The sequence below is a fragment of the Bartonella sp. SL317 genome, from assembly GCF_059687655.1.
Genome location: NZ_CM185144.1, coordinates 2,240,001 through 2,297,671 on the forward strand (window position 1 = coordinate 2,240,001; position 57,671 = coordinate 2,297,671).

Sequence of the window (57,671 nt, forward strand, 5' to 3'; positions counted from 1 at the left end):
TTTACGTGAAGAAGGTTTTCGTGCACCTCTCCAAGTTTATCGTGCGTTAGAAAAACTTATACAACTAAAATGTATTCATCGTCTTGAAAGTGCTAATGCCTTTATGGTTTGTTTACATCCTGAAAAGTGTCAACACGAACTTACTACTTTCATCATTTGTGAAAACTGTGGCAAAGTCAACGAAATACAAAATCAAACGATTGTATCAAGTTTAAAACAAATGGTCCAAGCTGTTGACTTCCAAGCACACAAAAGCACCCTAGAAGTACGGGGCCTTTGCAAAAAATGCGCAACAAAATAAAATCTCTAACTTGCAAGTCCATATATTTAGCATTATGTTTTAAAAACTACTTTGTTATTTAAAAAGCTCTTATCGTCCTTACATATATGTCACCCTACCAGAATGATGGGCTTATGATACTCATTAGAATATAAATATTGAAAGTATAAATCATGTCCATGACTGAGACAATTTTTTCAACTAAAAATTTCAATAAAACAAAACAAAAGAAAGCAATTAAGGCTCTTTTTATCGTTCTTGCAATTTTTATGCTTTGGTTTAGTTATAAGTGGATAACACATTGGCGTTATATACTCTCTACTGAAGATGCCTATGTGCAAGGAGATATAGCGGCTATCGCAACTAAATTAAATGGATATATAGAAAAAATTGCGATTAAAGCCAACCAAGTTGTAAAAAAAGACGATATCTTATTTTACTTAGACAATGGTGATTATCAAATAGCCTTGGATCAAACAGAAGCGCATATTAGCACACAGAAAAAAACACTTCTCCGTATTGATGCACAAATCACAGCAGCACAGAGTGCTTTAGATGATGCAAAAGCGCAAAAAGCAGCCGCTTCAGCCATAGCAACCAATGCACAACTCACCTTAAAGCGCGTAATAGAACTGAAAACCAATCATTATGCCCCTCAGTCGAATGTTGATGATGCCAAATCAGCTTATGAACAAGCCGTTGCGAATGTAAACCGTGCGGAGGCACAAATAGCTGCAGCACATGCCAATATCCAAGTGCTGGAAGCACAACGGAGTGAAACAGAAAGCCAAACAAAGAGTTTAGAACTTTCACGTGAAAAAGCACAACGTGATCTTGATTCAACCATTATACGGGCACCATTTGATGGAATCATTGGAAATGTAACGGCAAAAACAGGAGATTTTGTTGTAAATGGCCAACGCCTTGCAGCATTGGTTCCTATACACGCGCTTTATGTTGAAGCAAATTATAAAGAGACACAGTTGCAAGACATCAAAACTGGACAAACAGCTTATATTACTGTAGATGCTCTCAAAAAAGAGGTCTTTACTGGAAAAGTGCTTTCTATTTCGCCCGCAACAGGGGCTGTTTTTTCTCTTCTTCCTCCACAAAATGCTACCGGTAACTTTACAAAGATTGTCCAACGCATTCCCGTGCGGATTTCTATTCCAGAAGAAGCCTTAAAGACCGGTCATATCCGAGCGGGAATGAGTGTTTCAGTAGAAGTTGATACACGTAAAACCACAAGATAAAAGTTTCTTATAGTAACAAAAAAATGACCTTATTATTATGACATCTTCCATACCAAAGACCATACAGTCTCAAGAGAGTATAGAAATCCGTAACATTGTGCTTTTCATAGTTATGGCCTTTGGTATGTTCATGGCTATTTTGGATATCCAAATCGTTGCCTCCTCTTTAGCTGAAGTTCAAGCTGGTCTTGCTGCAAGCTCTGAAGAAATTTCGTGGGTTCAGACCTCCTATCTCATCGCTGAAGTCATCATGTTACCCCTTTCTGGATTTTTAGGAAGATTGCTTTCAACACGCGTTTTCTTTACGATCTCAGCAGTTGGATTTACGATTACCTCTATTCTTTGTGCAACAGCAACATCCATTAACGAGATGATTATATACCGTGCATTGCAAGGTTTTATTGGTGGAGGAATTATCCCAAGCGTTTTTGTCGCATCTTATGTTCTTTTTCCTCCTTCCAAACGTCCAGTGGTCGTTCCTATTGTTGGACTCGTTGCAACACTCGCCCCTACTATTGGCCCAACGGTTGGAGGATATCTGTGCCATCTCTTATCATGGCACTGGCTTTTTCTCGTTAATGTGCCTTTTGGCATTATTATTTCAATTCTCGCATGGAAATTGATTAATTTTGATAAAGCAGATCCATCTCTCATGGCTAAATTTGACTGGTTAGGGCTCATTTCTATGGCTGTTTTTCTAGGAACTTTAGAATATGTACTAGAAGAGGGTGCACGTCATAATTGGCTCAGTGATCAGTTGATTCGGGACTTATTCATTATCATGATCTTGTCTGCTGCCCTCTTCTTCTGGCGCGCTTTTACGGCAAAAGAGCCTATTGTTGATCTTACAGCTTTTTCTAATTTTAATTTTTCTGCTGCATCCATTTTTTCCTTTTCCTTGGGAATAGGTCTTTATGGACTCACATATCTTTATCCTGTCTATTTGAGCCAAATCCGCCATTATGATTCCCTCATGATTGGAGAAACATTGTTTCTTTCAGGATTGGTCATGTTATTCACTGCCCCTCTTGCTGGATATCTTTCCGCACGAATCGATGCACGTTTAATGATGGCGATAGGACTTTTGGGCTTTGCAATAGGCACTTGGATGGCGAGTTCTATTACAGACAACTGGGATTTTTGGCAACTCTTTTGGCCACAAGTTTTCCGTGGTTTTTCTGTAATGTTATGTATGGTTCCTGTTAATAACATTGCCTTAGGCACACTCCCACCAGAACGAATGCAAAATGCTTCTGGACTTTTTAATCTCACACGGAATCTGGGGGGGGCTGTAGGGCTTGCCATTATTAGCACTCTCATGACAAAACGTACAGACTTCCATTACGAACGAATAGCTGAAACGCTCAACCATGCAAACAGACAAGCAACTGAAATGCTTTCAAAGCTTACTTTATTCTTAAAAACAGAAACCTTTGATTCCTATACGCTTGCTCTTTCTCAACTATCTGGTATGGTCCATGTACAAGCAACGATTATGGCTTTTAGTGACATTTTCTTTATCATCACTATCATCTTCGCTATTTTAGGATTTATGACCATTTTTCTCAAAAAAATACCGCCCCTCACAGATGATTCTCCTCCCAGTCACTAAATAACCTAAATTGAGGAATATTTTTCAATTACTTTTCTCGATACCTTTGTACTTTATCTCCTCTCAATAAATACATGCACTTCTAAATGATTCTTCTGATAAACATTCTTTTCCATGAGAACGCTTTATGCGTTAAGGGGTAACTTTTCACATAAAAAATTGTTTTAGAGAATAATAAACAAAAAGCTCATATCAAAGTGCTCCACACCATTGTGCTCCCATCTTTACCGTTATAGAATCAAAAATCATTAGCTTTGCCTACCCCAATGTTGCGACTTCCTTGATATTTAAAAGGATTCATAAGAAACACGCCTTTCTTATAAAGTTTTTCTTCATACAACTCTCCTTATCTGTAACGTGTAAAAGACATAGCTTTGATTGATTTAATCTTGGAACAGATTTGGAATGAGAGAAACTTTCGAGATTCAGGGAAGCCAATTCAATAGGTAAAAAATACAAAAAGCATGAATTTTTCTTATTAATCAATAAGTTATCATAAAAAAGAATTTCTTTTGATGAGATTTTTGATTTCTCACTATGGGTCGTAAAAAACATGATAAAGAATATTGCTGCCTGTTATGAGATCTCTCATCTTTCTGCCATCCCTATTTTACGTGATACCCTGTATGAAAATGATTCTATAAGATTCTTTATACTTTAAGAGAATAAAATACCTTTTTCTTTTCCTCTTCCCCTTTTGAGGGAAGGAATAAAAGATTTATTTTTATTCACATCCCCCCTTTCCCTTATAATGTTCAAGATAATATTTTTTGCTTCTGAATGTAAAAATTTAACATAAGAGAATCATCCTATATCCGACATACTCATATCAATTAAAAAACATTGTCTTTAAAAACGATTATCTTTATAGAGTAAAAGAAGTAAGAGTTTGTTTTTTAAGAATCTTTCAAACCTGTGATATTATTTTTTTATGCTCTTCTAAAGAATCCCATCCCTGCAATTTTGATTCTACCGTCGCACATTGTTCTCTCCGATTATTCAACACACACTCAAAACGCATAGATTTCTCAAAATATCTTTCTTTTTAAATAAAAGTTTATCAATGAATGATTTCTTTCTATGCCCTCATTATACAGTAATGAATCCACAATTGTTAATGACAGCAATCTATCTTCAATATAAACGTCTACACACTTGTTTAACTTCTCAAAGACGCACATTCGCCTATATTGAGTTCCCCCAAAAATACTTTAGAAATTCTTCCAATATCCTTAGATAAGCACTGATATGAAAAATTCACGAAGTATAAATGAGAGGCTCTCATTTGTAATCATACATTGATTTATAAATATGGTTTATCATTTTACATATTATAATGAGCAATCCGAATATCGTGAATACCTTTCTATTTGGAAGCTATGTACGATGAATCAATCGAAACCATTTCCCTATCCCCTCACAAATAAAGAGATGAAAACTGTTTAAGAAAAGAATAAAAAACATCTCAATATAAGATCAACCAATGATATGAAGGGCTGGAATTTTTTAATGATACCAGCTAAAGCATCCCAAATCATTCAAGAAGTCGGTTTCTTTCCATATTATGATCATAGGACACACTTTCAAAAAATAAGCTTTAAATATATTGCAATGAACTTAACCGAAACGATCAAAAATAAGAAACCAGTCCCATAAAAAAGTTCGCACAACGTAATCACAAAACAACACCCCAAAGCTTTGTACAAACATCTTGCGACCAAGCAATAGGCTCTCTCTCAACGCTAACAGTGTTGTGTTAACAATGAAATAAATACAATTTTCAAGCCACTTTATGCTGCTGAAAACGATTCGAAACTTCTCGTTCTCCACAAGCAACCAAAGTGCCATAACATCCGGAAAGATAGCGTGGTATCAATTCCAAAGCTTGAAAACGATGTTTTTCATAAGGACCAGGCATTGCCAAATTTTCTGTTAAGCGATTTGAAAAACCAAAACGTTGATAAAATTCAAAATCTCCTACCAATAAAATAGCGCCATACCCCAATTTCTTTGCTGTTTCAATTGCATGACGCACTAAAATTGATCCTATGCCCTTACCAGTACATTCAGCTGCAACAGCTAAAGGGCCCAAAAGTAAAGCATGTTGTATTTTATTTTTTTCTTTAAAAAAAGAAACATGCCAAAGACGGACACTCCCCACAAGTTCACCAAGCGCATTTTTAACCACAAAAGAAAGCCCTTGAGCCGCTAACCGACCACGACGTAAAGCCTCTGATGACTTACGTTTACGTCCATGCCCCATCGTTGCCTCAAGCAAAATTTCCCGATCAAGCTTATCTGCTTCCTGCTCTAATAAAAGTGTAAAAAGTTCCCCATCTTTTGTTTGAAAATTAATCATGTTCATCTCAATAACCACCCTTTTATAGTGCAACAATGGGCATAGAAAAAAATCTAAAAAACATATTGAAAAGGAAATTTTAGATCACATACGATCGTAAAGGTTCAAAGCCATTAAAGGCAACAGATGCGTAAGTCGTTGTGTAAGCGCCCGTTCCATGGATCAATATCTCATCTCCTATCGTTAGAGATAGAGGCAGTGGATAAGGTGTTTTTTCATAGAGAACATCTGCCGAATCGCATGTTGGTCCAGCCAAAATACAAGGCTCCATCACTTTGTCATCATGAGAGGTTTCAATAGGATAACGAATGGCTTCATCCATAGTTTCGGCAAGACCATTAAATTTCCCAATATCCAGATAAACCCATCGGACATTATCATTGTCAGCTTTCTTAGAGATCAAAACAACTTCTGTGCGAATAACCCCAGCATTGCCAACCATCGCACGTCCTGGCTCAATAATCGTCTCAGGGATACGATTACCAAAATGTTTTTTTAATGAATCAAAAACTGCCGTGCCATAAGCTTGTTCTGTAGGAACATCTTTCAAATAACGCGTTGGAAAACCACCCCCCATATTCACCAACTTTAATGAAATACCTTCTTGTTCCAAATTTTTAAAAACATGAGCAGCATCCGATAAAGCACGATCCCACGCACTCAGATCAACCTGCTGAGACCCAACATGAAAAGAAACGCCATAGGCTTGCAAACCTAATTGGTGTGCGCGTTTTAACACATCAACCGCCATAGCAGGGACACAGCCGAATTTGCGTGACAATGGCCACTCTGCCCCTTTTCCATCGGTAAGAACGCGACAAAAAACACACGCTCCTGGAGCAACACGTGCAATTTTTTCTACTTCTTCAATACAATCAACCGCATAAAGTGCAACACCCAAGGCATAGGCTCGCGCAATATCACGCTCTTTTTTAATCGTATTCCCAAAAGAAATCCGCTCTGGTGTTGCCCCAGCATCTAAAGCCATTTCAATTTCTGCCACAGAAGCAGCATCAAAAGAAGACCCTAAAGAGCTGAGCAAACGCAAGATTTCAGGCGCTGGATTTGCCTTTATTGCGTAAAAAATACGAGACTGCGGCAGAGCTTTTTCAAAATTTAAATAGTTGTCACGAACAACATCAAGGTCAACAATGAGGCATGGACCTTCACAACGATGTGTTGCAAGAAAATCGCGAATACGTTGCGTTGCCATCTGCAATTCTCCTTGAGGGAATGCTCCCTCACTCTAATGCTTAAGACAGCCAAAACTGCCAAAAGCCAAAAGACAAAAAACACACAACAACCATCCCCATTCTGATTATAAACAACCAGAAATTAGCATTGTATGCAGCGAAAGAACAGCGCGAAAAACGCGTTATTCCATTTTATCTGCCTTTTTGATTGGAGTTGAGAAAACCACTTCCGCACTGAAGGCAATGAGGTGTGCCTCTATAGTTATCCCAGCATTTAAAAGCTGGAAGACACCAGAAAGGCCCGCACCGTCGTTGCTTCAAGATGTCCTCATTCTTGCAATTGGCTGTAAGAATGACTGGAGCGGTTAGTTCCAGGTACCGTACCGGTTGATCTCACCATTTGAGAACCAGCGGACACCCACAGGCACGTGCGACTTTGGGCAAGGGATTCTATAAAACGAATTCTTTCTCATTTCAATCATTTTTTTAATTTTAAATATTTTTTAATTTTTAAAGAAAATATGATGCGAAAAAACAACACTCTCCTTCACTAAAAAGTCATCCCTCCGCTTTCATGGGATTACGCCCCTCCACCATCCATACTCCTTAAATCACAATCCTGCTTTAAAAGCGCCTCTTGTTTAGCTTCCTTATTCTATTTTCCAATATCATCTATAGAAAACAACGTAAAATATTGTACGCAACCCATTCATTTATAATCGATACTTTATTATTTTGACCTTAGCTCAAGAATCCCACCGTAAAAGGCTTTCATTTCCATTTTCTTACAATAAAACAATTAAAATTATTCGGCTTTCCCATCACAAGAAGGACTAACGCGCGTGTAAAAAATATTAAAGAAAGGACGAAAATATCTCTTATGAACCGTGCTAAGGGATGGTCCGTAACGTTCCGAAACTGGCAAAATGCAAAATGTATGACACTACCGGCTTGCTCCTTCATAAGCATAAAAGATGGTGGTACTCAATGGATTGACCATTATACCATTCACGAGCCATAGCCCAAACAAGCTATCATGCAAAACTCCCCGTACAATAGCGCTGTTAGAGTATAACTCAACTGCGTATCACTTTTATACTTATGAAAGTTAAACGAATGCCCCATTCTATCTACCAACGCTCAATATTGCAGAAAATTTTGCATTTGTTTCATATTATCATGTTTTTTGCCCACACATTGCTCTCACGTATAACGTACAAATGAATGGAATTCACATGATTCGTCATTATCAAATTTTAAAAAATAATTTTCACGATATTCAAATCTTTTATTCAAGATGTAAACAGTAAATTATTATAAATCAATGTGCTAAACTGTTATTAAACAGCTGCTCCATTTTAAAATAAAAAGTACTTGAATACTCAATTCTATCAAATAACAGGAAGAAAACGATCTCTAATGATTATTTATAAATTAATGTAAAGCAAAAGACCGAACAATATCCAGTCTTATAAAATATTTTTCTACGAAAATTAAAAAGCTCTTCTCCCTTAAATATAAGAGAAAAAAGCAAAATTTAAATCCCTACCCAACGATATCCTTATGTCCCTTGATGGGCATCCATTGCACGCAACTTCAACAATTGGAATTGTCTATGGCGCTCACGAAACCGTTCTCTATCAGCTTCACTACGCGTGTTATAACAAGCATCACAAGAAACACCTTCCTCGTAATGAGGCGATAATTTGCTTTCAGTATTCAGAGGCGAACGACACGCGCGACAGAGTTCACGTCCACATTCCTCAAGGCCATGTTGAACAGAAACACGCTCATCAAAAACAAAGCATTCTCCCCACCATAAACTTTCCTCTTTTGGAATTTTTTCTAAATATTTTAGAATCCCCCCCTTTAAATGATACACTTCTTCATACCCAAGTTCACGAACATAAGCGGTTGATTTTTCACACCGAATACCACCGGTACAAAACATAGCAATTTTCTTTTTCTTCTTTAAATCTGCCTCATGTTGACGCACCCATTCAGGAAATTCGCGAAATGTTTTAATATTGGGATCAATGGCTCCTTGAAAACTCCCAATTGCGTATTCATAATCATTACGCGTATCAATGAGAATTGTTTCTTCATCTTGAATAAGAGCATTCCAATCTTCAGGGTCCACATAAGTACCCACAACTTTTAGTGGATCAACCCCTTCAACCCCCATGGTCACAATTTCCTTTTTCAAGCGCACTTTCATGCGATGAAAAGGCATTTTCGATGCCCATGAATATTTAATCTCTGGCGTTTGAAACGCTGGCTCAGCCGTAATAAAATCAATCAACGCTTCGATGGCTTCACAAGAACCAGCAACAGTTCCATTAATTCCCTCGTGTGCTAAAAGGAGAGTCCCTTTGATACCCTTTGCGTGACATAAATCCTGCAAAGGTTTTTGTAATTGACGATAATGCTTCAACTCTGTGAAGCAATAAAGTGCAGCAACTTTAAAATTCTTTTCCATGTGTTTTGCCATAGCGCGGGTTTCATCCAATTTCAAGATCGATTCATTTACTCTTTAACATATTGTGTTTACAATATCATCTCGAAGAAAGAATATCATGTGCCAAAAAAGAGAAAAACTTTTATTATATTTCCAGGGACAAACCGTTATACCTGTTTTGCTCATTGATGATCTAGAAAATGCTGTCCCCTTAGCATGCGCTCTTGTCAAAGGGGGATTAAAAGTAATTGAGATCACCTTGCGAACACCAAATGCTCTCAAAGCAATTAAGAAAATTACACAAGAAGTCCCTGAAGCAATTGTTGGAGCCGGAACAGTTCTCAACACAACACACTACGAACAAGCCGAACAAGCTGGAGCAAAATTTATCGTAAGCCCCGGATTCTCAAATGAATTAATCAATTGTGCAAAAAATAGTGAAATTCCTCTTCTTCCTGGTGCAATGACCCCAAGTGAACTCATGCAAGCACTCGATAAAGGCTATTCATATCTTAAATTTTTTCCTGCCAAAGCCGCTGGAGGAATTACCTTTATCCAAGCGTTAGCCTCTCCTTTTTCTGAAGTCTTTTTTTGTCCTACGGGTGGTATAACACAAAAAAGTGCAACACAATGGCTCAAACTTCCTAACGTCTTCTGCGTTGGTGGTTCTTGGATAGCGCCCCAGCAGCTCACTTCAACAAAGGATTGGGATTCAATTAGTGCACTAGCGTACACTGCATCACAACTTTGCTCTCACCCCACAAAGGCACACTCTACAACGTGAAGGTGCGGGAGCATTATCAGCCCCCCTTCAAATAAGACCAAAACCTTCACACATCCTTGCACAATCTTTTAACATTGCCATAGAACCACAAATCATCACTCGATCTTCATCAGGATGAATTTTAGGCAGACCCGTCGTTTCAAAAAACACCCATTCTCCATCACAGTTGTAATACGCCCCATATGCTCAGAAGGTTCACGGGTGGTCATGGGATAAAATTTCAACTGTTTCGCATATTCACCAATCAATGAATCTTTTTGTAAAGAGCAAACGAGGTCTTTTGCATAAGTCAACGCATTCTTTCCACGCGTTGTTTGAATAAGGACCACTTCTGAAAATTTTTCATAAATATCAGAACCACGAATAAGGCTTGCAAAAGGAACATCGCCGTACCAGTTGAAAGAAGATTGTTTGTTGTTTAAAAAAGTACACGACAAAAGCAAGGAGTAGCACCAATTTCCTCACCCCACAAAGGCACGTTCTACAACGTGAAGGTGCAGGAGCATTATTCGCCCCTTCGACAAGACCAAAGCCTTCACACATCCTTGCACAATCTTTTAACATTGCCATAGAACCACAAATCATCACTCGATCTTCATCAGGATGAATTTTAGGCAGACCCGTCGTTTCAAAAAAACACCCACTTTCCATCACAGTTGTAATACGCCCCATATGCTCAGAAGGTTCACGGGTGGTCATGGGATAAAATTTCAATTATTTTGCATATTCACCAATCAGTGGATCTTTTTGTAAAGAGCAAACGAGGTCTTTTGCATAAGTCAACGCATTCTTTTCACGCGTTGTTTGAATAAGAACCACTTCTGAAAGTTTTTCATAAATATCAGAACCACGAATAAGGCTTGCAAAAGGAACATCGCCGTACCAGTTGAAAGAAGATTGTTTGTTGTTTAAAAAAGTACACGACAAAAGCAAGGAGTAGCACCAATTTCCTCACCCCACAAAGGCACGTTCTACAACATAAGTTGCAGGAGCATTATTCGCCCCTTCGACAAGACCAAAGCCTTCACACATCCTTGCACAATCTTTTAACATTGCCATAGAACCACAAATCATCACTCGATCTTCATCAGGATGAATTTTAGGCAGACCCGTCGTTTCAAAAAAACACCCACTTTCCATCACAGTTGTAATACGCCCCATATGCTCAGAAGGTTCACGGGTGGTCATGGGATAAAATTTCAACTGTTTTGCATATTCACCAATCAGTGGATCTTTTTGTAAAGAGCAAACGAGGTCTTTTGCATAAGTCAACTCATTCTTTTCACGCGTTGTTTGAATAAGAACCACTTCTGAAAATTTTTCATAAGTATCAGGATCACGAATAAGACTTGCAAAAGGAGCAACCCCCGTACCAGTTGAAAGAAGATAAAGGCGTTTTCCAGGAATAAGAGCATCAAGAACTAGCGTTCCCGTAGGTTTCTTCCGCATGAGAACTGTATCACCAATTTTAATTTTCTGCAGATGCTCGGTTAAGGGTCCTCCTGGCACTTTTATCGAAAAAAATTCAAGCTGTTCATCCCAAAAGGGACTTGCAATCGAATAAGCGCGGTAAATCGGCTTTTTTGCATTTGGCAAACCGATCATAACAAACTCACCCGACCGAAAACGAAAACTCTCCGGACGATTCAGTCGAAATTTAAATAACCGATCCGTGTAATGATAAACCTCTTGGACAGTCAGAGCAAATACATTCTCTGGAATCGGAAAATCTGAAGCAACGCTGCTGCTGTTTGACGAAACTTTGGTAGCAGACGTATTCATACTCTTCCCCATATCTTTATTGAACGTTAAATTTCGAATCCTTGACGTGATATAGTACGTGCATAGCCATCTGCCAACAATTTTCTTAAAACAAAACTCTTAAGATGAACACTTTTATGTCAAAATCAATCGAATAAACAAAATACAAATTATATTCAAAGAAAAAGAAAAAAACATTAAATGTTAAACAATTACTGCATTCGTTTTACTGTACGCATTTCCACTTTAACAGATCATGCATAGCGTATAGCGCAACGCTATAAAACTTTTTTACTTTACAAAAGTTATGACTAAAAAACTTAAAATAGGTAAAGATAAAACTTTTGTTGATTGAATAATAATGTCACGATTTCCCAACAAAATTCCAGCATTACATCCGTTATTTTTGACCTTTTTTACACTACTATTTCCATCAATAAATGAGCCTAATACACTTTAATGATCGACAAAATTTATTTCACTTAAAACCAATCAAACGGTAGAAAATCAATATCGAATCCCCAATTCATCTTGAAAAGAAATACTGTCAAAATCAACAGCTTTTAATGGATCAACAAATGGGTATCCATTCTTTTCCATTTGATAAAAGTAACTTTAAATGCATAAGACAACATCAAAAATTGTACAGATCAGCAATAGCATATCCCCATAATAAAAAATTGTAATTCATTGATTTAGAATATTTAATTAACCACTCGATATGCTCTTAAATAAGCAAGCTATGCTTGTTTTAAGAAAAACAATTCCATCCGCAACAACAGCATAACATTGCACTCTTCAAAATGATACAATACAATAAGTTATGTTTTATTTTTTTAATATGCCTCCGCTAGAGAAAATAAGTAAAAAACATAAAGTCCATGTTTTATCAATTATCAAACGACACTGGATTGATAACAACACAAATAAAACGAAAATATCTCTTATATTCAGAGGACTATTTTACATAAAAAAACGACTTTCATGATGCATGATTCAAGTATGGGAGACTTATGATTTTTATCATAACAAACAGTATTTTTTCCTCTATCGGAACCTCTATGAAATAATAAAAGAACAAGCCGTACGCACGAACAAAGATTAAGATGTTAAAATGAATAAATCCGTTAATAATGAAATAAATACATCCCTTTATGCAGCCATCGCAACTATTGATGTCAGTGCTATTGTCGCTAATTATATCGCTTTAGCCAAACGTGTAGCACCAACACAATGTTCAGCCGTTGTAAAAGCAAATGCCTATGGGCTGGGTGCTCACAAAATTGCTCCCGCCCTCTATCAAGCTGGTTGTCGCACTTTTTTTGTCGCTCACATCAAAGAAGCATTGCAATTAAAGAGCATTTTACCATCAAATGCCATGATAGCGCTTCTCAATGGGCTTCCACATTTGGCAGAAGAATTTGTCGCACAATCTGGTCTTGTTCCTGTTTTGAACTCCTGGAATGCCATTGAAGTTTGGCAAAATATTTGTCAAAAAAAGGATAAAAAATTTCCAGCAATTGTTCAAATCGATACCCATATGAATCGATTAGGACTTGATCAACAAGAATTACAAAAACTCATCAAACATCCTACAATTTTTAAAAACGCAGACATAAAATATATTCTCGCTCACCTTGCTAATGGAGAAGATGATACACATCCATCAAATTATGCTCAATTAACTTCTTTCAAAACGGCCCTTGCGCAACTGCCCCCTTGTAGAGCTTCCTTTGCCAATTCTGGAGGAATTTTTTTAGGCTCAGATTTTTATTTTGACCTTGTTCGCCCCGGTATTGCACTTTACGGAGTTGACCCTTCCGGAAAACACCCATCCCTTCTAAAACCTGTTTTAAAACTTGAAGCCCAAGTCATTCAAAACCGCGTTGTTAATGCAGGGGCACCTGTTGGTTATGGAGAAAGCTTTACAACCAACAGACCCAGCACTCTTGCAACCATTTCTATTGGCTATGCAGACGGCTGGCTTCGTTCTCTTTCGAATAAAGGAACTGTTTATTTCAATGGGCACGAACTTCCCATAGTTGGGCGTATTTCTATGGATTCCATTATTGTCGACACAACCGACCTTGATCAAAAACCTCAAACGGGTGACTGGGTAGAACTCATCGGGGCCCATCAAACACTTGAAAAAGTATCTCTAGATGCCAATACCCTTCCCAATGAAATTTTAACATCTCTTGGTTCTCGCTATCAATACATTTACACCTAAAGGCTCTCTAAATAAAGAAACTGATAAAAATTATCATCTTTAAAAAAATCAGAGAGTTTCTCCGAAAGATTTGACAACAATCAAATAAATGCATCATGAGATATTGGAAAGTCACAGAGAGCTCAAAATAGACAAGTTAATGGGCTGCCTTATGAAAGAGAATTTTACTAAAAACACAAAAATTGAATCTCTTTCTCCTACAAATTAACGAAAAAAAATCTATTGCCAAGTTTTTAAAATTAATAGCCCAATTAAGCTAAAACATTCATTCTCTTCATATCAGACAACACATTAAGTTATAATGATAGTTCACTGTTTTACATACTGAATAAGAGTACCCAGAGTACCGTAAGTTTCTCTGATTTAAAGTCTGTGTATGTTCAATCAATCAAAATCACTTGGCTTACACATCATAAACAGAACTGCGTATAAGTAAAACTGTACAAGAACAGCATGTCTCTTAATGAGAGCCTCCAATACCAAGGGCTTATACCATTAGGGCATCGGCAAAAATATGTGATGGGAAAGTGTGTAATGATGCCGGCTTACACCTTCACAAGCCTAAAAATGGGGTTTTCTAGATTTTATATTATTTTATGGGAGCTTTACCATCATACCATTCATGATCTTCACCATGCAATGGGCTTGAGAACCTTGAGAGATAAAAACCGTAAAACTGCTACATACCTATATTCCGCTTGGGGTGTTCGGTTTTACATGAAGTTCATGATCCCTAAAGAGCCCAATAAACAAAAACGTAAGGCAATAAGCAATCTCCATTCTAAAAAACATTACTTTAGATGTTTTTGAAAGTCGTAAAGCTGAATTAAAAGGAGATGACAAACTGGAGATTGATTTTCAACTCTACGATACGGCTTTTATATTTTTCCAAAATGAGATCCCCTTTCAGTTTTAAAGATTATGCCAACAGAGATCTGCCGCCATTTCCTTGTGCCCCCGTCTGGCATACAGATATACAAAAACTGGAATGCTCATAACGTTCTTTTTTGCCTCAATATTTGGCTCAAATATATATCTCTATGAAGATTGGATATTGATTGATAGACAACAGTTAAAACACACACGCTTTCAGGAAAATAATGCCATAAAGCCCAAAACTGACCTGCAATAAACTGGGAAAATGTGCTAACTTTTTATAAGAGGCTCTGTAAAAAAACAACCCTTACAAAATTTAGCTTTACATTGACTTATTCTAACAGCTGTTCATCCATATTTTACATCTTCATAAAGAGCAGATTGAAGAGAAATATTGAGATAATTCTTGGATCGAAACTATGAAAGGTTAACGAGATACAATAACAGAATTTCGCACACCTTTATCATAAGCACACCTTTATCATAAGAAACATTAGAAATCCCAAAATAAGCACGCTCACCTTTTCGCAATGATTTCTTCTTTTTGCAACCGGCCGAGGGTTGCTTGGTAAGACGAAGTATATCACAATCCATGCAACGAACTGGACTCTGTCTCTATAGGTTTTGCTCTCATTTATGTGGATTGGCTAGCTAGAAATAACCAATGCACCTAATCACGAAACCCAAGTTATACGATAAAAACAAAAGAGATTCTACCGATCACCAACAAAGCTCAACTGCTTTTTCGACTTTTTCGATTTCGCTCATATTAAAAATAAGGGAAATTTTAGGAAAGAAACAAATGACGCCACAGTGACATATTCAAAATAACATGACCAATAAGCATAAAGCCCACACAAAATGTGTGGGCTTTTTTGCTCATGTAAACAAATAAATTGCATACATATTTTTTAATAGCTATTTCCCAATGGGGGACACGAACAAATAAGCATTCTGTCTCCCGCAACATTATCAATACGCGATACAGGAGGCCAATATTTATTGGCTGGATCAAGGGAACTATTAGGAAAAGCAGCTTCTTGTCGCGAATAGGGTCTTGCCCAAGCATCATCTAAAGTATCTGCAACGGTATGAGGAGCATTGACCAATGGATTATTGTCTTTTGGCCAAACCCCGTTTCCAACTTTTTTTGCTTCTTCAGCAATCGAGAGTAATGCATCACAAAAACGATCAATCTCTGCCTTTGGTTCTGATTCCGTTGGCTCAATCATCAAAGTCCCCGGAACAGGAAACGACATAGTCGGTGCATGGAATCCATAATCAATGAGACGTTTTGCGATATCATCCACACTCACCCCATACTGATCTTTCAACAGGCGTGTATCCACAATACATTCATGAGCAACCCGTCCATGTTTGCCCCGATAAAGAATAGAATAAGCAGAAGAAAGACGTGCAGCAATATAATTAGCATTTAAAATAGCTATTTGTGTTGCATATTTTAAGCCATCAGCACCCATCATTCGAATATACATCCACGTAATAGCAAGAATAGAGGCACTTCCATAAGGCGCTGCCGAAACCGCATGGGTTGTACCATCTTGTTCATGCCCTGGTAAAAAAGGCTTGAGATGTGCTGCAACCCCAATGGGTCCCATACCAGGACCACCGCCTCCATGCGGAATGGCAAATGTTTTATGCAGATTCATATGACAAACATCAGCACCCATATCAGCAGGACGAGCAAGCCCCACAAGGGCATTGAGATTAGCGCCATCAAAATAAACTTGTCCGCCATTTTCATGAATAATAGAACAAATTTCCTTAATGCTTTCCTCATAAACACCATGGGTTGAGGGATAAGTAATCATGAGAGCGGCCAATTTATCCTTATGCAATTGCGCTTTCATTTTAAGATCATCCACATCAACATCGCCATCGCTTAAACATTTTACCACCACAACTTCCATGCCTGCCATATGCGCTGAAGCTGGATTGGTCCCATGTGCAGAAGCCGGAATAAGACAAACTGTTCGTTGATGTTCGCCCCGTGAGTGGTAATAGCGTCGGATAGCCAAAAGTCCGGCATATTCACCTTGAGCGCCAGAATTGGGTTGAAAAGAAACTTGCGCAAATCCTGTAATTTCACACAACCATGCATTTAACTGATTGATCATCTCCAAATAACCCGCCGCATCCTCTTGTGAAACAAAGGGGTGTATATTGGCCATGCTCGCCCAACTTACAGGCATCAATTCAGCCGCCGCATTAAGCTTCATTGTACAAGAACCAAGGGGGATCATTGCCCGATCCAGTGCCAAATCCTTATCCGCTAAACGACGCAAAAAGCGCATCATATCTGTCTCTGAATGAACCGCATGAAAAAAGGGCTGAGAAAGAAAAGCAGCATCCCGCCTTTGACCAAAAAGCCGTGGAGAAGCCTGATCAACCAGTTGTGCCCCAAAAAGCTTTGCTAAAGCAGAAGCATCTTCTTCTGTTGACAATTCATCAAAATTAATTGCAATGCTGTCATCATCAAAAACACGAACAAGGCGTCCATTCATCTTGGCTTGGTGTGCAATTTCTCGCGCTTTTCCCTTCACAACAACGCTGACACAATCAAAAAAAGCCTCTCCTTCACAAGAAACACCAACGGCCTCTAAACTAGCAACAAAACGACATGTTAAATAATGAATCCGCTGCGCAATTTCTTGTAAGCCTTGTGGTCCATGCCAAACAGCATAAGCGGTTGCCATATTTGCCAACAAAGCCTGAGCTGTACAAATATTCGATGTCGCTTTATCACGCCGAATATGTTGTTCACGTGTTTGCAAAGCTAAACGAAAACCAACGCGCCCTTCTGTATCCACAGATTGCCCCACGATACGCCCTGGAATAAGACGTGTGAGCGCATCACTTACCGCAAGGTAGCCAGCATGCGGACCACCAAATCCCATCGGAACGCCATAACGCTGCATAGAGCCAACAACAATATCAGCACCCCATTTTGCCGGTGCTTCCATAAGCGTCAGCGCTAAAGGATCAGCCACAACAATCACCAGCGCTCCTTTTTCCTTTGCTTCTTTTATGACCTCACTATAATCATGAAAAGAACCCTTTGTATCCGGCCAAGAGAGAACAATTGCCGCTGTATCAGAACAAATTTCCTTCTCGTCGCTTATCCGAATGCCTTGTGTTTCAGCACGGGTTTGCGCAACACTCAAAATCTGAGGATGCAAAAGACTTTGAAGAGAAATTTTTGTTTTTTTCTCCCGCGAGAAACGGAAAGCAAGAGCATTGGCTTCCGCTAAAGCAGTTGCTTCATCAAGAAGAGAAGCAGCAGCAACAGGCAAACCGGTCAGCTCACTAATCAATGTCTGAAAATAAAATAAAAGCTCTAAACGGCCTTGGCTAATTTCTGCTTGATAAGGTGTATAAGCGGTATACCAAGCTGGATTTTCAAACAGATTTCGCAAAATAACCGGAGGAACATAAGTGCCATAATATCCTTGCCCAATAAAGCTTTTGTGCACACAATTACGCTCCATCATTTTGGAGAGTTCTTCCAAGGCTTGTCCTTCACTTGCAGCCTTTGGAAGGTTTAAGGAACGTCCCAAATGGATAGAACTGGGAACAGCTTGAGAGACCAGTGTTTCAACACTATCGATCTCTAAAACATCAAGCATTTTTTGTGTTTCATCAGAACGCAGCCCAATATGTCGAGAAGAAAAAGAACGCTCGCTCATGATATTCATCCAATCAGAGCCTTATAAGCATCTTCATCCAACAGCCCTTCCAGTTGTGTTTCATCCTGCAATGTCATTTTCCATAACCAGCCCTCTGTTTCGGCTTTCTGGTTTACCAGTTCAGGACTATCAGCCAATGCTGCATTGATTTCGACCACTTCACCATCAAGAGGAGAATAAACATCTGAAGCAGCTTTAACGGATTCCACAACAGCCGCGGCCTCCCCTTTGGATAGTTTTGTCCCACTTTGTGGTAAATCAACAAAAACCAAATCGCCTAATTGCTCTTGCGCATAATGCGTAACCCCAACGGTCACCATTTGTCCTTCAACGCTAAGCCATTCGTGGTCTTGTGTGAAATAAGTTTTAGACATAAAAAAATCATCCTTTAAAATAACGTTGTTCAACAAAGGGAAGAGAATGAACTGAGAGGGTAATCTTTTTGCCTCGCAATTCTGTAAAGACTTCTGTACCTTCAACTTTACACGCCATAGGCACATACCCCATCGCAACAGGACCATCAAAAGAAGGACCAAAACCGCCTGATGTTACAAGACCAATCTCATTGCCCTGATCATCGAAAAGCACCGCACCAGCACGAATAGGTTGACGCGTTTGTGGTTTTAGCCCTACACGACAACGAGAAGGTCCTTTTTGTAGCGCTTCAAGAAAAGCCTTCGCGCCATAAAATTGTGCTTTTTCTCGAACACTTTTAGGAACAGCCCACGTCAAAGCCGCATCAATAGGCGTCGTCTCAGGGGTAATATCATTTCCATGCAAACACAACCCTGCTTCCAACCGCAAGCTATCGCGTGCGGCAAGACCAATCCACTCAACACGAGAATCACTTAGCAATTTTTCAGCCAACATATGCGCATGCCCTATGGGTAACGCAATTTCAAAACCGTCCTCTCCCGTATACCCAGAACGCGTTATAAACCAATCTTGTTGTGGTTCAAACCCCTGCATAAAGAACAATTCATTGCCTGGTAAATCCGCATCAGAAAGAACAGCCGCCGCTTCAGGTCCTTGAAGAGCAAGCAATACCCTTTCAAGAGCGATTACTTGACATTCAAAATCAACAGCACGCTTTTCCAATTCTGCAAAATCAGCTTGTGCATTCCCCGCATTAGCAACCAACATAAAACGGCACTCTTCCAAACGGGTAATGATCAGATCATCAAGAATACCAGCCTGCTCATTGAGCAAGTAATTATACCGTGAATGCCCAATCTTTAAAGCGGCTGCGTCAATGGGAAAAGCATAGGACAAAAATTCCACGGCTTGTGCCCCTTCAACAGCAATCAATTTCATATGAGAAATATCAAAAAGACCGGCATGTTCACGCGTATGAAGATGTTCTTTCAAAACGCCAAGTGGATAAGTTAAAGGCATATTCCACCCTGCAAAAGCACCAAATTTTGCTCCTGCTTGTTCATGCAAATCATATAAAGGAAGTGTTTTTAAAAAAGATGTTTCTTGTTGTGAACCCATAATAACTCCAAAGTTGCGCTAACGCCCACACAATATGACCGTCTCTGCACCCCTCTGTCATAAACCTGAGAGACTCGCGAAAAAACCTTTCGCTTACACCTTCGGCGCGGGTTCTCCCGACTTTCCAGATCTGCCTTCCTTCTTTTACGGTCCTTCAAGCCTGAGAGATTATGGGCTATTTCCCCTTCGGCGGCAATGCGAATTCGACGACAATGCGAAAATCTGCAATCTGCACTCTCCCGCAAAAGAATGAAAGAAACGATAACGCTCTTTCCAGCATCCTTTAACCTATAACCTATCTTTATCGCACTGTCATTAGTAAAGTGAGAACATACCCTCATTTTAAAACTTGCATAAGTTGCTCCAAAAGATTTATAATAGTATCCTTTTGAAGCTTACAAAAATTGTAAGGAACACATTTTAGGAAATTTAAGACAAGAATCAAAAGTTATAGGCAAAAATGCCCCTTGAAAATCATGCAAAACATCACATCCTAAAAAGATCGCAAAGCAATATTCTTTCTTGTGTGATTAAACTTTAATGATAGAGTTTCATATTCTTTTAAGAATAAAGACTTTAAATATTTTATTAAGGGTGATTTTAATACACAAGAAGTGGATTTTATGCTTTTTTAATAGTGTCATAAAGTGCAACGATTGACAGACTAAAATTACCAAATACAAGGTCACAACATACTCATGAAAGCTGGTAATATCTCTTACAATTGCGAAAATGATCTTCCAAAACAAATTGCCCTTTTCCCTTTAGAAGGTGCACTCTTACTGCCCGGTGGTTTTTTATCCCTCAACATTTTTGAACCAAAATCGCTTGAAATGATTGAAAATGTTATGGTATCTGATCGTCTATTAGGCATCATTCAACCCCTTTCATCGGATACGGATCCCTTCTCTCAACAACTTTATAAAACAGGTTGTATAGGGCGTATTACAAACTACAGTGAAACAGGCAATGGACAACTGTTCATTATCTTACAGGGTGTTTGCCGCTTTACCCTAGAACAAGAACTGACAAATACAAAATCTTATCGAACAGCGCTCATTCAATCAAACATACAAGACTTACAAGAATGTGATAATGTAGAAAGTATTAATCGAGAAAGATTACTTGACGTTGTTGAGAAATATCTAACCATCCATGAAATGGAATATAATTTGAGCAGTATCATAGAAGCCCCGACACCTATATTAGTTAATGCTTTTTCAACGCTTATCCCCTTTACACCAACAGAAAAACAAGCTCTCCTTGAAGCTCCAGATATTGGAAGCCGTGCCCAAACTCTTCTTGCCTTAACAGAACGCTCCCTCATGAAACAAACAGGAACAGATTACCTTTTAAACTAATGAACGTAAAAATATGAAAAAAATGACCACAGATCCCAAAATGCTCGAATTGCTCGTCTGCCCAATGACGAAAAGCACCCTCTCTTTCAATCGAAAAACACAAGAGCTCATTTCTCTCAAAGCCAAACTTGCCTATCCTATTCGTGATGGTGTTCCCATTATGCTGGCTTCAGAAGCACGCTCTTTGCAAAACGATGAAAAAATAACACATAAGAATAAGTCGCCCTGATATATTTTTCTTAAATGATAGCATTCTGTTCTCGAATACTTTTTGAGATCAAAAAATCTGCTTTTCTCCTATTTTTTCATATTTTCTCGCTCTAAAAAGAATTTTTCTAACAAGCTATTTTTCACCATTTTCTTGAAATCCCTTCCAATGTTATGAGACTTTAAGAAATTCATGAAGAAAGTCTATTTTTTGATATTCTTACAAAAAAACATGATCTTAAAGACAGCATTTCTATTACCCCCAAGTGACGTTAAAAAATACACTAAAAGGCTAAGATTTGAAAACTCGAATGAGCCAGTGGAGTAAGTATAACATATTACGTCACTATTATAACTATTTATATTTTCTGCTAAAATCTTATGACTAAAATTATAGACCCTAGCATCAAAACTGGTTACGATAACACAAGAAAATGTTTCAAAGAGATTTTATCATGACCTTTCTCATCCCCTAAGACTAAAAAGGCTTTTAAATTATTTCTCACGCGCCCCAAGCCACGCCCTCCACAAGCTCCGCGCCTCAAGTCCTCCCCAATATTGCAAAAGATCTTAGCTCTTAAGGCATTTCATAAGAGGTATTTCTACTTCTTGATCTTGAGCGTTTTTTACCCACACATGTGCACCCTTTATTGCGCGCCCTTTTATGATGTATAAGGAGTGGTTTTTCTTGATTCAACATCACGCAATTTGCAATAAAAAAATACAATCTTGGGGCGTCTTATTCAAATAACAAGACATTGACTTATCTTTATAAGTCAATTCATTGTCTAATATAGACAAAGGTTTTTATTGCTTCGTTATTTTTTGAAACAAAGCAACTGTTGTAAAGTCTAGAAAATTAACAGAACACAAAATCATCAAAAAACAATGACGAGCGATAAAAACTTTTGGTTCAAATATTTTGTTTTAAATATAATGAACAAACCGTCTTTTAAAAAAGAAATGGTATGTCGCATCAAAGAGATCAATGATTATCCTCTACGGTCGTATGAAGAGGGTGTTAATGCTTTATTTTTCTTAATTTTTATAACGCCAATCATTCCAGTGGAAATGATTAATGCAGACATCGCTAAAAAAGAGCTCAACAATCCTACGAGAGCAAAGAGTCCAGCAATAAAGCCAGACATGGCTTCAGCAGAGTTTGCTAAAGTTGAAAAGGTTCCAAAACTCTTACCCAAATCTTCACGACGAGCGTATAATTGAATCGCTGAGACTAAACTAATATCCACAAATGCACCCGTAAATCCTAAAACAAAGGCGAACACGAGAATGAGTTTTAAAGAAAGCATTGAAGTCAAAGGCATAACAAACAGAATAACCCCATAAAGAAGCCAAAATACCATGAGTTTCAACGCTGTAACATTGACTATAATTTTATGATAAAACAAACCACCGATAACTGTTCCAATAGCCATGAGAGAAAAAAGTGAACTCACAAAGCTTTCCTCTGCCCCCATGACCAGAACAAAAGCTGGAATTAAAAATCTTAAAATTGCCCCCGTAAAGAGAATAGCAAATGATGAGCCAATAAGCGTAATCAATAAGTTATTATTTTCAGTAGAAATAGCTTTAAGATAGGAAGCAGTTTCTCGATAAATTTTTATAAAATTGAAAGCGTTATTTTCACTTGTATTGAGATTCATCAGATTCAATAACAAGATAATAGAGATAAGATAAGTCAAAAAATCAAACATGAGTACTGCCGATTTATTCGCTAAAAGAAGAAGAAGCGAACAAACTAAAGGACCAATGACAGATGCAATCTCATTGAGAACTTGTGCAAAGCTATTAGCCTTTGTAAAATCCTTGATTGCAAACATTCTAGGAATAGCTGCTTGAAAACTTGGTTGAAAAATACTTCTTCCGATCGTCGTGCATATCGCTGCTACAATAAGCACAATAATATCTGTCGTCCCTGTTATAGTGGTTATAAAAATGAATAATGAGGCGCATAATCTTACCAATTCACTGAAGATTATATTTTTCTTCAAAGAAAAGTTATCCGCAAGCCAACCGCCTATAGGACCAAAAAAGAGAAAAGGAATAAAGCGAAAAAAATACACAAGACCTGTAAAAAAGATGTTCTCTGTTAATTCTAAAACAAGTAAAACAAAAACAACTTCATAAGCATAATCGCCAACTTTGGAAATAAACAAAGAAGAAAAAAGAATTAATGGACTCTTTTTTAGAAATAAATTCATATCACCCATCCGCTAGTAAACTTTTCTACACTTAAAGTTACACGACCTTTAACAAAATTGGTGATATGAACTTCAAAAGAACGCCCAATCAATGGTCAAAATACTTCCCCCACCTAAAGTTTTCCACGCCTGATATCACATACCTCAAAAAAACGGCGTTTTACGACATGATTGGATAATCAACTGTATTTTTGCTGTAATTTATAATTTTTCAATGACTTTTGAATGCCTCAATTAATTATTTTTTACAGAGCTTTTACTCTTTTTAAGGCTTTTTCTTCCGCTTCTTTTTCTAACTTCTTTCTATTGACGTCTTCGTACATTTCTATTGTTTTGTTAATCTGATCATCAGTACCTGCTTTAAAGACAATCATTGTTTCAAAAGGCCTAAATAATGACGATTGCCTAATATGAAAAAAGATTTTCATTTCCAAACTGGATGGATCAAAAGCGCACTTTCCTATTCTTTCTAAGTCATGTATAGAGATTGCTTGTTTTGACATAGCAAGACCAATAACATCGCTATTTTTCTCACCAAAATTTTTTACTTTTAAAAGGCTATTTTTAGCGTCATAAACTGTCGACATATTCATGACTTCGTCAAGAACTTGAGTATTAATGCCAAAAATAAAGCTAAGATCACGTAGAGAACAAGCTTTTTTAAAATAACAAGCATTGTACAAACGTGAGTGAAATGCAAGACACCCGACAGCTTTTTGAATGATACTTATAGCGCTGTGATATGATTCTTCATCTAAACGAACATCACGAATATCTGGAATGTAGATTTCTTGTGTTTTTTGCAACGGTGCATCTTCACTGTTTAAGGCACAATCAATGAGCTTTTCTAACCAAGTGTAACTCTCAGTATCATCACTTTCTATGAATCTCGATCTGATCTCATCCAAAAGATTGTACAGCCCATATTTTTCTCTAAAAGCACGCTCTATTTGTTCATTCGTCATTGTAAATTCATAGGTATCTTTTCGTTTATCGGATATATATGATGCTTCAATTTCTGGATCATTCACTTTAAATTGATCAACGCTTTCTCCACGTTTAACAGATATCAAATGCTCACCCTTAAGAGTGTCAAAAGCGCTCGCCCCTTGCACCTCCCTAAAAGACATACCTTGTTGAAGAAACATCTTTAATGGATTGGAACCATCCCGTATTTCCGTTAGATTCTGTATTAAAAGCTCCAAAATTTCCTGTTGAAGCCTACCATCATTTATTAACGAATCCTTCTTATGCTCATAGAAATCCTTTGAGCCTTCTGGAAGGCGCCAATTGTAAAGCACAGCTCCCGTTGCAAACAGGCTGTTAATTATTTCCTCGTTTGTGGCTAATTTCATGAGATTATTTCCCCCGCTTAAATTATAAATGACATTTTTTGTCAATAAATTCCAATATATCTAATATAGTTTTTATTAAAACTCTTTAAAAAAGTTCATTATCTGGTTATTTTAATTAACTTAATGTTTACCATATTATACTTGAATTAACAAGAAAGAAACTAAATTAAGATAAAAATGATATTTTGTTTTTAATATACATTCCCACTTAATCTTGTCTTGATAACGCAACAACGAAAATTTTAAGCAAGAATATGTTAGGGATCTTATTTTTTAAATCCTTGTCTTGATTTAAAAACTGAAGGTAGCAAACTTGATCGTGGAGATCATCATGCTCTACCATCTACTATCCACCGACAAGAGTACGACTAATACGAACAGTTTTAAAAAAAAGCTTTTAGTAAAATTTTACAGCAAAAAAACACACATCATTGAAAAAATAATGAAGCAGTACGTTTTACGCATCCTCTATTTTTACTTAAACAGCAAAGCCCCCCATCCCTCGTCAATCTCCCCTCAAAGTTCTCCATGCCTAATATCACCATACCTCAAAGAACGATATTTTACAGCATAATTACAGCATAAGAGGATAATTATTAAGACACCAAGAATGCTCTCATTTTAAAATGTTTTCATTTTTCTAGCCAATCCCCTGAAATTCCTTTATCAATCAAGAGATATTCTGGTTGTATACGCAGCGATCAAATAGGGCTTGGGAGTCCTCAAACCGAGTATAAATTAGCCTCACTTAGCGGGTATCCCAGAATTTCTGGGGGCTCTTGTTATGTCCCAAGTGCTTCTTAACACCAAAAGCAAGAAGTTAACTCAGTTTTTGTGCTTCCAAACTCCAGAATATGAACTTGACAGTGCTTATTACCGGCAGGCGGGCTTTCAAAATACCAACCAAAAGCGTGATTTTAAAGACAGAGCTTCTATTGTCCTCTCATAGAATTTTAAAATACACCGAATAATAAGAAATAAATTCTCAATAAAATAATCAATCAAAAAACTGAACCTTTTCTCCTTTAAAGCACATAGCGTTTAAGCTGTCATAGCTGTCAAAAACAAGAGAGAAACAATGAACGAGATTCTCATGAAAACAGCCAAGATACATTGCAACAATTGCATATAAATTTTGCAAAAAACGATCCAAAAAGCTGCTATCACTCTGATTGACGATTTAAAGAAATTACCCTATGAATGAGGCTTGTATTTTTGATCGGTATATACAGCGATCAATGGGGGCTTTCAAATTCAAACATTAAACCCTGCTTTGTAAATATTGTGGAACTTCCGGGACTCTTGTCATGTCCAAGTACTCTCAGTACTAAAAGCAAGAGGCTGACTCGGTTTCAGCACTTCCAGATCCCGGAAGTCCACAAATCCTAGAAGTCCAATGCCGAAGGTACCTCGCACTTGAAAAGCATAAGCACAAGCCAAATATCCAAATTTTAATGACATTTCTATAAGCTAATCTACAGGCTAAACAATGCACTTTATTTGCTTGAAATAAGCAATTTGAATTTCAATTGACGACTGAAAGCAATTACCTTATGAATGAGACTTGTGTTTTTGGTCGTATACGCGACGATCAAATAGGGTCTGGAAGCCCGAAAAACTCAAACTAGAAATAAAACCGCTTTTTGCGGATATCCCGGAATTTCCGGGGCTCTTGTTATGTCCAAGTGCTTTTCAGCACTAAAAGCAAGAGGCTGTTTTGAGTCAGCACTTCCAGACCCCGGAATACCAATGCGAGGGCGCTCGCAACCGGAGGGGAAGCAAAGTGCAAACCAAAAAATCACATTCTTACGACATTTCTTTGGGCCAAAAAATTCGTTTTAGAAGAAACATCATGGGATTGTCTCAAAAACAATTAGGCAGTCATTTGGGTATAACGTTTCAACAAATCCAAAAATACGAAAAAGGTTTAAACCGTGTAAGCGCAGCACGTTTACAGGAAATTGCCGATATACTTAATGTTCCCGTTTCCTTCTTTTACACCGATAGCGCAAAAAAAGAAGAGAGCTTCTCGCATTGTGATGACAGAATATCAAGTAAAGCAGAATATTTACTTTTGAAAAATTTCAGAGTGCTGACCCACAAAAAACAAAGAGCAATCTTACAGTTGATTTCTGATGAAAAAAATAACCCTTTATTTTAATAAGGTTACTGAAAAACAATCAACTTTGCTTTATAACCACTCAACGGTTTTTAACTAACGTTGAAAAGAACTTTGACTGTCTTTCCCCCCAAAAAAACAAAGATTTTCATCCGGTCTGGAAATAATCCAGATTCTTATCCCATCTATTGCACTAAGCGATAATGCGTTGATTTATAACAATCTCATGTTATTAATATTAAACACGTGTCTTAAAATATCGTAAACTTCTTTCGTTTCGAAGCCTCTCATATTAAATCAATCAAAATCTCTTGTTTTCACATTACGAACTGAGTAAGCGTGTGGAGTGAAAACTGTACAAAAAAAATATGCCTCTCATCATCTCAAATGCCAAGAGGTGGTCTGCAACATTGAACAAAGTCGGTGATAGTGCCGCCTCACCTTACTTTTTATTCAAACATAAAAATGCGGTATTTAATGGATTTCATGTTATTTATTTTATAGGGGGTTTTAGCATTGTACCATTTACGAATGCTATCGCAAAATAGGCTTGGAAGTATTGAGAGATACCTCTTAAAAACAAGCGGAATTAATATCCCAATGGCTTCTCACTCTTCACTTAAACGAAAAGCTTGACAAAAAACTTAAGAATATTCACCACTCACAAAAAAACACTTAACTAAAAAATACTTCAATGTATCAAGGAGGCTTACAAACCTTATACCACCGCACTTCAGACAATAGTATTTTATGGCATAACAGAATAAAGTAAAAAAATAGGCCCGAAAAAACGATATCTGTCGCGTTCATAAGAATTTGTTTATCTAATAGATACTTGAGTTTATCTTGTTGCGTTATAAATCCTATCATTTGAAAGATAGGGAATATGCATGTCTCTTTGAAATCTTCAAATATTTTTTAAAGTGCCTTTGAGAGTATATGTTGAATAGTCTTCTATTTTTTTGTCAAGCCTTTCATTTTAATGAAGAACGAGAAACCAAGTGGAAAATGCTAAAATCTGATCTGTTTACAGATCGGAGTGGAAATCTTCATCTTCAAAGAAGAATAGAAGAAATCAAATCATTAAATAGATGAAGGATTAAAACATCTCCCAACACTATGCATCATACCATCTTTTAAAAATTCAAAAGAGTGAAGAGAAACAATTGACAGAAGATGAAAAAATCACTTAAGTGACTCTCGCAAAGAGGTGATGACTTAGCGTAAAATAGTCAATTTTTTTCAATTCTGAAAGATTAACAAAGACAGCATTATTTTAAAATAAAGAAATTTATTATGCTGACGATTGTGATTGGTGTGTATAAAGTTGGGATTGTTGAAAATCAAACCTATAATTTAATGATGTTCCTTGACCAACTCACGCTCTCCTGAGTATAGCCTGAGGGAATAAACGTGGAGAGACACGAAGGAGTGTAGAAAATGAGTTTTAAAGTTGCAATTGTCGGCGCAACCGGAAATGTCGGTCGTGAAATGCTTACAATTTTAGAAGAGCGTGGCTTTCCTGCACACGAAATTGTTCCACTAGCATCACGACGCTCATTAGGACAAGAAGTTTCTTATGGAGATAAAACCTTAAAAGTCAAAGCACTAGATAGTTACGATTTTTCCGATACAGACTTGTGTCTCATGTCTGCGGGAGGAAGCATTTCCAAAGAATATGCCCCTAAGATCGCTGCAGCCGACTGTGTTGTCATCGATAATTCCTCCACATGGCGCTATGATGCCAATGTTCCGTTGATTGTCCCTGAAGTGAATGCTGACGCCATAAATGCTTTTTCTAAACGTAATATTATAGCCAATCCCAATTGTTCGACAATTCAACTGGTCTTAGCTTTAAAACCTCTCCATGATGCTGCCACCATTAAACGTGTTGTGGTCTCTACATATCAATCCGTTTCTGGTGCAGGTAAAGAAGGAATGGACGAACTTTTTGAACAATCACGCGCCGTCTTTGTTGCCGATCCAATCTCAATGAAAAAATTCACCAAACGCATTGCCTTTAATGTCATTCCCCATATCGATGTTTTCATGGAAGATGGTTATACAAAAGAAGAATGGAAAATGACCGCTGAAACAAAGAAAATTCTTGACCCGAAAATTAAATTAACAGCCACTGCTGTTCGGGTTCCTGTTTTTATCGGTCATGCGGAAGCCGTCCATGTTGAATTTGAAAAACCACTCAGCGCCTCTGAAGCACAAACACTTCTCCGCGATGCCCCTGGTTGTCAACTTATCGATAAACACGAAGATGGTGGCTATACCACACCTTATGAATCTACAGGAGAAGATGACACCTTTATTAGCCGTGTTCGTGAAGATATCACCGTTGAAAATGGTTTAGCTTTCTGGGTTGTCGCCGATAATTTAAGAAAAGGAGCCGCATTAAATGCCATTCAAATTGCTGAATTGCTCATTTCTCGTCATTTGATAAAGCCTAAGTCCGTAAATTAACGCCTTACCGGAAAAAACGAAGAGCCTTAGCCGGTCTGTCAAAAGTCCGGCTTCTCTTCAAAAGGATATCCCTGCTAAAGGTTGATATTACCACCCTAAAGGACAATTATTCAGGACGTTGGTAAATTTTACTCTTCAATATCCTTAACCCTCTTCATCTTAAATTTAGCGTTCGCGGCCTTAAAGAACAAAGGTTTCTATCGGCACAGCTCTTGTACAAAGAATTGTTTTATGATGATAATCCATTGTTTTATATGTTGAATGAGAGTTTCGAATAACGTAAAATTCTCTCATTTTAAATCTCTCTATATTGAATCAATTAAAATCATGTCTTTCACACATCAAAAGCGGAATGTATGTGTGAATAAAACTGTATAATAAAAATGGCTTTTCATGAACCATCTTACAAACCCAAGGGTTGTCGCAACAAACTACAAAACTCATACTTTTAAACCCGTTTACACCACTCACCATCTTTATGCCGCCTTACGACACAAGTGATATAAAGACAAAAAGTGCCTTTCCATTCCCTTAAAAAATTCAGCTTTTCTTGAGAGAAACTCCATCGCCCCCCTAAAGGACAATATCTCGAGGTCTTGATAGTTTTATCCTCAATATTCTTAAATTCTTAATTCTTAAATTCTTACCACCTCAAATTAACCCTTCCCGCCTTGATAGCATTTCATAAAAAGATCAGCAGCATAAAACATTTTTTGCTTCATGCTGCTGCCATCCTTTTTAACTATTCTAGCCTGTGAAATTGACTTTCTCCTTATCGAGTAGGATAGGTCACAACACGGTAACGCGTTTCATTGCGTTCAAAGTTTTTGTAATTGACATCATCAGGAAAGAAGGGATTATAAGCATTTACGTGCTCCACAGAAACTTTTTGTGCGCTTGGGGAAGGATTTAAAATTGTCCTTTCATCTCCTTTTTTGACGCCTGTGGAATCGATAATCATATCGGTTCTGTACATTTTTTGCATGTTTTTGCGTGTTTTTTGCATCAAAGGAAGAGCTTTAAATTCAGAAACAGTCTGTTTTTCTTTTTTTACTTTTGGCGATTTTGTCATAGAATGTGATTTTGCAGGCATCTTTTTTAAGGCAATGGTAGGAACATTGGTGACATTAACATAACGTGCCGATGCCCAACCAACTTTTCCATGATAACCAAGAGAACACCAAGTTTTATTGGACAGGCAGCCATAAATTTGCACTTTTTCTCCCATTGGAACCATTGTGATCACTTTATAAGCTGTCGCAGGACCTGTGCGTAAAGATACCTGACCCGATGCGACACGAGCAACGGTTCCAGCAATGGTCTCAGCTTGTGCGTGAGAAACAGCCATAGCCACCCCTGATGCTCCCAAAGTCCATAGAATTATTGTCGTTGATAAAAAATTTTTTTTAAACATTATTTTTCTTCCTCTCAACATGTAAAGGGCAAAATATTCACCTTTGCAAAAATTTGCCGCGTTTAAATCCAGTGATTATTAATCTTTATTTCCTCCCCAAAGGTTTCAGCATATTGCAAACAAAATCCCTCATTGTCCCCTCCTCTACACGGAATACGGTCTCTTGATCTTGATTGCACAGTCTACTCCTCATGAATTGACAGCTAAAACATCATCTAATTACTTGGTTCTTCAACCAATCGTCTCTTAAAGAAGTTTTTAAAGTGTCATTGGTTCCCTTAAGCAATCACTACAATAGAAGAATTGATTGCCTAAATTCCAGAGAATTTTTATTAATAAATGATAATGTTTCCGCAAAACTGCCAAAAATAGAGGAAAAATAATAATATATTTTAAATAAAAGTGATTGCATATTCTCTAAAGGTTGTATAGCTTCAGATTTTCTTAAAATAATATCAGAGTATATTGAAGCTTCCCTCAAAAAAAACTCGTAGAAAAGAAAGTTAAAAGCACATGACATTAAAGTTTTTTTCTCGTAATCAAATTATAGGATTATTTTTCTCTCTCTTTGCACTTTTTTTGTCTACGACTTTTTCCATGTCCGCTGACAAATCAAAAATTAAACTTGGTATTATGGAAGGACGGGATGCAATTATCTGGAAAACTGCTGCTGAACTGGCTAAAAAATCTGGTTTAGATATTGAACTCGTTTATTTTTCTGATTACACGTTGCCTAACGATGCTGTTAACGCAGGAGAAATCGATGCAAATGCTTTTCAGCACGCCCCTTATCTGAATGAACAAATGAAACAACGTGGCTATAAACTTTCAATTGTAGGGTACACGTTTATTGCTCCCATCGGTGTTTATTCGCACAAAATCAAAAACTTAAAAGATCTGCGTGATGGGGCACATGTTGGTATTCCTAACGACCCGACGAATGGTGGAAGAGCTCTCCTCCTTCTCAATTCTTTAGGTCTTATAAAATTAAAAGATCCTCATAATATTCTTGCCTCTCCACTGGATATTATTGAAAATCCTAAAAACTTGCAAATTCGCGAACTCGATGCCGGCATGTTAGGGCGAGCCATTGATGACTTTGATATTGCCGTTATCAATACAAACTGGGCGATTGTTTCTGGATTAAGCTTCCAAGATGACGTCGTCGCATGGGAAAGTGCCACAAATAATCCTTATGATAATATCATCGTTGTACGCACAAGCGAAAAAGATGAACCATGGGTAAAAAAATTAGTTGCAGCTTACAACAATGAAACTATCCGTGCAAAAATCAAAGAGACTTTTGGTAAAACAGCACTAACATCTTGGTAAGTATGCCAAAAATTGCACTAATGGTGCTACCCCCTAATGGTTGCACTAAACATTCTGGTAATTTTAAATGGAAAAAAACGCCCTCATTTCCTTAAAGAATGTCCGCCGTTGCTTTAACAAAACGGCGGACATTCCAGCCATTGATAACTTATCTTTGGATATCCATGCTGGTGAAATCCTTGGTATTATCGGTCGTAGTGGAGCAGGAAAATCGACACTTATTCGTTGTTTAAATGGATTAGAAAAAATTGACACAGGCTCTCTTTTTTTTGAAGGTGTCGATATTTCAAATCTATCAGAGACACAATGGGCGCCTTATCGTCAACGAATTGGGATGATTTTTCAACATTTCAATCTTCTCTCATCGCAAAAGGTGATTGATAACATTGCATTACCACTCAAATTAAGTGGCGTAAATAAAAAACAGCGTCACAAACGTGCCCTTGAGCTTATTGAATTGGTAGGATTATGTGGTAAAGAATATTGCTATCCAGTAGAATTGTCAGGAGGACAAAAACAACGCGTTGGTATTGCTCGTGCGCTTGCTGCTAATCCTAAAATATTGTTATCCGATGAAGCAACTTCTGCTCTTGATCCTGAAACAACACAATCTATCCTAGAGCTTCTCGCTGATATTAATAACCGCCTCAATCTCACAGTTGTGCTTATTACCCACGAAATGGAAGTGGTACGTACCATTGCGCATCGCGTTGTTGTTCTCAATCAAGGACGCATTGTGGAAGAAGGACGTGTAAAAGATATTTTTACATCTCCACAAGAAGATACAACCATTGCCATGCTCAAACTTGTTACACCACAACTTCCTGAAAAATATAAAAAAAATATTAAACCCATAGGCCAAGAAGCTGTTATTGAAATAAATATTGCCGGTGAAATTGCCCAACAACCTTTTCTCCATCTTCTAGAAGATGAAAGCGGTTTAAGAGCACGTATTCTCCACGGAGGCATTGATACAGTCCAAGGAGAAACCATCGGGCGACTCTTCTTATGCCTTCCGGCTCAAGATAAAGAAGCTTTTAAAAAAGCTGTTCAATGGTTAACCGAAAAAGGACGATATTGCGAGGTGTTAGGTTATGTTTAATGTTCTGTCTCATGAACTTCCTAATGCCCTTTTTGATACACTATTGATGACGGTGAGTGCTTCTTTGGTGGCCCTTATAATAGGGCTTCCTCTTGGTCTTCTACTGTACATAACTACACGTGGCGGAATTTTTCCTTCATCTCTTATCAATCGCCCTTTAAGCGTCATCATTGACAGTATTCGTGCCATACCCTTTATTATTCTTGCATTTTATCTTCTCCCCCTCACACGTATTGTTGTAGGAAGAGGGATAGGCATGCCTGCTGTCATTTTTATCCTTATTATTTCAGCGACTCCTTTTTATGCACGCATGGCAGAACTTTCTTTTAAAACCGTTGAAAACGGCCTTATTGAAGCTGCCCGTTCCATGGGCGCTAGTCGTCTTCAAATTGTCAGATATGTTCTTATTCCGGAAGCTCTCCCTAGCCTAATTACAGGTTTTACAGTCATGGTCATTTCTCTCATAGGAGCCACCTCACTTGCTGGCTATCTTGGTGGAGGCGGTTTAGGAGACATGGCAATTCGCTATGGCTATCAACGCTATAATACCTTCGTCATGACCATCGTTATTCTTCTTTTGATCATACTCAATATTATAACCCAATGGACTTCTGATAAAATCGTACAAAAACTTGATAAAACGAAGCATTAAAAGGCTGTGGGGCTCGCACGCCAACATTATTATCCTCTTTCTCCCTTCCAAAGTGCAACGCCCCGCAAGTAGAAATACCTCTTGGCAATTAAAAACGCTCATAAAAAAACTAAGAATTTTTCTCTTTTCTTCAACGATTTTATCGACCTAAGTTCCCAATTTCTAACCAAGAAAATAGTTTTAATAACTGCAATATAAAAGAATAAAAAAGGATGAAATAAGAGATCTTACAACTTTCAAAACCCTCTCTCTCACCATAAAAACCATAAATTATCATGGTTCAATTTCTCCATTGATCACGCCCCGTTCATGGCAACACCCCAACAAAACAATTGAGCAGACAAAACAATCCACTATCACTCTCAAGACTATAACATCGCCACCATAATTATGATTGATCATTCCCAATCTATGAGAATTATCTCCCACAGCGTTTGAGAAAAAATTAAAATCTCCCGCCAATCCATTGTTGGTCTACTCATGGTTTTATGACGTTATTTTCTCAAAAAAATTGTACTTTGACGGTTGCCTATCAATCAACATCTAAATCGAATACGACGGCATATTTTAAATTCAAATTGGTTGGATAAAAGCTCTAAATACTGGTGCTGCTTTTGTATGCCAAAATGCAAACGAACCCATTGCATATATCTCTTTGGCATAATTTCTAAAACAGAAAGACGACCTCATTGGGGAAGGATATTAAAATAGCATAAAAGGGAACAAACTAATTTCCATCTTTACCATTATTCTTGCGGCCATCTTTAAGGCTTTTAAAAACCTCTCAAAGCACTATCCTTTAAATAATGGAGATAACACATTACCTCAGGCTTTGTTTATCTCATTCTTTAATAAATCAGGACCTTCTCATAAAAACAGAAGGCCCCAAACGAAATATATTTGGCTCACATATTCATGCACTTGTTTGAAAGGGGCATCAAGGCTCCCAAGTCCATTTCACGACAATGTCCATGAATGATATAACAGTCAATCCATTGAGTCTCCATCTTTCCGCTTCATAAAAGAGCAGACCGGCACCGTTATACACTTTGTCAACACCCAATGTTGTAAACGCAACCCTTAACATTCAAAACAATTCATGAAAGTGATATGCTTTTGGACACAGTTTCACTCCAGACAGACTCTCCCCGTTTTTAAATGTACAAATGAATGGTTTTGATTATTTCAATATAGAATCGATTTAACATTAAGGGAATCTTACAATATTCTAGACTCGTATTCAGGATAAATGACGCAAGATTATCATTATAAATCAATATATTCTTAATATTATTATCGATAAAAAATTCTCACAAAATTGTACGAAAATTCTCATCAAATAAAGCACTCAAACAATCTTAAGGATTGGAAAATCTTTCCCCCATCACAGCAACAACAAGCCATTGAGCCGTAAGGGCTGGTTTTTTTAAATCTTCCACTTCCACTGTAACTCCATAATGGAAAACGACGCGACCAGAGGGACGAATTTCTGCATCATCTAACACAAAACGTGCACGCACCCGCGCCCCTGTTTTTACAGGACTCATGAAACGCACTTTATCGAAACCATAATTAATCCCCATTGTAGCCCCTTCTAACTCTGGAAGAGCCTCATAAGCAAGCGTAGATAAAAGCGATAAGGTTAAAAATCCATGCGCAATTGTTCCCCCAAAAGGGGTCTTTTTAGCTCTTTCCTCATCAACATGTATCCATTGATGATCATCTGTAGCACATGCAAATTGATTAATCATATCCTGCGTAACAAGACGCCACGCCGATAATCCCATTTCTTTCCCAATAAAAGTGGTGACATCTTGTACGAATATTTTTTGCTGCATAAAGCTATTCCTATTTTATTTGATAAAAGCACCCACTCCCCTTGCTTTTATAAAAACCATTGATTAGAGCATCAAGAATAAAAGATTAATTGTCTTAAAAATAAATACACCTTATGAATTAAGAAAACTTTTTTAGCAGAATAGTTTTTAAATGGGAAAAAAAAATGGCAAGCAATGTAAACCTAACAGGTTTAGCATATGATTTGAAGCAACGTGCAGAAAACCATCCCCCCATCCGTATTGGGCTGATTGGGTGTGGTGAAATGGGCACAGATTTATTATCAAGTATTGCGCATATGGAGGGTATAACAGTCGCTGCTGTAGCCACGAGAACACCGTCACGTATTTTTGATGCTGCCACACTCGCCTATGGCGAAGAAGGACATGTCTGTAAGGTTGAAAATGCTCATGCCCTCTCACAAAGCATTGAAAAAGGTTTGATTGCAGCAACAGACGATATTGACCTTGTTTTACGCCATGAACAGATTGACATTATCGTTGATGCAACAGGCTATCCTGAAGCGGGAGCAGAAATTGGCTTAAAAGCACTTGAAAACAACAAACATCTTGTCATGATGAATGTTGAAGCCGATGTGACGATTGGCGCGTATCTGAAACATGAAGCAGAAAAACGAGGGCTTATTTATACCCTTGGTGCGGGTGATGAACCGACTTCCTGCATGGAGCTCATCGAGTTTGTTTCAGCTCTTGGGCATAAAATTGTTGCAGCAGGAAAAGGAAAAAATAACCCTCTTCTCTTTGATGCCACACCGGATGCTTACGAAGAAGAAGCACGCCGCCGTAATATGAATGTACGCATGTTGGTTGAATTTATTGATGGTTCCAAAACAATGGTTGAAATGGCAGCCATTGCCAATGCCACTGGACTTCTCCCCGATTGCCCAGGAATGCATGGACCACAAGCAGCGTTACAAGATTTAAACAAGGTCCTTATCCCAAAACGGGATGGTGGTATTTTAGAGCAATATGGTGTGGTGGACTATTCAATAGGACAAGGTGTTTCCCCAGGTGTCTTTGTTATTGCAGAAATAGCACACCCACGTTTACGTGAACGTATGGAAGATTTAAAAATTGGTCAAGGACCTTACTTTACCTTTCATCGCCCCTATCATCTCACAGCAATGGAAGTTCCCCTCACCTGTGCACGCATTATGCTCTATGGCAAAAAAGATATGGTTCCCCTTAACCATCCGGTAGTGGAAGTCTGTGCTGTTGCTAAAAAAGATTTATACCCAGGTGATCAGCTAGATTTTATCGGTCTTTATACATATCGCGCTTGGATCATGAATATTGCAGAAGCACGCGCTCACCACGCCATTCCATGTGGACTTTTAGAAAAAGCAACAGTAACTGCTGAAATTAAAAAAAATGAACTCATTACAATACATAATACAGCTATTCGCGAAGACCAATGGATTGCACGTCTTCGTGCCAAACAAGACCTCTTGCTTGATTGCCCTTCTCCTGCTCATGTATAAGCAACTCTTATCACCTTGAACAAGATCTCCACCTTCACGTAAAATAGAATACATTTACGCTGCCTATTCAGATACTGTTTTTAAAAAACATTTTTTAACACACATCCCCTTCATCTCACAACAGAACCTAGCAAATATTATGATGTAAACTTTTCCATAATATAGGACAAGATTAACGGTGTATGACGACCTTTACTTTATAAAGATACAAGCTGACATCATCATTTCATTTTCTAATTTGCAATGCCACGATAAGCTTTAACCCTTGAAATAATTTATGAAAAGCATTCCTACCCCTTCCTTAAAGGGCTTTTATCCACACATTAACTCAAGTTGTAATGTGCCAAAAAATAATTTTTCTTGCTTCAACATAATACAGATTTGAAATGAAGTAACTTTACGATATCCATATCTCTCATTCAACCAGAGAAATGATAAACTATTATTATAAACAATGTATTAGATTAAAATAAATCTATTGATTTATCAATATTGATCATTTTCCTTCTTGTGTTAGAGCAGCCGATACATAAATATTCATCGGTTGTATAATTGCTTTACAAGATAAAAAACATTAAAAAATATAAGATAGGTTCATTTATCAATAAAGCACCGTGACATATAAACGTACGCATCACAACACAAAATAAACAGTAGCCTTAAAAGTTGATAAAAAGAACGACCGTATTAATTATTTTGCGAAATCAACATAAGCTATAAGAGGAAGAATTAAGTTCTCCCCATAAAAGATTTTGAATTCTTATAGCACGAACCTAAAAACGATATTTTATGTTACCATTAAATCATTTGCTATCCAAGACAACATAAACTATCTTAAATATTCTTTTTCAAAAATCATATAATGAATAAGAAAAATCATCAAGGTCAGAGATATTTTCTACTATAATGTAGAGAGCATTCCTAAAAAAAACAGAAAACAGAACAATACATTTCCACGATGTAAAAAAGATATAAGGCCGCAATAAATTTTACAATACCAAGCCCATTCCAAAAAGTTAAAAATATAGAAGGCTTTTTAACTCTCACAAAATTGAACACACCCTCCCCATCAAATTTATGAGCAAGAGGTTTATCTACAGCCTCAATAACAACACTTTTTTCTCGTGTAGCCCAAATCTCTCTTCTTTGAGATTGATTTTCTACAAAACCTGCATGCCCCTCTACAATTTGTATAAAAAAAGAACAAACTGTATAAAAACAAATGAATGTATATAATTTTTAGATATTTTAAACATAGCTTTCCTTGCTCCTCTTTTTCTTCACTGAAAAAAATAAAAGAATATTTAAAATTAAAACCTATACATAAAAATAATATATATACTTAATCTCTGAGTGTAATATATTATTTATTAAATGTAAACACATAAAAAATAATATAATTTAAATTTGCAAACGAAACACTGATTCAGTCAAGATAAAAAAATAAGTCATGGAAAGTTTCTGAACAGCTCAGTTAAAAAATTTATTTAAAAATAAAATGGCTATAAAATCTCAGTAATACAATTGAGCTTAACCTCACATGATGAAAACTTATCAAAGTAAAATTTATGGCTATCCTCTATTCCATCAACATCACTCAAAATTTATAAGAAGATTTAAGCTCATCAAAAATATTTTTTATAATATAACAATTGATCATTGACCTATTAAATTAAAAGCCACATAGAAATATTTTTCCATTGCTATATCTTAAAATAATAAAATTATTTGACTTTTACATTGAAATAAAGATCAATAAACAATATCCCTTGAAAAAACATAGACGAGATCTCTTCTAAATGCTTTGAAATGCTAATATTTTTCAAAACAGCATAACATTTAAAACTGTCAACATAACAATAATGCTTATTGCTTATCTCAATCAGGAAAAAAGATGGAATATTGTTTAATTTATCTTTTATGCCCCCCGTAAAGAATGTCGATTAATAAAATTGGCAGCAAATAAAAACACCGCTCTAAAACACATTCATTCCCATAAATAAGCCTTAAAAGTCTATACTATTTTTCTATAAAACAGTTATAAGTTGTAAAAGAACCAACAAGAGCTCTATTTTCAAACAGAAAAGACGCTACCGAAATGGTTTTAACTTTTACTGATATATAAAGAAAAAATTCCCTAATATCTTAAAAAGGCTATCCCCCCCCCTACAGCATCAATCATCTCAAATATTGATTTTTTAAAAATAATAAAGTGAAATAAAAACGCATCGACAAAGTCGTTGAATCTTCTAATTAAATGTAAAGAGCATTTTTAAAAGAGAGATAGCACCCCCCATTATATCCCCAACACCTAAAGAAGAAACAACCGAGTAAATACCCATTGCTAGCCAAAAATCTGAACCTGAATACGCAGAAACCTTTTCTACTTTCCCAACAGCAACACCATCTTGTTCTTCAACGCCGTAAATAACAGCTCTATCCGCTCCCTTAATAACGACATTATTGTCCACTGTAGAAACAGTAACTGCCATTCTCTCTTGAAATTGGTTTTTTACAAAACTTGCATTCCCGTCTATAATTTGTGTAAAAAAAAGCATAAATAATGTGAAAATAAATGAACACACACGATTTTTAAATATTTTAAACATAGATTTTCATTTGCTCCTCTTTTTCTTCACTAAAAAAAGCGAAAGAATATTTAAATATATAAAAACCAAAAATTATATTTAATCATTAATATAATACATTATGGTATATTATATATGAGCTTATAAACAATATAATACATTGCGTACTGAATGTAAATATATAAAAATAATCTAAACTTTAAAAATAAATACTAATAATTTCAAAATAATAACAACAATATTATAAAAATTCTGAATGCTCTATTTAAGAAATTTTATTTTAAACTCAAATAACTATAAAATCTCAGTAATACAATTGAGCTTAACCTCACATGATGAAAATTTATCAAAGCAAAATTTATGGCTATCCTCTATTCCATGAACATCACTCAAAATTTATAAGAAGATTTAAGCTTATCAAAAATATTTTTTATAATATAACAATTGATCATTGACCTATTAAATTAAAAGCCACATAGAAATATTTTTCCATTGCTATATCTTAAAATAATAAAATTATTTGACTTTTACATTGAAATAAAGATCAATAAACAATATCCCTTGAAAAAACATAGACGAGATCTCTTCTAAATGCTCTGAAATGCTGATATTTCTCAAAACAGCATAACATTTAAAACTGTCAACATAACAATAATGCTTATTGCTTATCTCAATCAGGAAAAAAGATGGAATATTGTTTAATTTATCTTTTATGCCCCCCGTAAAGAATGTCGATTAATAAAATTGGCAGCAAATAAAAACACCGCTCTAAAACACATTCATTCCCATAAATAAGCCTTAAAAGTCTATACTATTTTTCTATAAAACAGTTATAAGTTGTAAAAGAACCAACAAGAGCTCTATTTTCAAACAGAAAAGACGCTACCGAAATGGTTTTAACTTTTACTGATATATAAAGAAAAAACTCCCTAATATCTTAAAAAAGGCTATTTATCCCATACAGCATGGAGTATTGAAAATTTTGATGTACAAAAATAAAAAAACACCCTTATAACATAAGCCAACCTATCAGGTTGAAAAAAACATTATAAGAAACACTAAAACTACTTAACACAAAATACAAAGAAAATTATAAAAAATGAGACGATTTCCCAAAATACTGAAAAACAACTTTCTTGCTTAACTTTCATAAAAGTTAACTTCTTTTTTTCTTCAATAGTATAGACTGCTGTCATATCTATATTTTTAGTAACGATATTTTTCTTTTTATTCGTTACAAATAATTCATTTTGAAATAGTTCAAAAGCATTCTTTACTTGATTGTCTATAAGTTGTGAAAAACAAAGAAAAAACGCTACAAAAATATATAAATAAATATTATTTTTAAATATTTTAAACACAATATTCATATTAACATATTTTTTAAATAAGAAAATAATAATTTATTTTCATAATAATAAACTATAACATATATTATAAATAATATTATTATCTATTCAATATAAATGCAAGTAAATTTTCTAAATAAAAAATTGAAATAAAAATCTGTGCTATCGTAGCCTTTGCAACAAAAAATACGTTGGTTATCCTCGCTCCATAGTAAAAAGAAGGATATATAGCTTCATCTAAAAATGCCTTTTTAAAACATAATAAAAAGTATTTTTTATTTCCTAATGGGAAGTCTTTAATCTTCTGAAATATTGACTTAATCAAAAAACAAAAAGACACGTCAAAGTACTTTACAAAAGATACCCCTCTTTAGAAGGAGTTCCCCATATTCTATCAAAAACTGTGTTCTCTTCTCTCAATAAAACCTTCACTATTTTTAATAAAGCTATCATCTTTAGAGTATCCCTATGTGATGTAAAAAATGCCTATTTGCGTTTCTCTTATAGATAGATTAAATAGTGACAGCACCTTTGATCACTTTGTCTGTATTTAATTTATCTTTTAGGCAGTAATTTATGGTATCCGATACGCCTTTTCTCGCTCTTTTACCTTTGGGCGCACACGAATATCACGGAAAACACCTTCCCTTTGAAACTGATTGGATTATTGCTGAAGCTTTTGCAAAAGCCCTCACACTACAAACAAAAGAGCAATATCATATCGCCCTTTTACCAGTTGAAAAGATTGGCTATTCTATAGAGCATATGGATGTTACAGGCACACAAAGCCTTAGTTTTTCTGAAGCGATTAATCGATGGATAAAAATTGGTGAAAATTGTTATCACAAAGGGATAAAGCGTCTTCTTCTTCTTAATGCTCACGGAGGCAATTCCCCTTTAATGAGCATTGTTGTCACCGAATTGCGAAGGCGCTTTTCCATGCTCGCAGTAGCAACAAGCTGGAGCCGTTTTGGTTTGCCACAAAATCTGATAGAACCTTCTCAACAGCATCTTGATATCCATGGCGGTTTTATCGAAACCTCTCTCATGCTTTATTTAGCCCCAGAAAAAGTTCATATGGAAAAGGCCGCAATTTTTTATAATAAACAAGCGGATATGATTGCTAATTATCGCTATTTACGCGCTTATGGTCCTCATGCCTTTGGCTGGACAATGCGTGATCTAAACACGCAAGGTGCTGCAGGAAACGCAAGCAAAGCAACAGCAAAAGCCGGTGAAGCAATCTTTTCTCACGTTCTGTCTCAGCTTCGTGATTTACTGGATGATATCAAGCGATTTAACATAAATACATGGCAATAAAGAATAATAAAAGGTCCCCTCATGGAAACGACACCTCCAAAAAAACTTCCTGTTACGGTTCTCACAGGCTATCTTGGTGCCGGAAAAACCACGCTTCTCAACCGCATTCTCAGTGAAAATCATGGCAAACGTTATGCCGTCATTGTCAATGAATTTGGTGAAATTGGCATTGATAATGACCTGATCATTGAATCCGATGAAGAAATTTATGAAATGAATAACGGCTGTGTTTGCTGCACTGTACGTGGTGATCTCATTCGCATTCTGGAAAGCCTAATGCAACGTTCTCATCGATTTGATGCGATTATTATAGAAACAACAGGACTGGCTGATCCCGTTCCAGTTGCCCAAACTTTTTTCATGGATGATACGGTCCATGAAAAAACAATGCTCGACAGTGTCATCGCGGTCGTTGATGCAAAACATTTACCCTCTCAACTAAAAACAAGTCGTGAAGTTGAAGAACAAATTGCCTTTGCAGATATCATTCTTTTAAATAAGGTTGATCTTATCACGGACCAAGAACGTGCCCATGCTGAATCTCTTATTCTGGCCATCAATCCTCGCGCTATACTCTATACAACACAGCGCACCAATATTTCTCTTGATAAACTCCTCAATCGTGGTTTTTTTGATCTCCAACAAACACTAGACCATGATCCTCATTTTCTTGATCATGGAGATACAGACCAACATGACGACCATGTGTGTGGTCCAGATTGCCATCATGACCATCATCACACATCTCCCATTCATGATATTACCATCACTTCTATAAGTTTAAAAACAGGTTCCCTTCAACCAGAAAAGTTTTTTCCTTGGATCCAACAAATTACGCAACAACAAGGACCTGATATCTTGCGTCTTAAAGGCATTATTGCCTTTCAAGGAGACGATGATCGTTATGTCATTCAAGGCATCCATATGCTTCTTGAGGGACAACATCAACGCCCATGGCGTGAAGATGAAAAACGAGAAAGCCGCCTTGTTTTTATCGGGCGCTCTCTTGATGCTAAAAAATTAAAAACTGGTTTTGAAAATTGTGCATAAAATGAGTGACAATGCCAAACATTATCCATTATGATCTCCAAAGTTACTGCCTTTCCTGCGGTTTTATAGGCAATAAACCAGCCTTTGTTTCTGTGGAAGGCTTGATTGTTTTTTTAACCCCTACCCCACAAACCGTTGAAGTTCACCAAGGAATAATTTCAAGCCATTTTTCCCATGACAATACCGCAATCATTACCGGTGGAGAAGACGGAAAGGTCTGTCAAACAACAGAAGGTGGTCACATAGAACTGCTCAGTCAAAAAGAACGCAAATGGATAAACAACGTTGCTTTTGGTCCCCAAAGAGCTTTTGCCTTTTCCTCCTCACGTCTTGCATTTGTGCATGTGGGCAAAGAATACCAAGAGCTTACACATGAACGCAGTGTAGAAGGTCTAGCATTTGCCCCAAAAGGTTTACGGCTTGCCGTTGCCCATTACAATGGGGTTACACTTCATTGGTTATCGACGCAAACATCTCCCACCACATTGGTATGGAAAGGCGCGCATTGTGGCGTTACCTTTTCACCAGACAACCGCTATGTCATTTCTACGATGCAAGAAAACGCCTTGCACGGCTGGCGTCTTACCGATCATCAACATTTACGGATGAGTGGCTATCCAAGCAAAGTCAAAAGCTGGTCTTGGAGTGCCAAAGGAAAATGGCTGGCAACATCAGGTGCCTCTGCGGCAATTGTTTGGCCCTTTCATACAAAAGACGGTCCCATGGGAAAAACACCCCTCGAACTTGGAACACGAGCAAATGCCCTTGTTAGCACCGTTTCATGCCATCCAAGCCAAGAAATTGTCGCCATAGGTTTCAGTGATGGAATGATTTTAGCGGCACATTTTCGTGATGGAAAAGAAGCCCTTCTGAAAGGGTATGGAAAAAGCGCTATCTCAGCACTCAATTGGGATCAAACAGGGCACAATCTCACCTTCGGCAGCGAAAATGGTGAATGTGGTATGATCAATATCACTGATTAAGCCAAGCACCAACAAGCACAGCCATCACCCATAAAAATACCCACGCAATCTTCCACGAAAACTTAGCCCCGCGTATCCCTAAAGCGCGTAGAAATTCCAAACACCCTCCCCCTCAAAAAATCCCAAAAAACTCTTCATATTCATCGAATATCATTAATTCTCCTCCCTTTAGACAAGAAAAGTCTTTAAACATATTTTGGGGTCTTGTAACATTGTTCCCTTCAGACAAGAATCCCCCCAAGACCGAACCACCCGATCGCTTATAAAGCCATCTCTCTTTATAATAACCTATGCCATAGGACTGCACGCACCCATAAAAGCACTTTTTTAAATTTCAGCAAAATAAAGCTTATATTATCATCTAAAAGGCTTTTTTATTTCTACGATTAGAAGAAGAAAACTCAATATTATTTTCCTCAATAAAATTTTTTGACCTCTGCTCCAAGCTTCAAAGAACAAAGCTCTCTACTAATCCTGATTGACAATCCAACTTCTTATCTAGACATATCAAATTGGTCTAAAAAGAGGTCAAATTGGTTTATAAAAAGTGCTCATTATTTTACTGCTCAAGTGAAAACGCTTAAAATCATAAAATGCTCTTATCTCAAATCTGTTTATACTGAACAAATCAAAAATATTTGTTTGCACATGACAAACAGGGGAAGCCCGTGTAGACAAAAAACATTTAGGAAAAGATTAAAAATACTTCTTAGAAACACTTTAGAATAATAAAGTCTACAGCAATATTGGAAGCTGGAAAATAGAGTAATGCTGCCTACTTATTACAGCAATGAAAACAGCAAATTATATCCTATCAAAACTCTTTTAACGTTTATCATTGGCAAAAAAGAAAAAATATCCCTAAAAACACGACAAAACATCCTTTACTTTTTATGATAATATGACCTCAAATTCTCTCGGCCTTTTCTAAAAAGATAAGCATTTATCTAAAATACCCAAGTAAACATCCTAAAAATAAAACAAATAATATGCATATTGACTGCTATAAACGTGAATACAGTTTATGTTTTCTGCTTATCTAAAACAAAATTTAGACGTTTGATCTACAAAAGTTAATAAAGAAACGAACAAAAATAATGATAACAACTCTCAAGAAAAAACACCTAAAAGCAATTCTCATCCTAATTTATGAACAAAACAATCATCAATACCGCCTCATTTGAAATGATTACACCACAAGCATTCAAGCTTCTCACATTCATAATGAAACCTGTCCTTATATCATAACATCAAAAATTTTAGAAAAATTCCCCATCACCTAAAAAAATATTTTAAGTATCTTTAATCTATAAATTAAAGAAATCATTTATTGTAACCTTGTATATCAAACAATTACTATATTAATGAGTTTTAATATATTAAAAAGGCAGAAAAATCGTCTGCCTTTTATATAAAAGCACACAGTAGATCTCTTTTAAAAAAGATGGCGCAATCCGGCAGAAAAACTCGCCCCAGAAAAACCAACTTTCTTAAGTCTATGTTGATAAGTAACATCCCCTTGAAGGAAAAGTTTTGATGAGAGACGCGCATTAAATCCAAGCCCTACTTCCAAAGAAGAACCAAAAGCACCTAACTGGAAATCATTTTTAAAAGAAACAAATTGCTTATCTTCAAAACTATGCAAATAAAAAAGCTTACTATAAAAAGAAACCTTACGTCCCTCTTCCAAAACACCTAGCGTCTTGCTTAAACGCCCACCAATACGCCCCACCCACTGATGAAATTTTCCTAAATCAACATCAATATTATCAACATCATACGCCTGATGAAACTGAAGATGCTGATAAACAACCTGAACCTGTGGATCAAATACAACACCTTTAGAGCCTATTGAAAACGTTTTGCCACTCGTTAAAGAACCACTAAACTGCTTTCCCTTTAATGCCAAAACTTTGCCCCGTGCAAGCGTCAAAACATCTCCTCTAAACAGACCATACGATAATATCCCATCCATATAAAGACCCGTATCATGCTGCAAACTTCCATAAGCAGCAACAGACCATTTATCAAATGAACTCTTTTTACTATGTTCAACATCTTGAGGATGCAGAGAAAAGATTCCATAATTTCCCAAAACCCCAAACAATGTACGACTGTATAAATTCTCAATCTTGTTTAACAAAACACCAGCCTCCAACGCCGTATAATCGGATTCAGCGCCATAGCCATATTCAACAGCGGATAAATTGGAAGTATAATGATGGCTACCCCCATAAGCATGCAGAAAAAAGGCTGTGTTTTTCTCATCTTTTCCAGAGGAATAAAAAGTATTCCGCATTGTCTCCAACTTCTTATTGTGCGCGGCCATCTCCATCAAACCCGTATGGAATAAAGTATTGGGTAAAAGAAGATATGTTGGCAATTGAGGAACAACAGCTCTCATTCCTTGTTCAGGCTGAACATCAAACGGCATAGGAAGATTAGATGAAGCATCCAAAGGGTCAGAGGACGTAGAAGGCTGTGGTTCAACTTGTGCAGAAGGAGGAGCAACAGAATCCGTAGATGAAGGAGATATAGGAACAGACAGCTCAGAGGGCAGAGTCTCATCAGAAGAAGTTTCAACTGGAACAGCAGGCATAGGTTGCTCAGCAGAAGAATTCTCTGGAATCGTTGGTACAGAAGGAATCTCAGACGGAACAGGTTGTGAAGGAGTAAGCGTAGAATCCGTGAGGGTAGATGTTTCAGACGATTCAGATTCTTCCGGCAAAGAAGATGTAGAGGGTATAAGCGCAGGTCCAACAGAAGATTGTTCAGGCGAAATAGTCTCTGTTGGTTGCTCAGAAGGGATCATTTCTGCTTCGGATACAGAATCCGTAGATGAAGGAGATACAGGAACAGACAGCTCAGAGGGAAGAGTCTCATCAGAAGAAGTTTCAACTGGAACAGCAGGCATAGGTTGCTCAGTAGAAGAATTCTCTGGAACAGTTGGTACAGAAGGAATCTCAGACGGAACAGGTTGAGAAGGAGTAAGCGTAGAATCCGTGAAGGTAGATGCTTCAGAAGGTTCAGATTCTTCCGGCAAAGAAAATGTAGAGGGTATAAGCGCAGGCCCAACAGAAGATTGTTCAGACGAAATAGTCTCTGTTGGTTGTTCAGAAGGTATCGTTTCTGCTTCAGAAGAGGATAGAATTGTAGACATCGGCTTAGAAGCAGATTCAGAAGAATCTAACTCAGGATCAATATAAACACTTTCGAGACGAAAATCCCAAAAATCTCCTTCCCCTGCAACCAATCTATTCTTTGGATCTGCTTTCCCAGAAGAAGAACCTGGACCATAACCGCGAAGTTTATATTGATAAGGTAAACCGTCTATTGTAACATAATTATTGTTTAATTTAAAAGAATCTTCTTTTGCTTTCCCAGAAACCTGAACAAGTGAAATGCTATTGCTTCCTTCATCGTCTGCTTTCTCTTCTGAAGTTTTGGAAAAGTTTTGCATCACGAGCAGTGTAGTGCCGTAAACATCGCCATCGATCAAAATGCGATCGGTTTTTTGACAATCAAATAAGCCATCATTATTTACAAACGCACACATCTTAATCTGTACATTACCCTCCGCTCTGTATACCTTCTGGTGTGCGAAGGGCCCGATGCGCAATGTTTGATAACCACTGGATACATCTCGTTTGAAAACAAGAGTACTATCAGAAAGACTCACAGATGAAATAGAGGAATCTATAAAATCGAAATCTTGTAAATCTTCATGTTTTCTTTTTGTTAAAAACCATGTTGAGCCATGCTCTAACTGTAAAGTAGCCTTAGCCGTATCCCCTATACGGATACCTCCTTCAAGTGAAGAAGAGTGAGCTTTAATAGATATAAAAGAGTTATTTTCAGCTTTTAATAATAAATCACCAGAAATCGTTGTTCCTTCTGATAACTCAAGAGAACCGCTAGCTCCAAAACCGTCTTGCCCAGTAGCATAAATAGCCGTACCATCTGGAACTGTGAAAGTTGTCTTTTTTAAACGAACAGACGCCATTTCCGTAGTAGTTCTTGTCGGTTCTAAAATACTTGTATGTCCGGAATATGTCGCCACTGTGTTTGGATCTAATAGATTAAAATATAGACCATAAGCCTCCTTTCCCTGCACAGAAATATTTGAGCGCTCAATCTTAATGTCTGTATTCTTTAAAGTACCTGATAGATCTTGCTCTTGAAGAAGCTGATCTTTATTATTTAGATAACCTGAAAAATTTTTAATCAAGAAGCCATGCATATCCGTAAGCTGAAGAGAACTATTCCTCAAATGAACCTCACCACCTTGAAACACCTCAAAAGCTTCTGGTAATGGACTCGCAGCTCCCCCCTCAACGACAACAGTCTCTTTTTTTCCTTCTCCTTTAACCGTAAGGTTATCGAGAAGATATTTTCCCCCGAACTTTGTTGAAAATAAGCTTCCCTCTTGAGAAGTAACTGTACTACCTGCTATCCTAACATATGCATTTAATTCACTAACAAAACCGATCTTTTTTGTCTGCAAATTATCTGGCTCAATCTCAACATTTACCCGAACTAAAGCAACATCTGCCTTTTCCCCCGACGCATAAACAATATGCCCTCTCCCCTTAATCGATCCGTCTGTCATACTAACAACGGCATCCTGAACACGAAAACCGGATACGCCTGTAAAGTTTGAATTCTTTAGAACAAGCTTTGCCCCATCCTTTACATATGCACCATATGTAAATATTTGATCTATGTTATCACTCGTAACAGTATTATCACCTATAACAGTTATCTGAGAAGCATCCACAACAGTTCCTGTTGTTTCTAGAGATATAGCTGCACGAGGCGTAGTACTAGGAGAGCTATCTTGAGAAATTTTTAAATGATAAGTTTTATCTTGAAGCGTGTGCTTTTTACCATCATTACATATATAAAAACTCTCTGTTTCATCACAGAGAGCTTCAGAATTATTAGGATTTGCATTAATATTCGTGGTTGGTAAAAAAGAAACTATAGCCGTTGTAACAAATAAAAATCTATAATCTTTCAATATATTAACCATGGCATTACCAATTTTCCCTTCTCCCCCCTCACTAAAACAGAAAACACTTACAATAATGCTAAATTAAACATACAGATAATATGAAGTAATAAATCTTTAATATTTACTTATATTTCATACAATATTTTATAGTTTATGTAAAATACTTTGTAATTTATGTAAAAACTACCTTATATTTCATAAGCGCTTAAAAATGGTAGCGAAGGTCACCAGAAAAGTTTATTCCAGAAAAACCAGCCTTATTAAGTTTATGCTGATAGACAAAACCCTCATGCAGAGAAAAGTGTGGAGACAATTTTGCATTAAAACCTAATCTAATTTCCAAAGAAGAACCAAAGGCACCTAACTGGAAATCATTTTTAAAATAAACAAATTGCTTATCTTCAAAACTATGCAAATAAAAAATCTTACTATAAAAAGAAACCTCACGTCCCTCTTCCAAAACACCTAGCGTCTTGCTTAAACGCCCACCAACACGCCCCACCCATTGATGAAATTTTCCTAAATCAACATCAATATTATCAATATCATACGCCTGATGAAACTGAAGATGCTGATAAACAACCTGAACCTATGGATCAAAAACAAATCCCTTATGTACTGTTTCAAATGATTTCCCTACAACCAATGAAGCACTCAAAGGTGTTCCCTTCAATGTTGCTGTTTTACCTCGCTCACGTGTGAGAACATCTCCTTTAAATAAGCCATAGGAAAGAAGGCTATCGACATAAAAGCCTGTATCATGCTGCATACTGCCATAGGCTGTCATAGACCATTTATCAAAGGCACTCTTTTTGCTTTCTTCAACATCTTGAGGCTGTAGAGAAATTTTTCCATAGTTCCCCATTATTCCAAAGCTCAAAGTATGATGTGTATCCACAATCGTATTAAGCAACACACCAGCCTTTATAGCGTTATAATTCAAATTACCCCCATAGCCATATTCAAGCGTAGACAGATCAGAAACATAATGATAATTTCCACCGTAACCTTGCGCAAAAAGTGCAAGATTTTTATCATTTTCTCCCAAAGTTCCAGTAGTACTACGCAATGTTTCCAGCTGTTTATTGTGATTATTCATATCCATCAAGCCAACCTGAAACAAAGTATTCGGCAACAATAGATATGTTGGAACTTGTGGAACAACAGCTTTAACACCTTCTTCAGAATAATGAGCAGTATCATGACCCGCTAAAACATTAGCATGAGGAACCTGAGAACTTAAAGAACGAGAGGCGCGAGAACGAGAGACAACTTTCTTCGCTTTTAAAAGGCCCTCGACATGTTCAGCTTCAAGTCGGTAATCCCAAAAGTCGCCACTATACTCTACCGATGTTCCTTTAGCTAATTTGTTTTCACTTTTTGCTTTTCCATGAGAAAACGTTGGACTATAAGCACGGAGACTGTATCGATAAGGTATCCCTCTTAAAGCGACATACGTAGTTGCCAGTTTAAAAGAATCTTCCGCTGCCTTTCCATAAACCCGTACAATTGAAGTACTGTTACTATTATTATTTTGCTCATTTTTTCCACCGTTCTTTTTCTTCCATGAAACGACAGCAGGGTTTATAATGTGCACCTTGGTTTTTCCATACACATCACCATAGATCACAAGTTGATCAGCTTTTATATTTTTGTTTTCACCATTTGCAACAATATGTGCATTAACAAGAAGGCGTACATCCCCTCCCGCAACATAAGCATAATCTAAGCCATTATCATCACTCAAGCTGCCAATGTGAAGGGTCTGATAATGACCACCTCTTGGTTGCTTAAAGAAAATTGAACTATCAATAACCCTTACAAAGAAAACTGATGAATCATACTCCTTATCAGTTTTCCCTGATGTCACTGTCCAAGGTGTCACTGTCCATCGCGATTGATTAGATAACTCAACTTCAGCATAAGAGCCTTTCTCAACCCGTGCTCCCCCTCTCAAAAAAGACCCATTAGCATCAAGCGCAACAAATGAATTACTTTTAACATCTAATAACAAATCTGCAAAGATTTTTGAGTTTTCAAAAGAAACCAGAGACATGAGATTATCCTCCAACTTAAGTGATCTTTCTTGAAAAACCGGCTCTGCACTTTCAATCACTATACCATGAACATCTGTAACATTAACATGGCCATGATCAACGTAGAGAAAACCGCCCTGCTTCACACCAAACACAGATTGAGATATCTTACCACTATTATCTTTTTTCTTTTCACCATTTCCTTTAACAGACAGCATCTTAAAAGAACAGTTCTCGCCTTTTAACACAATCACGGCTGATGCAATCTTCTCAGAGTTATTAAATTCCAAAGTCCCACTCTTTTGTGAAGAAGTCGTTTTTTCTCACCTTTTCCCAGTTCAATAGCTGTATTATTAGATTGGGATATAGAACCAAGATTCTTAGCACTTGCATCCAATTCTGGTACATATACTTGATCGTTCATTTTTAATTGATCGCTCTGTTTGAAAGTCTCAATTTTATCAACAACATCACATGGATAGACTTTTAAAAGAGAATTACACGAAGGTTTTTCTTGTGTATTATCCTTTGCATTTACATCTATATTATGCGCAAAAAGTAAAACAGAGCTCGTAAGAGCACACAAACATACATGGCGCTTCAATACATTAATCATAATTTATTCTAAACTTTTCTTGTTTTATCTTCATCGAGAACTGAAAAGACACATCTGGCGCATCTACAGGTTGTTACTATTATGTATTATTCGCGTAGATTGTTTTTGTATTATATGTAAAGCATAGGAACAGAAAAACAATACAACAAAGTCTCTATTTGTGCTTATTGCTCGCACAAAGGATGTATTAAAGAAAAATGCAATTAAAAATGATAGCTTAATCCACCAGAAAAATACGTTCCAGAAAAGCCAGACTTTGTAAATTTATGCTAATAAATTAGATCGCTATAAAAAGTAATTTTTACAGATAATTGCGAATAAACACCAATTCCAGCTTCTAAAGAAGAGCCCAAAAAACAAGCTGGAAAGCATTTTTAAAATACACAAATTGTTTATCATTAAAACTACGAATGAAATAAAACTTACCATAGAATGAAAGAAGCTGTGCCTCTTTCATAAAGGTCAGTGTTTTGGTTAAATGTCCACCAACACGCACTCCCCAATAATCCAACCTTTGCATATCAATATTAAAATTATCAATATCACGAATCTTATGAAACTGGAGATTTTGATAAACAAATTGGACCTGCGGTTCAAAAATAAAACCTCGACAACCTACTATAAATATCTTGCCAGCCGTTAAGGAAAAATTTAAGGGCTTTCCTCTTAATGCAGCCGTTTTACCTCGCTCTGTTATCAGAATATTTCTAAACAGACCATAAGAGAAGAGACTATCCATATAAAGACCCGTATCATGCTGCATGCCGCCATATACTGTAAGGGACCATTTATCAAATATAATTTCTTGACGTTGTTTCACCTCTCGAGATCGCAAAGAAAGTTTGGCATAACTTCCTATAATCCCAAAGAATGTTGTACTGTATGCAGTTTCAATTTTTTTGAATAAAGTACCTGCCTCTAGTGCATTATAATCAAGGTCACCTCCAGATCCATATTCAAGTGAAGACAAATGTGAAATATAATAATGATATCCACCGTAACCGTGCAAAAATAAAACGGGATTTTCATTGTTTTTCAGCAACAAATGAGAAAAAGTTCGCAGTGTTTGCATCTACTCATTTTGATTACTGATATCCATCAACCCAGTATGAAATAAGGTATTTAGCACAAGAATATAGGTAAAAAACTGTGGAGCAGAAGAAACTCAAAAACAGGGGATGTAACAGGTCAATCAGATGCAGGAGGAATAACAACAGAAGGAGTATAAGAAACAGGTGGAGGAACAAATAGACCGGACGCAGAGGGAACAACAGAAGAAGTAGGAGGCACAGATGGTGAGGCAAAAGAGCAAATGTCGGCACAACTGGATGAGATTTAAGAATAGTAAGTCTAACAGGTGTAAGAGAGGATGGAGAAGAAACAAGAAGTGAATTTTGAACATCCCGCATAAAAACATTAGGAGTATCCAATGTGAGCAGAAAAAGAGCATCAGATGAATCTAAAGGAGAAGAAGAACTTGATTCCTGAGTTTTTTCTCTAAAGTTAGAATCAATAGACTTTCCCTTATCTCCAGTAATATGAGGATGAGTTTTAGAAAAAGAAGGATGTTCATCAAAAGTAGGAGAAACAACATCAATAACAGGAACAACTTTAGTGGACTCAAAAGAGAAAAGATCAACGAACTAACTTTCGAGGCTAAAATCCCAAAATATTCCAGTATTTTTAGCACTCTTTGATTGGCGTATGCCAGCTCCTAAAACAGAGCTTGGACCATAGCTCTTAAGACGATACAGATAGGGAGAGTCATTAAGTATAACATATCCCCCCCCTTTAACTGTAAAGAATCTTCAGAGACTTGTCCATAAACCTGAACAATAGAAATCCCCTGATTATTACCGCCCTCTCCCATCAATGCTCCTAGATTTCCAAGAACCCTATAGACATGAATTGTTATTTTTCCTTCAAGATCACCATTGATTAAAAGTCGATCAGTTTTTTTGCGCTTTATAGACAGTTCTTAATCCTTTTCCGATAAGAAGTATCTGATAAACATCTGTTGTTTTGGACTTTAATTCTTCAAAAATAAGAGAACTATCTATAAATTCGACCAATGAAATAGAAGAATAATCTTTTAACATAGAACCAAAAATAGCAGAATTTGGTAATTGTCCGTATTTTGATCGCGATAAAATCCACTTTGAATCATTTTTTAACGCTATCTTGGCTGTCAAACTTTCATCTACATATGCGCTTTCTTGCAAGTCAATATATTGATTTATAATAATATAACATTATTCATGTTGAATGAGACCCTCGAATATCGTAAGATTCTCTCATTTCAAATCTGTTTATTTTGAATCCATCAAAACCATTCGTCTGCACGTTACAAGCGGGATGAGTGTGTGGATAAAAACTCTTAAGAAAGGACTAAAAAGGCTCTTATGAAGAGTCTTATGTGCCAAGGGATGATCCGCAGGGAGCTGGTAAAGTGGGAGATGGTGCCGGCTTGCTTCTTCACAAACGTAGAGATGGAGGTGCTCAATGGATTTACCGTTATACTATTCACGAGCACCGTCGCGAAATGGGTTTGGGTGCCTTAAGAGATGTCTCTTCAAAACAAACCCGTGAATTGGCAAGGTAGAAGCATCAGCTTCAATCTTAATATTGAAACGTTCAATAGCTTTCAGGAGTCAATCGCCAGAAACTGTTGAATTTTGTAAGAGATTAACAATGCTTTTGAATTGGCGACTATAAATAGCCGTACTTTCTGGAACCATAAAGGTTTTCTTGGTTAAATAGACAGCCCCTTTTTCCAAGTATAATTGTTTTTTTATCATTCAAAAAAGCTTGCCAAAAAAGTGCATGCCATGAAATGCATTCCCTCTCACAAAAACATTAGAATATTTGATATGCGCAGCATTATGATTATTTTCCTGCACTACAATGCCATGAGTATGGTTAACATTAACGTTGCCCTTATGGAAATTAATCATACCTTTCCCCTGAAGCATATTAAAAGCAGAAGCTTCACGATGTATATTTATCGCCTTTTTTCCCTTTTTGGTAATAGAAACACCCGCTAAATTAATTTTTTTACCTCCTCCTATTTGGACACCAATACCATCAGTAAAGTCAATTTTTTCTTCTTTTATAGACGTTTTGGCTCCATTATGACTCACAAGACCTCTCGCATCAGCCGGTATCCTAATCTCTGTTTTGGCCAAAAAAACAAACGACTTCTCACTCGAAACGCTAATCCCCACTCTGGTTGCTTTAATTACCCCTTCCTGTACCTCAAAGGCACCATCCTCATCAATATCAGCCCCTATCGACACGTCTGTTTAACATGGAAGCAAAGAGAAAAACGCCTCCTCCTTTGGAGGCCTTTACACCTGTTATCCAAGCACCTTTTTCTAAATGGCCATTTGTATTCGAAACACCGTTAATGATTATAACCTTTCCTTCAACGGCTGTATCTTCTCCTGATACTTCTAAAGCTGCATCCAAACTTTTACCCGTGAGTTGATAAGTTTTTTGGGAAATTTCATGTATTTTACCATCATTATAATGATAAAATACAGCACTTTCGTTACAGGAATATCGCTTCTTCTGAAAAGAAACTTCACCGGCATCAGCATGGTTTACAAAGAAAAAGTAACTGTTGTAAAATGACATAAAGAGAGATGATTTTTAAGCATAATTTTCTACCAACTTTCTTCCCCTTCTCTAAAAACAAGAAAATACGCCTTCCGTTTAATAAAGTTGATTGCATGCATTAAAGTACATTTGGTATTTTAAATATCCACTATAACGCTCGTGTAAAGCTAAAATCTAAAAATATCACAACTTAAGATTGTTCTTTTATAAAAACACGTAAAATAGGGATAATAAATCCCCCACCCCCAAAGTCGTAATCTTAAGAGAATTTATAAATTTATACGAAAGGAAATGACATATCACCTCACACTTTATGTTCATCGCGTTCTTTAATAGAGGCATAACCATCACATAAAACAAAACATCCCAAACACAATATCCGTATATTATCAATATACGGACTTATTTTAAAGACCCCCTTAAACGCATCGAAACTCGTTTCGCGATAGCGCTCCCGTAAAGGATATAATGATAAATTCAAAATTCATTGAACATCCCATCTTTATACACATGCATAAGCAAACCGGCACCATCTCCCACTTTGCCAGCCCACAAATGTGACAACAGCCCTTAGCACTTGAGACGCTTCATAAAAAGGAATTTTGACTCCTTTCTTATCCAGTTTTTATCTACATGGATCTCCTCACTTTTAACGTGTAAATGAATGGTTTTGATTAATTCAACGTAGAACAGTTTTGAAATGAGAGGATCTCACGATATTTCGTATTTCTCATTCAATATAAAAAAACAACATAAAAGACAAAGACTGGAAACTACAAAGCCTTATCTCCTCTCTCAAAAAGAAGAAAACATACTCATACAAAAAACATTTTTTAAAAGCTTATTTTCAAAGTTGCCAACACATCAATAAAAAATTAACCCAAAAGGTGATCATTCTAGAAACGATACCGCAATCCACCCGAAAAACTGGTTCCAGAAAAACCAGCTTTCGTTAGCTTGTGCTGATAAACCAAATCACCGTGAAGTGCAAACTGTTCAGACAATTGGGCATTAAAGCCTACGCCAGTTTCTAATGAAGAGCCAAAAGCTCCAAGTTGAAAAGCATCTTTAAAATGCACAAATCGTTTTGCTTCAAAACCATGAGCAAGATGAAGCTTACCATAGAAAGAAACAACTTGAGACTCATCAGTGGCAACCAGCATCTTTGTTAAACGCCCTCCAACACGCCCCACCCACTGATGAAGCTTACCAAGATCAATATCAAAGCCATCCACATCACGCGCCTTATTGAATTGAAGATATTGATAAACAACCTGAACTTGCGGATCAAAAACAAAACCGTCCTCTCCTACCATAAATGTTTTACCAGACGTCAAGGAAGCACTTAAAGGATTTCCCTTTAATGTTGCTGTTTTACCCCGCGCTGTTGTCTGAACATCACCCTTAAATAAACCGTAAGATACAAGACCATCAACGTAAAAACCTGCATCATTCTGCATACCACCATAGGCTGCAACAGACCATTTATCAAAGGTACTTTTTTGACTCTGTTCAAC

Annotated in this window: 37 protein-coding genes, 6 pseudogenes and 2 riboswitches (2 of these 45 cut by a window edge); of the genes and pseudogenes, 18 read left to right on the plus strand and 25 right to left on the minus strand. The window is 36.8% G+C overall.

The genetic code is table 11. The features are described from left to right. The 3 genes and pseudogenes from AC6ER9_RS09300 to AC6ER9_RS09310 all read left to right on the plus strand — a co-directional run. On the plus strand, window positions 1-301 hold the 3' portion of the coding sequence (locus AC6ER9_RS09300) for a Fur family transcriptional regulator (RefSeq protein ID WP_497074419.1). The gene continues 92 nt to the left of window position 1, outside the view; 301 of the gene's 393 nt are visible here — the last part of the coding sequence; the start codon falls outside the window, past its left edge; the stop codon is at window positions 299-301. A gap of 152 nt (window positions 302-453) precedes the next feature. After that, window positions 454-1,546 (plus strand): annotated as a pseudogene (locus tag AC6ER9_RS09305) (HlyD family secretion protein). Window positions 1,547-1,570: 24 nt separating this feature from the next. Next, entirely contained in the window at window positions 1,571-3,145 is a 1,575-nt protein-coding gene (locus AC6ER9_RS09310) for a DHA2 family efflux MFS transporter permease subunit (RefSeq protein WP_497074420.1), read from the plus strand. A 1,780-nt stretch (window positions 3,146-4,925) separates the two neighbouring features. Here the strand turns inward: AC6ER9_RS09310 and AC6ER9_RS09315 are convergent. The 3 genes from AC6ER9_RS09315 to trhO form a co-directional block, all read right to left on the minus strand. Then, window positions 4,926-5,510 carry a GNAT family N-acetyltransferase gene (locus tag AC6ER9_RS09315; RefSeq protein WP_497074421.1) on the minus strand — a complete coding sequence of 195 codons (585 nt, stop codon included), beginning with the start codon at window positions 5,508-5,510 and terminating at the stop codon, window positions 4,926-4,928. 73 nt (window positions 5,511-5,583) lie between these two features. After that, the gene (locus tag AC6ER9_RS09320) at window positions 5,584-6,717 is read right to left on the minus strand and encodes a type III PLP-dependent enzyme (protein ID WP_497074422.1); all 1,134 of its coding nucleotides are present in this window, start codon (window positions 6,715-6,717) and stop codon (window positions 5,584-5,586) included. Between the two features lie 1,541 nt (window positions 6,718-8,258). Next, complete coding sequence (gene trhO, locus AC6ER9_RS09325; protein ID WP_497075353.1) at window positions 8,259-9,176, minus strand: oxygen-dependent tRNA uridine(34) hydroxylase TrhO; 918 nt, start codon at window positions 9,174-9,176, stop codon at window positions 8,259-8,261. 97 nt (window positions 9,177-9,273) lie between these two features. Between trhO and eda the strand changes: the two genes are divergently transcribed. Continuing rightward, window positions 9,274-9,939, plus strand: coding sequence for a bifunctional 4-hydroxy-2-oxoglutarate aldolase/2-dehydro-3-deoxy-phosphogluconate aldolase (gene eda / locus AC6ER9_RS09330; RefSeq protein ID WP_497074423.1), 666 nt, complete (start codon window positions 9,274-9,276; stop codon window positions 9,937-9,939). A 27-nt stretch (window positions 9,940-9,966) separates the two neighbouring features. Here the strand turns inward: eda and AC6ER9_RS09335 are convergent. The 3 genes and pseudogenes from AC6ER9_RS09335 to AC6ER9_RS09345 form a co-directional block, all read right to left on the minus strand. Further along, a pseudogene (locus AC6ER9_RS09335) lies at window positions 9,967-10,345 on the minus strand (ferredoxin reductase domain-containing protein); the annotation flags it as partial. 55 nt (window positions 10,346-10,400) lie between these two features. Then, a pseudogene (locus AC6ER9_RS09340) lies at window positions 10,401-10,835 on the minus strand (ferredoxin reductase domain-containing protein); the annotation flags it as partial. 55 nt (window positions 10,836-10,890) lie between these two features. Next, window positions 10,891-11,721 carry a ferredoxin--NADP reductase gene (locus AC6ER9_RS09345; RefSeq protein WP_497074424.1) on the minus strand — a complete coding sequence of 277 codons (831 nt, stop codon included), beginning with the start codon at window positions 11,719-11,721 and terminating at the stop codon, window positions 10,891-10,893. A gap of 1,093 nt (window positions 11,722-12,814) precedes the next feature. On the opposite strand from AC6ER9_RS09345, the gene alr reads away from it, so the two are divergent. After that, entirely contained in the window at window positions 12,815-13,930 is a 1,116-nt protein-coding gene (gene alr / locus AC6ER9_RS09350) for an alanine racemase (protein ID WP_497074425.1), read from the plus strand. Window positions 13,931-15,717: 1,787 nt separating this feature from the next. Here the strand turns inward: alr and gcvP are convergent. Genes gcvP through gcvT form a run of 3 tightly spaced genes read right to left on the minus strand, consistent with a single transcriptional unit; the run spans window position 15,718 to window position 20,007 of the window. Continuing rightward, window positions 15,718-18,513 carry an aminomethyl-transferring glycine dehydrogenase gene (gene gcvP, locus AC6ER9_RS09355; RefSeq protein ID WP_497074426.1) on the minus strand — a complete coding sequence of 932 codons (2,796 nt, stop codon included), beginning with the start codon at window positions 18,511-18,513 and terminating at the stop codon, window positions 15,718-15,720. 5 nt (window positions 18,514-18,518) lie between these two features. Further along, window positions 18,519-18,887 carry a glycine cleavage system protein GcvH gene (gcvH, locus tag AC6ER9_RS09360; RefSeq protein WP_497074427.1) on the minus strand — a complete coding sequence of 123 codons (369 nt, stop codon included), beginning with the start codon at window positions 18,885-18,887 and terminating at the stop codon, window positions 18,519-18,521. A gap of 7 nt (window positions 18,888-18,894) precedes the next feature. Further along, on the minus strand, window positions 18,895-20,007 hold the full coding sequence (gene gcvT / locus AC6ER9_RS09365) for a glycine cleavage system aminomethyltransferase GcvT (RefSeq protein WP_497074428.1): 1,113 nt from the start codon (window positions 20,005-20,007) through the stop codon (window positions 18,895-18,897). A gap of 44 nt (window positions 20,008-20,051) precedes the next feature. Beyond that, window positions 20,052-20,143: riboswitch (glycine riboswitch) on the minus strand. A 1-nt stretch (window position 20,144) separates the two neighbouring features. Next, window positions 20,145-20,259: riboswitch (glycine riboswitch) on the minus strand. Window positions 20,260-20,705: 446 nt separating this feature from the next. On the opposite strand from gcvT, the gene AC6ER9_RS09370 reads away from it, so the two are divergent. Continuing rightward, the gene (locus AC6ER9_RS09370) at window positions 20,706-21,368 is read left to right on the plus strand and encodes an LON peptidase substrate-binding domain-containing protein (protein WP_497074429.1); all 663 of its coding nucleotides are present in this window, start codon (window positions 20,706-20,708) and stop codon (window positions 21,366-21,368) included. 13 nt (window positions 21,369-21,381) lie between these two features. Next, complete coding sequence (locus AC6ER9_RS09375; RefSeq protein WP_497074430.1) at window positions 21,382-21,597, plus strand: Trm112 family protein; 216 nt, start codon at window positions 21,382-21,384, stop codon at window positions 21,595-21,597. 963 nt (window positions 21,598-22,560) lie between these two features. Here the strand turns inward: AC6ER9_RS09375 and AC6ER9_RS09380 are convergent. Continuing rightward, a pseudogene (locus AC6ER9_RS09380) lies at window positions 22,561-23,797 on the minus strand (MFS transporter). A 245-nt stretch (window positions 23,798-24,042) separates the two neighbouring features. Then, window positions 24,043-25,152: a phage major capsid protein gene (locus AC6ER9_RS09385; protein ID WP_497074431.1), complete on the minus strand. Its 1,110-nt coding sequence runs from the start codon at window positions 25,150-25,152 to the stop codon at window positions 24,043-24,045. 784 nt (window positions 25,153-25,936) lie between these two features. On the opposite strand from AC6ER9_RS09385, the gene AC6ER9_RS09390 reads away from it, so the two are divergent. The 3 genes from AC6ER9_RS09390 (at window position 25,937) to AC6ER9_RS09400 (ending at window position 29,743) form a co-directional block, all read left to right on the plus strand. Continuing rightward, a complete protein-coding gene (locus tag AC6ER9_RS09390; RefSeq protein WP_497074432.1) occupies window positions 25,937-26,101 on the plus strand; it encodes a hypothetical protein in 165 nt (54 codons plus the stop codon). A 903-nt stretch (window positions 26,102-27,004) separates the two neighbouring features. Then, on the plus strand, window positions 27,005-27,313 hold the full coding sequence (locus AC6ER9_RS09395) for a helix-turn-helix domain-containing protein (RefSeq protein WP_497075355.1): 309 nt from the start codon (window positions 27,005-27,007) through the stop codon (window positions 27,311-27,313). A 1,398-nt stretch (window positions 27,314-28,711) separates the two neighbouring features. After that, the gene (locus tag AC6ER9_RS09400) at window positions 28,712-29,743 is read left to right on the plus strand and encodes an aspartate-semialdehyde dehydrogenase (protein WP_497074433.1); all 1,032 of its coding nucleotides are present in this window, start codon (window positions 28,712-28,714) and stop codon (window positions 29,741-29,743) included. A gap of 772 nt (window positions 29,744-30,515) precedes the next feature. Here the strand turns inward: AC6ER9_RS09400 and AC6ER9_RS09405 are convergent. Further along, entirely contained in the window at window positions 30,516-31,157 is a 642-nt protein-coding gene (locus tag AC6ER9_RS09405; protein ID WP_497074434.1) for an SH3 domain-containing protein, read from the minus strand. 513 nt (window positions 31,158-31,670) lie between these two features. On the opposite strand from AC6ER9_RS09405, the gene AC6ER9_RS09410 reads away from it, so the two are divergent. From AC6ER9_RS09410 to AC6ER9_RS09420, 3 genes are all read left to right on the plus strand, one after another. Continuing rightward, window positions 31,671-32,489 (plus strand): MetQ/NlpA family ABC transporter substrate-binding protein, encoded by an 819-nt coding sequence (locus AC6ER9_RS09410; protein ID WP_497074435.1) that lies wholly within the window; start codon window positions 31,671-31,673, stop codon window positions 32,487-32,489. Window positions 32,490-32,556: 67 nt separating this feature from the next. Beyond that, on the plus strand, window positions 32,557-33,591 hold the full coding sequence (locus AC6ER9_RS09415) for a methionine ABC transporter ATP-binding protein (RefSeq protein WP_497074436.1): 1,035 nt from the start codon (window positions 32,557-32,559) through the stop codon (window positions 33,589-33,591). Next, window positions 33,584-34,243 (plus strand): methionine ABC transporter permease, encoded by a 660-nt coding sequence (locus AC6ER9_RS09420; protein ID WP_497074437.1) that lies wholly within the window; start codon window positions 33,584-33,586, stop codon window positions 34,241-34,243. Before AC6ER9_RS09415 ends, AC6ER9_RS09420 begins: the two co-directional genes overlap by 8 nt. A gap of 1,358 nt (window positions 34,244-35,601) precedes the next feature. On the opposite strand, the gene AC6ER9_RS09425 is transcribed toward AC6ER9_RS09420, so the two are convergent. Then, window positions 35,602-36,081 carry a MaoC family dehydratase gene (locus AC6ER9_RS09425; RefSeq protein ID WP_497074438.1) on the minus strand — a complete coding sequence of 160 codons (480 nt, stop codon included), beginning with the start codon at window positions 36,079-36,081 and terminating at the stop codon, window positions 35,602-35,604. 164 nt (window positions 36,082-36,245) lie between these two features. On the opposite strand from AC6ER9_RS09425, the gene AC6ER9_RS09430 reads away from it, so the two are divergent. Further along, window positions 36,246-37,580 (plus strand): NAD(P)H-dependent oxidoreductase, encoded by a 1,335-nt coding sequence (locus AC6ER9_RS09430; RefSeq protein ID WP_497074439.1) that lies wholly within the window; start codon window positions 36,246-36,248, stop codon window positions 37,578-37,580. A gap of 2,249 nt (window positions 37,581-39,829) precedes the next feature. On the opposite strand, the gene AC6ER9_RS09435 is transcribed toward AC6ER9_RS09430, so the two are convergent. Beyond that, window positions 39,830-40,189 (minus strand): hypothetical protein, encoded by a 360-nt coding sequence (locus tag AC6ER9_RS09435; protein ID WP_497074440.1) that lies wholly within the window; start codon window positions 40,187-40,189, stop codon window positions 39,830-39,832. 1,043 nt (window positions 40,190-41,232) lie between these two features. Further along, window positions 41,233-41,538: a hypothetical protein gene (locus AC6ER9_RS09440; protein ID WP_497074441.1), complete on the minus strand. Its 306-nt coding sequence runs from the start codon at window positions 41,536-41,538 to the stop codon at window positions 41,233-41,235. 555 nt (window positions 41,539-42,093) lie between these two features. Between AC6ER9_RS09440 and AC6ER9_RS09445 the strand changes: the two genes are divergently transcribed. Genes AC6ER9_RS09445 through AC6ER9_RS09455 form a run of 3 tightly spaced genes read left to right on the plus strand, consistent with a single transcriptional unit; the run spans window position 42,094 to window position 44,870 of the window. Continuing rightward, window positions 42,094-42,837 carry a creatininase family protein gene (locus tag AC6ER9_RS09445; RefSeq protein ID WP_497074442.1) on the plus strand — a complete coding sequence of 248 codons (744 nt, stop codon included), beginning with the start codon at window positions 42,094-42,096 and terminating at the stop codon, window positions 42,835-42,837. A 21-nt stretch (window positions 42,838-42,858) separates the two neighbouring features. Then, window positions 42,859-43,887: a CobW family GTP-binding protein gene (locus tag AC6ER9_RS09450; protein WP_497074443.1), complete on the plus strand. Its 1,029-nt coding sequence runs from the start codon at window positions 42,859-42,861 to the stop codon at window positions 43,885-43,887. Window positions 43,888-43,898: 11 nt separating this feature from the next. Continuing rightward, window positions 43,899-44,870 carry a WD40 repeat domain-containing protein gene (locus AC6ER9_RS09455; RefSeq protein ID WP_497074444.1) on the plus strand — a complete coding sequence of 324 codons (972 nt, stop codon included), beginning with the start codon at window positions 43,899-43,901 and terminating at the stop codon, window positions 44,868-44,870. Between the two features lie 1,435 nt (window positions 44,871-46,305). Here the strand turns inward: AC6ER9_RS09455 and AC6ER9_RS09460 are convergent. The 6 genes and pseudogenes from AC6ER9_RS09460 to AC6ER9_RS09485 all read right to left on the minus strand — a co-directional run bounded on the left by AC6ER9_RS09460 (window position 46,306) and on the right by AC6ER9_RS09485 (window position 54,758). Further along, entirely contained in the window at window positions 46,306-49,902 is a 3,597-nt protein-coding gene (locus AC6ER9_RS09460) for an autotransporter outer membrane beta-barrel domain-containing protein (RefSeq protein WP_497074445.1), read from the minus strand. Window positions 49,903-50,089: 187 nt separating this feature from the next. Next, a pseudogene (locus AC6ER9_RS09465) lies at window positions 50,090-52,138 on the minus strand (autotransporter outer membrane beta-barrel domain-containing protein). A 32-nt stretch (window positions 52,139-52,170) separates the two neighbouring features. After that, on the minus strand, window positions 52,171-52,536 hold the full coding sequence (locus tag AC6ER9_RS09470; RefSeq protein WP_497074446.1) for a hypothetical protein: 366 nt from the start codon (window positions 52,534-52,536) through the stop codon (window positions 52,171-52,173). 337 nt (window positions 52,537-52,873) lie between these two features. Further along, window positions 52,874-53,608 (minus strand): autotransporter outer membrane beta-barrel domain-containing protein, encoded by a 735-nt coding sequence (locus AC6ER9_RS09475; protein ID WP_497074447.1) that lies wholly within the window; start codon window positions 53,606-53,608, stop codon window positions 52,874-52,876. A gap of 642 nt (window positions 53,609-54,250) precedes the next feature. Then, window positions 54,251-54,406: a hypothetical protein gene (locus AC6ER9_RS09480; RefSeq protein ID WP_497074448.1), complete on the minus strand. Its 156-nt coding sequence runs from the start codon at window positions 54,404-54,406 to the stop codon at window positions 54,251-54,253. A gap of 79 nt (window positions 54,407-54,485) precedes the next feature. Further along, complete coding sequence (locus AC6ER9_RS09485; protein WP_497074449.1) at window positions 54,486-54,758, minus strand: hypothetical protein; 273 nt, start codon at window positions 54,756-54,758, stop codon at window positions 54,486-54,488. 194 nt (window positions 54,759-54,952) lie between these two features. Here AC6ER9_RS09485 and AC6ER9_RS09490 point away from each other — a divergent pair. Further along, window positions 54,953-55,132: pseudogene (locus AC6ER9_RS09490) on the plus strand (Arm DNA-binding domain-containing protein); the annotation flags it as partial. A gap of 55 nt (window positions 55,133-55,187) precedes the next feature. Here AC6ER9_RS09490 and AC6ER9_RS09495 read toward each other — a convergent pair. From AC6ER9_RS09495 to AC6ER9_RS09510, 4 genes are all read right to left on the minus strand, one after another. Continuing rightward, window positions 55,188-55,334, minus strand: a complete 147-nt coding sequence (locus AC6ER9_RS09495; protein ID WP_497074450.1) for a hypothetical protein — start codon at window positions 55,332-55,334, stop codon at window positions 55,188-55,190. After that, entirely contained in the window at window positions 55,335-55,832 is a 498-nt protein-coding gene (locus AC6ER9_RS09500) for a hypothetical protein (RefSeq protein ID WP_497074451.1), read from the minus strand. It lies immediately after the preceding gene. Beyond that, window positions 55,816-56,172 carry a hypothetical protein gene (locus tag AC6ER9_RS09505; RefSeq protein ID WP_497074452.1) on the minus strand — a complete coding sequence of 119 codons (357 nt, stop codon included), beginning with the start codon at window positions 56,170-56,172 and terminating at the stop codon, window positions 55,816-55,818. Before AC6ER9_RS09505 ends, AC6ER9_RS09500 begins: the two co-directional genes overlap by 17 nt. 878 nt (window positions 56,173-57,050) lie before the next feature. Continuing rightward, window positions 57,051-57,671, minus strand: the 3' portion of a protein-coding gene (locus AC6ER9_RS09510) for an autotransporter family protein (protein ID WP_497074453.1). It continues 2,688 nt past the right edge of the window; only the last 621 of its 3,309 coding nucleotides appear in the window; the start codon falls outside the window, past its right edge; it ends in the stop codon at window positions 57,051-57,053.

Bases quoted from the DNA above. Each gene is read 5' to 3' on its own strand.
- AC6ER9_RS09470 (WP_497074446.1), bottom strand. From the start codon at position 52,536: ATGATTAATGTATTGAAGCGCCATGTATGTTTGTGTGCTCTTACGAGC.
- AC6ER9_RS09450 (WP_497074443.1), top strand. From the start codon at position 42,859: ATGGAAACGACACCTCCAAAAAAACTTCCTGTTACGGTTCTCACAGGC.
- AC6ER9_RS09455 (WP_497074444.1), top strand. From the start codon at position 43,899: ATGCCAAACATTATCCATTATGATCTCCAAAGTTACTGCCTTTCCTGC.
- gcvP (WP_497074426.1), bottom strand. From the start codon at position 18,513: ATGAGCGAGCGTTCTTTTTCTTCTCGACATATTGGGCTGCGTTCTGAT.
- AC6ER9_RS09480 (WP_497074448.1), bottom strand. From the start codon at position 54,406: ATGGGAGAGGGCGGTAATAATCAGGGGATTTCTATTGTTCAGGTTTAT.
- AC6ER9_RS09390 (WP_497074432.1), top strand. From the start codon at position 25,937: ATGTCCCAAGTGCTTCTTAACACCAAAAGCAAGAAGTTAACTCAGTTT.
- AC6ER9_RS09310 (WP_497074420.1), top strand. From the start codon at position 1,571: ATGACATCTTCCATACCAAAGACCATACAGTCTCAAGAGAGTATAGAA.
- AC6ER9_RS09320 (WP_497074422.1), bottom strand. From the start codon at position 6,717: ATGGCAACGCAACGTATTCGCGATTTTCTTGCAACACATCGTTGTGAA.
- AC6ER9_RS09410 (WP_497074435.1), top strand. From the start codon at position 31,671: ATGACATTAAAGTTTTTTTCTCGTAATCAAATTATAGGATTATTTTTC.
- AC6ER9_RS09345 (WP_497074424.1), bottom strand. From the start codon at position 11,721: ATGAATACGTCTGCTACCAAAGTTTCGTCAAACAGCAGCAGCGTTGCT.
- AC6ER9_RS09460 (WP_497074445.1), bottom strand. From the start codon at position 49,902: ATGGTTAATATATTGAAAGATTATAGATTTTTATTTGTTACAACGGCT.
- trhO (WP_497075353.1), bottom strand. From the start codon at position 9,176: ATGGAAAAGAATTTTAAAGTTGCTGCACTTTATTGCTTCACAGAGTTG.
- gcvH (WP_497074427.1), bottom strand. From the start codon at position 18,887: ATGTCTAAAACTTATTTCACACAAGACCACGAATGGCTTAGCGTTGAA.
- AC6ER9_RS09370 (WP_497074429.1), top strand. From the start codon at position 20,706: ATGAAAGCTGGTAATATCTCTTACAATTGCGAAAATGATCTTCCAAAA.
- AC6ER9_RS09435 (WP_497074440.1), bottom strand. From the start codon at position 40,189: ATGTTTAAAATATTTAAAAATCGTGTGTGTTCATTTATTTTCACATTA.
- AC6ER9_RS09395 (WP_497075355.1), top strand. From the start codon at position 27,005: ATGGGATTGTCTCAAAAACAATTAGGCAGTCATTTGGGTATAACGTTT.
- AC6ER9_RS09425 (WP_497074438.1), bottom strand. From the start codon at position 36,081: ATGCAGCAAAAAATATTCGTACAAGATGTCACCACTTTTATTGGGAAA.
- AC6ER9_RS09385 (WP_497074431.1), bottom strand. From the start codon at position 25,152: ATGAAATTAGCCACAAACGAGGAAATAATTAACAGCCTGTTTGCAACG.
- AC6ER9_RS09440 (WP_497074441.1), bottom strand. From the start codon at position 41,538: ATGAATATTGTGTTTAAAATATTTAAAAATAATATTTATTTATATATT.
- eda (WP_497074423.1), top strand. From the start codon at position 9,274: ATGTGCCAAAAAAGAGAAAAACTTTTATTATATTTCCAGGGACAAACC.
- AC6ER9_RS09430 (WP_497074439.1), top strand. From the start codon at position 36,246: ATGGCAAGCAATGTAAACCTAACAGGTTTAGCATATGATTTGAAGCAA.
- AC6ER9_RS09375 (WP_497074430.1), top strand. From the start codon at position 21,382: ATGAAAAAAATGACCACAGATCCCAAAATGCTCGAATTGCTCGTCTGC.
- AC6ER9_RS09495 (WP_497074450.1), bottom strand. From the start codon at position 55,334: ATGATAAAAAAACAATTATACTTGGAAAAAGGGGCTGTCTATTTAACC.
- gcvT (WP_497074428.1), bottom strand. From the start codon at position 20,007: ATGGGTTCACAACAAGAAACATCTTTTTTAAAAACACTTCCTTTATAT.
- AC6ER9_RS09400 (WP_497074433.1), top strand. From the start codon at position 28,712: ATGAGTTTTAAAGTTGCAATTGTCGGCGCAACCGGAAATGTCGGTCGT.
- AC6ER9_RS09420 (WP_497074437.1), top strand. From the start codon at position 33,584: ATGTTTAATGTTCTGTCTCATGAACTTCCTAATGCCCTTTTTGATACA.
- AC6ER9_RS09505 (WP_497074452.1), bottom strand. From the start codon at position 56,172: ATGTCATTTTACAACAGTTACTTTTTCTTTGTAAACCATGCTGATGCC.
- AC6ER9_RS09405 (WP_497074434.1), bottom strand. From the start codon at position 31,157: ATGTTTAAAAAAAATTTTTTATCAACGACAATAATTCTATGGACTTTG.
- AC6ER9_RS09475 (WP_497074447.1), bottom strand. From the start codon at position 53,608: ATGCAAACACTGCGAACTTTTTCTCATTTGTTGCTGAAAAACAATGAA.
- alr (WP_497074425.1), top strand. From the start codon at position 12,815: ATGAATAAATCCGTTAATAATGAAATAAATACATCCCTTTATGCAGCC.
- AC6ER9_RS09315 (WP_497074421.1), bottom strand. From the start codon at position 5,510: ATGAACATGATTAATTTTCAAACAAAAGATGGGGAACTTTTTACACTT.
- AC6ER9_RS09415 (WP_497074436.1), top strand. From the start codon at position 32,557: ATGGAAAAAAACGCCCTCATTTCCTTAAAGAATGTCCGCCGTTGCTTT.
- AC6ER9_RS09445 (WP_497074442.1), top strand. From the start codon at position 42,094: ATGGTATCCGATACGCCTTTTCTCGCTCTTTTACCTTTGGGCGCACAC.